The following is a 52,497-nucleotide window of genomic DNA, read 5'->3' as shown; positions in this document are numbered from 1 at the left end:
CGAGCTGCCCGACTTCACCTGGGAGCGCACCGACCGCGTCGACGCCCTTCGCAAGGCCGCCGGGCTGTAAGCCGCCCCGTGCCCTGCGAAGTCCGGCGCCCTTTTCCGGGGCGCCGGACTTCGGCGTTTCAGCGGCTGTGCCGGGGACAGCCGATGGCGGCGATGTCCTCGGCGAGGCCGGCGAGGGTGAGCTTCGGGTTCAGGGCGGCGACCAGCTCGTCCGTGAGGGGGGACCGATGAGCTCGCCTCGATGAGTAAGGGCTCGGGCGACGAGTACTCGATCCTCGACGGGTCGGAGTACCTCGTGGACCAGCGCGCGTCGAAGGCGTAGTGCCGGAAGTGGGGGTCCGGGCAGACGATCGCCTCCAGCATGGCGAGGGCACGGCAGTGGTCGCGGAGGGCGGGTGTCGCCGGCAGCAGCTTCGCGGTGTCCTGGACGGTCACGCGGTCATACCAGCGCATGCCGCTGCCAACCGGTGTTGTCAGTGGGCTCTGGTAGGAATGTGGCTGTGAGCAGCGAGAACGGGAAGCCGGAGGGTGGCGGCGGCCGGGGGGCCGAGCCGCCCGAGCAGCTCGCGCTCATACGGGAGACCGTGCGCAAGGCGAAGGTGCCCCGCGCCAAGCCACGGACGTGGCGGGGAGCCGCGCTGGCCAGGGAGCTGCCGGTCGCGCGGGTCGTGGTGAACAAGGGCGTTCTGCACCTGGACCAGTTCTTCGACTACGCGGTGCCCGAGGAGCTCGACGCCGCCGCGCAGCCGGGGGTGCGGGTGCGGGTGCGGTTCGGGGCCGGGGCGCATCAGGTGCGGGACGGGCGGCGCGAGGGCGGGCGCCTCATAGACGGGTTCCTGGTGGAGCGGCGGGCCGAGTCGGACTACGCGGGGCCACTGGCGGCGCTCGCGGACGTGGTGTCGCCGGAGCCGGTGCTCAGCGCCGAGCTGCTGGACCTGGCGCGGGCGGTGGCCGATCGGTACGCCGGGAGCCTTGCCGATGTGCTCCAGTTGGCCGTCCCGCCGCGGAACGTGAAGGCCGAGCGGAAGCCGTCGCCCGAGCCTCTGCCGCCGCCCGCCGCGCCGGAGCCCGGGACCTGGGAGCGGTACGCCCAGGGGCCTGCGTTCCTGGCGGCGCTCGCGGGCGGCCGGTCGCCGCGGGCCGTGTGGAACGCGCTGCCGGGGCCGTACTGGGCGGAGGAGCTGGCCAGGGCGGTGGGCGCCACGCTCGCGTCGGGGCGCGGCGCGCTCGTCGTGGTGCCCGACGGGCGGGCGGCCGGGCGGGTGGACGCGGCGCTGACCGCTGTGCTGGGGGAGGGGCGGCACGCCGTGCTGACCGCCGAGGCGGGGCCCGAGAAGCGGTACGCGCAGTGGCTCGCCGTGCGGCGCGGGGCCGTGCGCGCGGTCGTCGGGACGCGGGCGGCGATGTTCGCCCCGGTGCGGGACCTGGGCCTCGTCGCCATCTGGGACGACGGTGACTCCAGCCACAGCGAACAGCACGCGCCCCTGCCGCACGCGCGCGAGGTGCTGCTGCTGCGCGCCGCACACGACAAGTGCGGCTTCCTGCTGGGCGGTACGAGCTGCACGGTCGAGGCGGCCCAGCTCGTCGGGACCGGCTGGGCACGGCCGCTGGTGGCACCCCGGGAGCGGGTCAGGGCCGCCGCGCCGCTGGTACGGACCGTGGGGGACGGGGAACTGGCGCGGGACGAGGCGGCGCGGGCGGCCCGGCTGCCGTCGCTGGCCTGGCAGGCGGCACGGGAGGGCCTGAAGTCCGGGCCCGTGCTGGTCCAGGTGCCCCGGCGGGGGTACGTACCCCGGCTGGCGTGCGAGCGGTGCCGGACGCCCGCGCGGTGCCGGCACTGCGCGGGGCCGCTGGAGGCACCGGAGCAGCGGGAGTTGCGGTGCGGCTGGTGCGGTCGGGGCGCCCCGGACTGGCACTGCGCGGAGTGCGGGTCCGCCCGGCTGCGGGCCCAGGTCGTGGGCGCGCGGCGCACGGCGGAGGAGCTGGGGCGGGCGTTCCCGGCCGTGCCGGTACGGACGTCGGGGCGGGACCACGTGCTGGACACCGTGCCGGGGCGCCCCGCGCTGGTGGTCAGCACCCCGGGCGCCGAGCCGGTCGCCGAGGGCGGGTATGCGGCGGCGCTGCTGCTGGACGGCTGGGCGATGCTCGGGCGGGCCGACCTGCGGGCGGGCGAGGAGGCGCTGCGGCGCTGGATGGACGCGGCCTCGCTGGTGCGGGGCCAGGACGAGGGCGGCACCGTCGTCATCGTCGCCGAGCCGACCCTGCGGCCCGTGCAGGCGCTGGTGCGGTGGGACCCGGTCGGCCATGCCCAGCGCGAGCTGGCCGAGCGGGCGGAGCTGGGCTTCCCCCCGGTCTCCCGGATGGCGTCGGTGACGGGGCGGGCGGAGGCGGTCGCGGCGTTCCTGGCGGCCGCCGAGCTGCCGCCGGACGCCGAGGTACTCGGCCCGGTGCCGCTCCCGCCCTCGCCCCCGGGCGCCCCGCGCCGCCCCGGGGACGCCCCGCCGGGCGAGGTCTGGGAGCGGGCGCTGCTCCGGGTCCCGCCGGGGAGCGGGGCGGCGCTGGCGGCCGCGCTGAAGGCGGCACAGGCGGCACGGCTGGCGCGGGGAGGCACGGAGCCGGTACGGGTGCGGGTGGACCCGCCGGACATCGGGTGACGGTGCGGCGGGCTTGGGCGGGGTTCTTTCCCCCACCCCGCCCCGTCCCGAAACCGGGGGCTCCGCCCCCGGACCCCCGTGGTGGTCCTCGCGAGGGCTGACGCCCCCGCGCCCCCGGAACGCGGCAGCGTCGCGCCGCGTGCGGTGAAAAGGTCCCAGGGGCGCGGGCGGCTTCGCGCCGCGGGCGCCAGGGCGGGGCGGGTTCCGGTGCCGGTTCGCCGGGGCGGCCCGGAAGGCTGGTGCGGCAGTGGCTGGGGGCGGGCCGTGCTGGGCGCGGGTAGCTGCGCGCCGCGCGGGGCCGGGCGCCGGGGGCGGGGCCTTGCGCGGGGGGTGTCGCATGGGGCGGCCGCCCGGCTTCCCTGCGGCGAGGGGGCCGGGCGGCCGCGTGGGGGTCAGCCGTTGCGCGGGCCGGGGAAGGCGCTCGGGCGGACCTCGTCGCGGAGGGTCTGGGAGCCGGAGGTGGGCTGGGGCGGCATCGAGCGCGCGGCCGGGACCGAGGGCATCGTCCGCGTACCGCCGCCCGGCTCGACGGCGTGGTCCGGCTCCGCCGTGGCCGTCTGCTGGGCCGCCGCCCGCCGGGCGCCGTACCGGCGGTGGACGGCCTGCTTGGTGACCCCGAGGGCCGAGCCCACCGCGTCCCACGAGAAGCCCAGCGAGCGGTCGAAGTCCACCGCCGCGGTCACCAGGGTCTCGACGCTGTCCCGCAGCTCCTGGGCGAGCCGGACGGTGGGGGCCGGGGCCCTGCCGTAGACGACGAAGCCCGTGGACGGGCCGGATCGCCGCGGGCGGTACACATTGCCGAGCTGGGCGGTGAGCGTGCGCAGTGCGTCCACCTGCCGGCGGACCCGCTCGATGTCCCGCACCAGCAGGTGCAGGCTCGCCCGGGCTTGGGCGTCGTGGGTTGCGTGGTCGGCCATTTACAAGCCTCTCGAACCGGCGTTGAAAGGGGTGGGCCGCTCCGAGGCGGCGGCCCGTTTCGGTCAATCTGCCTTGACCAACGCGCCACCCGTGGTCGGGGTCACGCTGCGGGGGCGTATCCGCATATGCGTAGGGCGCGCAAGGCGACGTACGCCCCCGTCCCACCGGCCCCTAAACTGGTGCGTCGCCCGCCACCGCCACCGAACAGACAGGCAGTCAGCCACTGATGAAGCTCGTCTTCGCAGGCACCCCCGAGGTCGCCGTACCCGCCCTGGACGCCCTGATCGCCTCGGACCGGCACGAGGTGGCCGCTGTCGTCACCCGGCCCGACGCCCCCGCCGGGCGCGGCCGCCGGCTCGTCGCCAGCCCCGTCGCCCAGCGCGCCGAGGAGGCCGGGATCGAGGTGCTCAAGCCGGCGAAGCCCCGCGACGAGGACTTCCTGGCCCGGCTGCGCGAGATCGCGCCCGACTGCTGCCCCGTCGTCGCGTACGGCGCCCTGCTGCCGCGCGTGGCCCTCGACGTCCCCGCCCACGGCTGGGTGAACCTGCACTTCTCCCTGCTGCCCGCCTGGCGCGGCGCCGCGCCCGTGCAGCACGCGATCATGGCCGGGGACGAGGTGACCGGCGCGTCGACGTTCCAGATCGAGGAGGGCCTGGACTCCGGCCCGGTGTACGGCGTGATCACCGAGCAGGTGCGGTCCACCGACACCAGCGGCGACCTGCTCACCCGGCTCGCCTTCGCCGGCTCGGGCCTGCTCGCCGCGACGATGGACGGCATCGAGGACGGCACCCTCAAGGCCGTACCGCAGCCCACCGAAGGCGTCACCCTCGCCCCCAAGATCACCGTCGAGGACGCGCACATCGACTGGAAGGCCCCGGCGCTGCGCGTCGACCGTGTCGTACGCGGCTGCACGCCCGCCCCCGGCGCCTGGACCGTCTTCCGTGGCGAGCGGCTCAAGGTCATCCAGGCCGCCCTGGTGCCCGACCGCACCGACCTGGCGCCCGGCGAGCTGTCGGCGGCCAAGAACAACGTGTACGTCGGCACCGGCTCGCATGCGGTGGAGCTGCTGTGGGTCCAGCCGCAGGGCAAGAAGCCGATGCGCGGCGCCGACTGGGCGCGGGGCGTGCGGATCGCCCCCGGCGAGAAGGCCGGCGGGGCCGACGTAGGCTGAAAGGGTACGAGCCTCACCGAAAAGCGGAGCACCTTGTGAGCGAGCAGTCCCGTCGCCGTCCCCCCAAGCCGTACCGCCGCCCCAAGAAGGACCCGGTGCGGATCCTGGCGTTCGAGGCGCTGCGCGCCGTCGACGAGCGGGACGCGTACGCCAACCTCGTCCTGCCGCCGCTGCTGAAGAAGGCGCGGGAGAAGGAGGGGTTCGACAACCGGGACGCGGCGCTCGCCACCGAGCTGGTGTACGGCACGCTGCGCCGCCAGGGCACGTACGACGCGATCATCGCGGCGTGCATCGACCGGCCGCTGCGCGAGGTCGACCCGCCGGTGCTCGACGTGCTCGCGCTGGGCGCGCACCAGCTGCTCGGGACGCGGATCCCCACGCACGCGGCAGTCTCGGCCAGCGTGGAGCTGGCGAGGGTGGTGCTCGGCGACGGGCGGGCCAAGTTCGTCAACGCCGTACTCCGTAAGATCGCGCAGCAGGACCTCGACGCCTGGGTGCAGCAGGTGGCCCCGCCCTACGACGAGGACGCCGAGGACCACCTGGCCGTCGTGCACTCGCACCCGCGCTGGATCGTCTCCGCGCTGTGGGACGCGCTCGGCGGCGGCCGCGCCGGGATCGAGGACCTGCTGGAGGCCGACAACGAGCGGCCCGAGGTCACGCTGGTGGCCCGCCCCGGCCGGTCCACCACGGGCGAGCTGCTGGACGTGCTGGGCGACGAGGCCGGCCTGCCGGGCCGCTGGTCCCCGTACGCGGTACGCCTCGCCGAGGGCGGCGAGCCGGGCGCCATCGACGCCGTACGCGAGGGCAGGGCGGGCGTCCAGGACGAGGGCAGCCAGCTCGTCGCGATCGCCCTCGCCAACGCCCCGCTCGACGGCCCCGACGAGCGCTGGCTCGACGGCTGCGCGGGCCCCGGCGGCAAGGCGGCCCTCCTCGGCGCGCTGGCCGCCGAGCGCGGCGCCGCCCTGCTCGCCTCCGAGAAGCAGCCGCACCGCGCCCGGCTGGTCGACCGGGCGCTGGCCGGCAACCCGGGCCCGTACCAGGTCATCACCGCCGACGGCACCCGCCCGCCGTGGCGCCCCGGCTCCTTCGACCGCGCCCTCGTGGACGTCCCGTGCTCCGGCCTGGGCGCCCTGCGCCGCCGCCCCGAGGCCCGCTGGCGCCGCCGCCCGGAGGACCTGGAGAGCTTCGGCCCGCTCCAACGCGCCCTGCTCACCGAGGCGTTGAAGGCCGTCCGGGTGGGCGGGATCGTCGGGTACGCGACCTGCTCGCCGCACCTGGCGGAGACCCGGGTCGTCGTCGACGACGTGCTGAAGAGGACGGGCGGCGCGGAGCTGATCGACGCCAGGCCCCTGATGCCGGGCGTCCCCGCGATCGGCGACGGGCCCGACGTACAGCTGTGGCCGCATCTGCACGGCACGGACGCCATGTACCTGGCGCTGCTGCGACGCACGGAGTGAATTCGTCGGGATTGTGGCAAGTGTGCCGCGTCGGACGGGCCCGGGGGCGGGCATCGGGTAAAAGAAACCCCATGGGACATGGCAGGCTTGGCTCATGGCCCAGATCAACCCCAGCATTCTGTCCGCCGACTTCGCCCGGCTCGCCGAGGAGGCGAAGGCCGTCGACGGCGCCGACTGGCTCCATGTCGATGTCATGGACAACCACTTCGTGCCCAACCTCACCCTGGGTGTGCCCGTCGTGGAGTCGCTCGCGCGGGCGACGGACACCCCGCTGGACTGCCACCTGATGATCGAGGACCCCGACCGCTGGGCCCCGCAGTACGTGGAGGCGGGGGCCGGCTCGGTCACCTTCCACGTCGAGGCGGCCGCCGCCCCGGTCCGGCTTGCCCGCGAGATCCGGGCCAAGGGGGCGCGGGCCTCGATGGCGCTGAAGCCCGCCACCCCCATCGAGCCGTACGAGGACCTGCTCCCCGAGCTCGACATGCTGCTGATCATGACCGTGGAGCCGGGCTTCGGCGGCCAGGCCTTCCTGGACATCATGCTGCCGAAGATCCGCCGCACCCGGGAGCTGATCTCCAAGCACGGCCTCCAGCTGTGGCTCCAGGTCGACGGCGGTGTCTCGGCGTCCACGATCGAGCGGTGCGCGGAGGCCGGTGCCGACGTCTTCGTCGCCGGCTCCGCCGTGTACGGAGCGGAGGACCCGGCCGCCGCGGTACGGGCCCTGCGCGAACAGGCCACCGCGGCGACCGCCACGGCCGCGTGGGCGTGCGGCCACTGAGCCACGGGTGAACCACGGGCAGATGAACGCAGCCCAACAGGACCGATCAAGGACCGCCACATCTGCGAGGATGGCGATCCGAAGTGTGAACAGCAGTGAGGAGATCGCGGTGTCTGCTATGTCGGCGGGACGGCCAGCCCTGCGGATGGGACCCGCGGAGCTGGTGCAGGCGGCGGCCATGGCCCGTCGCTTCTACCTCGAGGGCAAGTCCAAGATCCAGATCGCGGAGGAGTTCGGCGTCAGCCGCTTCAAGGTCGCGCGGGTCCTGGAAACCGCTCTGGAGCGTGACCTCGTACGCATCGAGATCCGCGTACCCGCCGAGCTAGACGCCGAGCGCTCCGACGCGCTCCGCGCCCGGTACGGGCTGCGTCACGCCGTGGTCGTCGAGTCCCCGCCGGAGGGCGAGGACGCCTCGCCCGACCCCGAGAACCTGGGCGAGGTCGCGGCCGACCTGCTCGCCGAGCTCGTGGCCGAGGGCGACGTCCTGGGCCTGGCGTGGGGCCGCTCCACCATCCACATGGCGGCCGCCCTCGACCGGCTGCCGCCCTGCACGGTCGTCCAGCTCACGGGCGTGTACGACGCGGGCACGGCCGAGCGCGGCTCGGTGGAGGCGGTACGGCGTGCCGCCCAGGTCTCCGGCGGCGAGGCCCACCCGATCTACGCGCCGATGCTGCTGCCCGACCCGGCGACCGCGGCGGCGCTGCGCAACCAGACCGGGATCGCCCGCGCCTTCGAGTACTTCGACAAGGTGACGGTCGCGGCGGTGTCCATCGGCTCGTGGGAGCCGGGCATCTCCACCGTCCACGACATGCTCACGGACGAGGAGCGGGCGCACTACGCCTCGCTGGGCGTCGCGGCCGAGATGTCGGCCCACCTCTTCGACGCGAACGGGCGCCGGGTGGGGCGTGACCTCGGCGAGCGGTGCATCACGGTCGAGGCCGACCGGCTGCGGCGTATCCCCGAGGTCGTGGCCATCGCGGGCGGAGCGCGCAAGGCGGCGGCGATCGGTGCGGTGCTGCGGTCCGGGCTCGTCACGAGCCTGGTCACGGACACCACGGCGGCGGACTACCTCCTCACCGAGTTCACGCCCGGCCCCCGCCCGGCCCTGGACCGCACGGACCCGGACGAGTAACCGCCCCCTGGCCGGCCCGCCGCCGAAGCGAGAGCGCGGGTCGGCCCCCGGCCCAGCTCCGTGCGGACACGCCCGGCGCCCCTGGGCCTGGTGCCCGCCGGCCACGGGCATGCCGCCCCCGGCTCGGTGCCCGACCACGGGCCAGGGGCGGCCCGGCGCCTCTTGGCTCAGCGCCCTCGGCCGGGGGCCGGTGCCGTGGCGCACGGAGGCCGCCGCGCGGCTCTCAGCCCGCGGTCGGAGGAACCTACGAGTGATCCCTTCGGGGCCTGTGCGTTTCGCCTGGGGCGTACGTGTGTGCGGGCATGGGACAATGAAGTACGTGCGTTTTCCCCCCGGCTGAAATGCCCGGGGGCCAACTCCGAACGACTGGGATGTTCAGCACGTGCGTTTCCTCAATGACCTGAAGCCGCCGTACGACCTCACGTACGACGACGTATTCATGGTGCCTAGCCGCTCGGCCGTGGGCTCCCGCCAGGGCGTCGACCTGTCCTCCCCCGACGGCACCGGGACCACCATCCCGCTCGTCGTCGCGAACATGACCGCCATCGCGGGCCGCCGGATGGCCGAGACCGTCGCCCGGCGCGGTGGCCTCGTCGTCATCCCGCAGGACATCCCGATCGAGGTCGTCACCGACGTCATCACCTGGGTCAAGAGCCGTCACCACGTGCTCGACACCCCGATCGTGCTCGACCCCCACCAGACCGTCGCCGACGCGCTGTCGCTGCTGCCCAAGCGCGCGCACAACGCGGGCGTCGTCGTCGACGCCGACCAGCGGCCGATCGGTGTCGTCACCGACGCCGACCTGAACGGGGTGGACCGTTTCACGCAGCTGTCCGAGGTCATGTCCACGGACCTGCTGCTCCTCGACGCGGACATGGACCCGCGCGAGGCGTTCAACACCCTCGACCACCACAACCGCCGGTACGCGCCCGCCGTGGACCAGGACGGCCGCCTCGCCGGCATCCTGACCCGCAAGGGCGCCCTGCGCGCGACCCTCTACTCCCCGGCCGTCGACGCCAACGGCAAGCTGCGCATCGCCGCCGCCGTCGGCATCAACGGCGACGTGGCCGGCAAGGCCAAGCAGCTGCTGGACGCGGGCGTCGACACGCTCGTCATCGACACCGCGCACGGCCACCAGGAGTCGATGATCACCGCGATCAGGACCGTCCGGGGCCTGGACCCGCACGTGCCGATCGTCGCCGGCAACATCGTCGCCGCCGAGGGCGTACGCGACCTCGTCGAGGCCGGCGCGGACATCATCAAGGTCGGTGTGGGCCCCGGCGCCATGTGCACCACCCGCATGATGACCGGTGTGGGCCGCCCGCAGTTCTCCGCCGTCCTGGAGTGCGCCGCCGAGGCGAAGAAGTACGGCAAGCACGTCTGGGCCGACGGCGGTGTCCGTCACCCGCGCGACGTCGCCATGGCGCTCGCCGCCGGCGCGTCCAACGTGATGATCGGCTCGTGGTTCGCCGGTACGTACGAGTCCCCCGGCGACCTCCAGCAGGACGCCAACGGCCGGCTCTACAAGGAGTCGTTCGGCATGGCCTCCGCGCGTGCCGTCCGCAACCGTACGAGCGAGGAGTCCGCGTACGACCGGGCCCGCAAGGCGGTCTTCGAGGAGGGCATCTCGCACTCGCGGATGTTCCTCGACCCGGCCCGCCCGGGCGTCGAGGACCTGATCGACTCGATCATCGCGGGTGTCCGTTCGTCCTGCACGTACGCCGGTGCGGGCTCCCTGGAGGAGTTCGCCGAGAAGGCCATCGTCGGCATCCAGAGCGCCGCCGGTTACGCCGAGGGCAAGCCGCTGCACGCCAGCTGGAGCTGACGCCTCATCAGGCCAAGGCCGCCGAAGGGGCCGTTTTCCCGCCGCGAGCGGGAGGCGGCCCCTCCGCTTTTTTCAAGCCGGTCCCCATCCCCATGCGTGCTCCGGCACGAGACGGGTACACGCGCCCTTGCGAACGTACGGAGATTGAAAGGGAGGGTGCGGTGTCCATGGCGACCACGATCTCGACCGGTACCACCCCGCAGACGACGGCTGATCTGCCGGAGGTCCGGAACCCCGGCGAGGTGGCTCCGAAGGACGCGAAGGAGCTCTCGAAGCAGTTCTTCGACCGGCTGGCTGTGCTCGAGGAGGGGACTGCGGAATATCAGTACGTACGCAACACCCTCATCGAGCTCAACCTCTCCCTCGTCAAGTACGCGGCCACGCGCTTCCGCAACCGGTCCGACCAGATGGAGGACATCATCCAGGTCGGCACCATCGGCCTGATCAAGGCGATCGACCGGTTCGACCTGAGCCGCGAGGTCGAGTTCACGACCTTCGCGATGCCGTGTGTGATCGGCGAGATCAAGCGGTTCTTCCGCGACACGAGCTGGTCGGTGCACGTGCCCCGGCGGCTCCAGGAGCTGCGCATCGACATCGCCCGCGCGACCGACGAACTCTTCCAGCGCCTGGACCGCTCCCCGACCCCCGCCGAACTCGCCGAACACCTGGGCATGGAGGAGGACGAGATCGTCGAGGGGCTCGTCGCCGCGAACGGGTACACCGCCGGCTCCATCGACCTGCCGCTCGACGACAGCGGCGGCGACAGCTCATCCGAGACCCTCGTGGACCGGCTGGGGGAACCGGACCGCGAGCTGGAGATCGTCGAGAACGTCCAGGCGCTGAAGCCGCTCATCGAGGAGTTCGACGAGCGCGACCGGCGCATTCTGCAGATGCGGTACGTGGACGAGATGACCCAGTCCGAGATCGGTGCCGTACTGGGCGTGTCCCAGATGCACGTGTCCCGGCTGCTGTCACGGATCACCGCGCGCCTGAGGGAAGGCCTCCTGGCCGTGGAGTGAGCCCGCCGGCTGGAAGGGCCGGCGGACGGCTGCTCGAACCGACGCCCGGGGCACACCGCCCCGGGCGTCGCGCGGCCCCGGGGGCCGGACAACCACGGGGCATCGGCGGGTACGGGGCGGGGGCCGCTGGGGGCACCGGGCCGCTCCGGGCGGGGCAGCTGGGACGTCGGCAGCCCGGGTGTCCGGCCGTTTCGTGTGCGGGGCGGCTGAGGTGTCGGGCGGCTCCGGGCCGGGCCGCTTCCGGCGGACGGGCTCGGGCGCCGCGTCGCTTCGGGTCGGACCGCCTCCGGGCGTCGCGCCGCTTTCGGCCGGACAATTCGGGGCGTCCTCCGGAGGGCTTGCTGACAGGTGCGGCGGCCGGCGCCTCAAGGAGGCCGGCGGGCCACTCGGCTCGTAGACGCTCGCAGGCGGCCGGCCCGACGGCCGCGCGGCCCGGGGGCGTCTCAGGCTGCTTCCGGTGCGCGTGACCAGGACGCTCGTACCGTCTTGCCCGTCGGAATGCGGTGGACCTCCACCCGGCCCGCGAGGCTCAGGACCATGGGCCAGCCGAAGCCGCCGCCACCGCCCGTGAAGTCCGGGGTGCGCGCCTCGGGGAGGGCCGGGCTGGAGTCGTCCAGCTCCACCGTCAGCTCCTCGCGCTCGGCGCGCAGCCGCAGTCGCCACCAGCCGTCGGTGTGGCGCAGGGCGTTGGCCGTCAGCTCGGTGACGACCAGCTGTACGGCGTCCAGGTCCGCCCACGGGCAGTGCTCGGCCACGAAGCGGGCGGCCGTGTCACGGGCCGAGGCGCAGTCGGCGTACGGCGAAATCATGACAACCACGAGCGGCTCCTTCAGTCATCACCGCTCGCATACCCAGCCCTCGTGCATTAACCATCGATGTGGCGAGGATCAGCCGCGCACCCGGCGTACGGTCAGGGCCACGGTGTCGTCCGGGTGCAGGATGACCGTGTGCATGTCGTCCGCGATGGCCGCCGGGACCTCCTCTATCGGACGGTTCCGGTGCCGACGTGCCGCACGCGCCAGCCGCTGCTCGCCCTCGCGCGGGTCGCGGCGGCTCTCGGTCAGCCCGTCCGTGTAGAGCACCAGCAGGTCGCCGGGGCCGAGGCGGTCGCGCAGCAGCCGCTCGCTGCCGGGCAGCGGGAAGCCGATGCCCCGTCCGCGTACCTCCAGCAGGCGCGATTCGCCGTCCTCCCGTACGAGGAGGGCGGGCGGGTGGCTGCCGTTCGCCAGCACCAGCTCCCCGCTGTCCGGGTCGAGCCGGACGAGCTGCACGGTGGCCATCAGCTCATGGTCGAAGGTCGCCAGCACCTCGTCCGTCCGGGCGACGATCGACTCCAGGGGATGGCCCTCCAGGGCGAGGGTGCGTACGGCGTGGGTGACGTTGAGCGCGCTGCGCGTACTGGTCAGCCCGTGCCCCAGCGCGTCGACCACCGTGATGTGCACGGTGCCGTCCGGCAGGACGAACCAGTCGTACAGGTCTCCGCCCGTCGGGGCGTGCTTCTCCGCCGGCTCGTAGTGGACGGCCATCTCCAGGCCCGGGACCCGGACCGGCGGCGGGCGCAGGGCGTCCTCCAGCTGGCGCAGTATCCGGCCGTGCGCCTGGCGCAGCTGCTCGTCGCGCTCCTCCAGCTGTACGTACAGGGCCAGCACGCCGCTGTTCGTCTCGGCCAGCTCGTGCTTGAGCCGCTGGTGGTCCTCGGAGAGCGCGTCCATCCGGTCGACCGCCGCGCTCAGCTCCTCCTCCAGCAGCTCCACCAGGCCGGGCGGATTGTCCCCGCCCGCGTCGGTGGCGGGTGGGACGGGCGCGGGCACCCGCCACACGGCGGCCGTGCCGGGCAGCCGCTCCGCCGGCAGCGGGAGCCCTTCGAGGGACGGCCGGCGCGGCGCGTGCGGGAGGTGGAGCCGTACGGTCAGCCGGCCGTCCGCCCCGCCGGCCGGCTGCGGCGGCACCGTCTCCAGCAGAACCGGCCGGCCGGCGGTGAGTTCGGCGCCGGCCACCCGGGCCGCCGACAGCGCGAGCCGGTAGCGCAGTTCGACGGGCAGGCCCGCCCGGTGGGCCAGGCGGCGCAGGGCGCTGCGCAGTCCGGCGAGCGAGTGCAGGGTGGTGATCTGCGGTTTCATGGCTCTCTCCGCACCGGGCCGAGGGCGAGGACGGTCGCGTCGTCCCGGCTGCGCCGGTGTTCGTGGGCGAGGGCTCCGGCGAGCAGCGGCGCGGGCAGCCCGGTGAGGAACGGCGTCAGGGTGTGCGTCCAGCGCGCGTCGATGCCGTCGCTGTGCAGCAGGGCGGTCGCGCCCGGCTCGGCGGGTACGCGCTGCACACGCGGCTCGGGCATGTTCCAGCCGACGACCCCCGGCTGGCCGCCGAAGCGCTGCCGGACGCCGTCGTGCGCCAGCAGCAAGGTGCGCACATTGCCCACCGAGCACTGCTCGATGCCGTCGGCCGACAGCCGCAGCAGCCCGACCGCCGCGCCCCGGCTGCGGCGCAGCGCGCGGTGCATCGTGCGCACCAGCTGGGGCAGCGGCTGAGCGGGATCGCGGTGGAAGGCGCGCACGGCCAGCTCGGCCGCCTCGGACGCGGGCCCGCCGTGACCGAGCCCGTCCACGACGAGGGCGGTGCGTACGTCCCCGGTGACGGCGAGGCCCCAGGAGTCCCCGCAGGCGCTCTCCCCGTCGGCGGGGACGCGCACCGCGCCGACGCCCGGCGTCCCCTCAGCGGGGCCGTCGCCCGGTTCGCCCAGGCGGGCGGAGACGACGGTGCCCGCGCCCTCCTTCGTACGCACGGTGAACTCGTCCGCGATGCGGCGCACCGCGCCCAGTCCGGAGCCCAGCGTGCTGCTGGTGGTGTACCCGTCGGTGAGGCACCGCTCCAGGTCGGCCATGCCCGGGCCCCGGTCCACGGCGAGGATCTCCACGCCGGTGCGCAGCGGCAGCGGCTGGATGTACAGCGCGCCGTTCAGGGCGTACTTGGCGACGTTGCCGGCCAGCTCGCTGGCCAGCACGGCGGCCTGGTCGGGCAGGGCGCCGGTGAGCCCCTGGTCCAGCGCCGTCCGGCGGGCGGTGGAGGCCGCGAGCTGGACGGCGCTGTAGTGGTCGACCGGGATGTGGGCGGTGACGGACATCGGCGGTCCCATCAGCGGTCGTTCCAGCGCGTGACGACCACGGTGGTGCCCTGGCCGGGGGCGCTGTGGACCTGGAACTCGTGCATCAGCCGCCGGGCGCCGCCCAGGCCGTGGCCGAGCCCCGTGCCGGTGGTGTACCCGTCGGTGAGCGCCTGCTCCACGTCGGGGATGCCGGGGCCGTCGTCCCGGACGGTGAGCCGCAGCCCCTTGCGCCCGGACCGGGTCAGTATCCGGATCTCCAAGGCCCCGCCTCCGCCGTGGACGTAGGCGTTGCGGGCGAGTTCGCTGGCGGCGGTCACGATCCTGGTCTGGTCGACGAGCCCGAAGCCGGCCTCCACGGTGGCTGCCCGTACGGCGTGACGTACCGTCAGCAGGTCCTCCTCGGAGGCGACGGTGTAGCGGGAGCCGCCGCCGTGGCCGTCGGGGTGCCTTTCGGGGTCAAGGTACGCGTCGCCGGATGTGTTGCCGTATCGGTCGCCGGACGTGCCGGACCGGACGCCGGACCGGCCCGACGCGCTCGTCGTGGCCGACGCGCTCGTCGTGCTCGTCGTGCCGGAGGAGGTGGGCACGCCGTACGGGCCGCCGCCGGCCGCGGGGGAGCGCTGGGCGATGAGCTCGGAGCCCGGCGTCGCCAGCCGTTCACCGTGGAGCGTCACGTCGGACCTCCCCCGCGGGTTGGGGCATGCGGTGCCAGCCGAGCGCGGTCAGGCCCTGCTCCGCGTTGAGGGCGGTTTCCACGCCGGTCAGCTGCAGCCCCAGCTCGACCAGGGTGATGGCGACCGCCGGCCGCATCCCGGCCACGATCACCCGGGCTCCGAGGAGGCGCGCCATGGTGGTCAGCTCCATCAGCGTGCGCGCCACGAACGAATCGATGATCTCCAGCCGGGAGATGTCGATCAGGACGCCCCGGGCGCCGTCACCGGCGATCCGCTCGGTGAGCTCGTCGGTGAAGGCCACGGCCGACTGGTCGTCCAGCTCGTTGAGCAGCCCGGTGACCAGTACGTCGCCGAGCCGCAGGATGGGAACGCCGGTGGCGCGAGGGGCCGTCACGCGGTCACCGGCCGAGCGGTCACCGGCCGAGCAGTCACCGGCCGGGCGGCGCCGACGTCCTGGCCGACGGCGGGCTGGTCGGTCAGCTGGATGGCGGCGGCCAGGGCGTCCGCCAGTGTCGCACGGGTCAGGATGGTCGACAGGTCGATGCCCAGCTGTGCGATGGTCTGGGCGATGGGCGGCCGGATCCCGCTGATGACGCAGTCGGCGCCCATCAGCCGTACCGCGTTGACGGTGTGCATCAGATGCTGGGCGACCGCGGTGTCGACGGCCGGCACGCCGGTGATGTCGATGATGGCGACCTGTGCCTCGTTGTCCTGGATGGCCTGCAACAGGCTCTCCATGACCACCTGCGTACGCGCGGTGTCCAGTGTGCCGATCAGCGGTACGGCCAGGACGTGCCGCCACAACCGGACCACGGGCGTGGAGACTTCGAGCAGCTGACGGCTCTGCCGCTGGATGATCTCCTCGCGCCCCTCCACGTACGTCTCGAACGAGAGCACCCCGGCCGCGTCCAGCAGCCGGTTGACCAGGATGGCGGCGGAGAACAGCTCGGCCGAGTCGCGGGTGGTGTGCTGTACGGCGGACAGCAGCGCCTCCTTGAGCGACAGCACGGCCATCGACGTGGCGGTCGGCGAGGCGCCCGCCCGCGCGCGGCGCAGCGACAGCTCTATCACCGTCTGTCGCAGTTCGTTGCGGGAGGCCACCAGCCGTTCCACCGGCACGTCGCTGGCCAGGCCCGCGGCGAGGGCGGAGATCAGCAGGTCGGCTTCCTCGCGCACCTCGTGCTCACTCATGTCGGTACTGAGCACCGCCTGCTCCAGCTGGAGCCGGACCCACCGGTCGGCGATCTCCTCCTCGCGCTCCCGCAGGGCCTCGCAGAGGCGGTCCCGCACGCTCGATTCGCTGGTGTTCACAAGCACCTCTCGCAATCGGAAACGGGACGGGCGGGTTTCCGAGGCAAGGCGCCGGAAACATCGTCGAGTTGGCCACCCGGCCGGTTTCTCATGGTCAACGGCGGTTGGATCGTAGTGGCCGCACGGGACCGCGAAGAAACGTGACTCCACGGTATGCCGCCGTGCGGACGCCGAGGGCGGCGACCGGAGAGTGCCGGTCGCCGCCCTCCCCGTCCGCTTATGCCGAGGCCGACGCCGCCGCGACGGCCGCCGGTTCTCCGGCGGCCGCGATGGCGTGTCTGGCCACCCGCAGCGCGTCGCGTATGTCACGCGTCCCGGTGGACACGCAGAGGGTGTAGGCGGTGTCCTCCCGTTGACGCACGATCTTCGGGTCCACCGATTCCGCACCGTGCGCGGCCAGTTCCTCATACCTGGCCACGAGCTTGCGCAGCATCGACGGGTGCGCCATCAGCACGACAGAACCTCCTTCGGAACTCGGAACGATGTCACCGACCGAGGCGCCCCTACCCCGCCTTCGCCAGGACATTCCTCCCCGTCAAGTCGAAGGCGCCACCCGGGCGGTGAGCGACGACGCGTCGCGTACGGCTGCCACGACCGCCGCCACGACTGCCGCCGCGACCCGCGCGTGGCCCGCGTCGTCCGGATGCAGGCCGTCCGCGAGATGCCCCGGCCCGAGCAGGTCCCGGCCGGGCAGCAGCGACAGCCGCGCGTCACCGGCCGCGATCAGGTCCCGGGCGGCCTCCTCCATGGCCGTCCGCAGCTCGGCGAGCGTCGCGCCCACGTCGTTCGCCGTCGCCTCCGCCTCGGGGCGCAGCAGGGGAGACACCAGCAGCAGGGGCGTGTCCGGATGGCCCTGGCGTACGAGGGTGATGAAGGCCCGTGTCGTCTCGTACAGCAGTGGCGCGGTGTGGGGGACGCCGGACCAGCAGTTCGTGCCGAACGCGAGCGTGAGCAGGTCGGCGGGGAGGGCGGCCAGCTGCTGCGCGATGGCGAGCTCGCCCCGCGCCGAGCCCGCGTAGCCGAGGTTGACCGTGTCCACCCCGAGGGCCCGTCCCGCGACGGCCGGCCAGGAGTGGGCGGGGCGGGTGGACCACCAGCCCTCGGTGATCGAGTCGCCGTGCACCAGCCAGCGGGGCCGCGGGGGAGCGGGGAAGAGGGTGCCGCCGACGCCCCGCAGCCCCAGGATCACGGGAGCCTGGCTCTCCGGCGGATGCACGCTGAACGGCCCACCGAACCCCCCGCCCGCCGCGCCCGCGTGGCCGGTCCCCGCGTGGCCGCCGGTGACGGCACCGGTGCCTGTGTGTGTGCCCTTGGCCGTCCCCATGCCCGCGCCGGGGCCCGCCTCCGCGCCCGTCGGGCTCGGGGCACCGCTGGCGGGGGCGACGGCTGGGCCCGTGCCCATGCCCGGCCCCGCGCCCCCGGCCGCGCCCGCCGTGCCGCTGGCTGCGCCCGGGTCCGTCGCCGGGATCATGCCGGCGACGGCACGCGCCTCCGCACGCGCCCCCGCCCCCGCCCACCGGCGTGGCTGCGCACCCCTCCGCCCGCCTCCCGGCAGCGGGAGGGTGATGGTCGTCTCCTCGGCGGGTCGGGCGCACGCCTCGTGGAGGCAGCGGTCGCCCGCCCACAGCGCGAAGCAGTGCGCCAGCTCGCGCAGCGAGTCGGTCCCGTCCGGGACGGCGGCGCGGTAGCGGATCTGCACGGCGCGGGTGCCCGGTGACGCCGTGAACTCCAGCCGTACGCCGATCGGCAGCGCGGCCCGCTCGGCGGTGTCCCACGGCAGCCGGGCCAGGTCCACCGGGTCGGCGCGCACAGCGCGGCCGCGGTCGTCGAGCCAGGCCGTACCGCGCAGAAAAGGCACCGGGTCCTGCCAGGTCATACGGGTCTCCTCCGGTCGGTGAAATCCTGCTCGGGGCCCCCAATGTGTCGATTCGTGCGGCGGGGCGCAATGTTTCCCCGTCTGTGCCCCAAGCGCGCAATGATCATTCGCGGATGCGCAACAACCCTGCATTACGAGCGCGAAGCGCGACCTTTAGGCTCGTGCCCCGTACCAGGAGTGGCGGTGACCGCCTGCTCGGCGGTTCACCTTCCCCCGTGGGCTGTCCCCGACGCCCACGAGCCGCCGCAGGTCGCCCTCCGTCCGACCCGCAGCGATGAAGGAGCCCCCGCAGTGCTGGACCAAGGCACAGCCCCTCCCGCCACCGAACCGTCCGCGCCCAAGGCGTCCGGGCTCTCCGCTCTTACCCGGCGCAAGCCGGTAGATGTGCTGGTCGCAGAGGGTGGGCAGGGTGAGGGCGGTTCGCTCCGCCGCTCGCTCTCCATGTGGCAGCTGACCATGATCAGCATCGGCGCCACGCTCGGCACCGGCATTTTCGTCGTCCTCGGCGAAGCCGTCCCGCTGGCCGGCCCGGCCGTCACGCTCGCCTTCGTCTTCGCAGGCCTCACGGCGCTCTTCTCGGCCCTCTCCTACGCCGAGCTGGCCGGCACCATCCCCGTCGCCGGCTCCTCGTACTCGTACGCGTACGCAACGATGGGCGAACTCGTCGCCTGGGTGTGCGGCTGGTGCCTGCTCCTGGAGTACGGCGTGTCCGTCGCCGCCGTGGCGGTCGGCTGGGGCGACTACCTCAACGAGCTCCTCGACGGCACCATCGGTGTGACCCTCCCCGAGGCGCTCAGCGCGCCCCCCGGCGACGGCGGCATATTCAACCTGCCCGCCCTGATCGTCGTCGTGCTGGCGATGCTCTTCCTGCTCGGCGGAGCCAAGGAGTCGGCCCGCGCCAACACGATCATGGTGGGCGTCAAGATCGCCGCGCTCGTCCTGTTCTGCGCCGTCGGCTTCCTGGGCTTCAAGTCCGGCAACTACTCGGACTTCATGCCGCTCGGCGTCGGCAGCATCGGCGCCGCGGGCGCCATCCTCTTCTTCTCGTACATCGGCTTCGACGCCGCCTCCACCGCGGGCGAGGAAGCCAAGAATCCCAAGAAGGACCTGCCGCGGGCGATCATGCTCTCGCTGGTCATCGTCACCGCGCTGTACGTGCTGGTCGCGGCCGTCGCCGTGGGCGCCTGGGACTGGAAGAAGTTCGAGGGCTCGGAGGCGTCGCTCGCCGCGATCATGAACGATGTCACCGGCCAGAGCTTCTGGGGCACCCTCCTCGCCGCCGGCGCGGTCATCTCCATCGCCAGCGTCGTCCTCACCGTGCTCTACGGCCAGACCCGCATCCTCTTCGCGATGTCCCGCGACGGCCTGGTCCCCAAGGTGTTCCGCAAGGTGAACCCCAAGACGGGCACGCCGCGCGCCAACACCGTGATCGTGTCGCTGTTCTGCGGTGTCCTCGCCGCGGCCGTCCCGCTCGGCGAGCTGGTCAACGCCACCAGCATCGGCACGCTCTTCGCCTTCGCCCTGGTCAACATCGCGGTCGTCGTGCTGCGGTTCACCAAGCCGGACATGGAGCGCAGCTTCAAGGTGCCGTTCGGCCCGGTGTTCGCGGTGCTGGGCTTCCTCTGCTGCGGCTACAGCATGTACAAGCTCGACACCATCACCTGGGTGGTCTTCGGAATCTGGATGGCCGTGGGTCTCGTGGTCTACTTCGTGTACGGCATGCGCCGCTCCCGACTGGCCACAGCAGAGAAGTGACCCACCTGTAGTGCGACTGAACGATCTCGACGAACGCATCGTCCACGCCCTCGCCGAGGACGCCCGCCGTTCCTACGCCGACATCGGCTCGCTCGTCGGTCTGTCCGCGCCCGCCGTCAAGCGGCGCGTGGACCGGCTGCGGGCCGAGGGCGCCATCACCGGGTTCACCGTCCGCGTGGACCCGGCGGCGCTCGGCTGGGAGACCGAGGGCTTCATCGAGATCTACGCACGCGGCAACACATCGCCGGAGACCATCCAGCGTGGCCTCGAGCGGTACCCGGAGGTCGCGTCCGCATCCACCGTCACCGGTGACGCGGACGCGATCGTCCAGGTCTTCGCCTCCGACATGCGCCACTTCGAGCGCGTGCTGGAGCGGATCGCGGGCGAGCCGTTCGTGGAGCGCACCAAGTCGGTGCTGGTGCTCTCGCCGCTGCTGCGGCGCTTCTCGTCCGGCTCGCCGGCCTAGCTAGGGGGTGTCCGGCGGCCGAAGCCGCATGACGCCGCTCACTGATCCAGCCTGATCCGCCGGACACCCCCTGGCCGGCCCGTCGGGTACTCCGGCTGCCACGGCAGGACCCGGAAGTCGCCGGTGCCGCTCCTGATCTTCTCGAAGAGGCGCCGCGAGGTGGTCCGGCCCGGCTGTAGCCCAGCCGGTCGTTGCCCGCCCTGGTCGTCGTTGCCCGCCCTGGTCATGGACCGAGATGCCTCCCCCCGCTTCCCCTTGAACGAGGTGTCGGTGTCGGTGACGACGCCGGTCACGACCGCCGGCGCCCGGCCCGCCCCCGGAGGCGGCGGCGGAGCCCGCCGCCCCGGCGGTGAACAGCAGGGCCGTGCACAGAATGGCGATCTTCGTACGACGGTCATGGCGCGAGCCCTTTCGGCAGGTGACCGGAGTGATCGGACGCCCACCACTGTTCCGCCCGGCCCCCTCCCGCCGCATCGCACCGGGGGCGCGTCCACCCTCCGCCGGGCGGCGGGGAGGCCCGTACGACTCCGGCCGCAGGGCCGCGCAACGAATCGCCGCCCAGGCGGCTCTTCGCGCAACGGATCACTCGTCGGTCCGCAACGGTCACGCCTTGTCCCGGAAGAAGGCCGGACCGTACCGTTTTGAACGTCTTCTCGACGCCTTCCCCGCCCCGTCACGCACCCCGACAGAGGTCTGCCGATGCCGCCGCTGCGCACCGCCCTGCTCCAGAGCTCCGGACAGCCCGGTGACGTCGCCGCCAACCTCAAGGTCCTCGACGAGGCCGCCGCCCGCGCCGCCGCCACCGGCGCCGGCCTGCTGATCGCCCCCGAGATGTTCCTGACCGGGTACGCGATCGGGGACGACGTCGCCCGGCTCGCCGAGCCCGCGGACGGTGACTGCGCCGACGCCGTCGCCGACATCGCCGCACGCCACGGCCTCGGCATCGCGTACGGCTACCCGGAGCGCGACGGTGAAACCGTCTACAACGCGGCCCAGCTCATTGGCCCCGACGGCGCCCGGCTCGCCAACTACCGCAAGACCCACCTCTACGGCGGTTTCGAGACCGACTCGTTCACGCCCGGCGACCAGCCGGTCGTCCAGGCGGAGCTCGGCGGGCTGCGCGTGGGCCTGATGATCTGCTACGACGTGGAGTTCCCCGAGAACGTCCGGGCGCACGCCCTGGCCGGCACCCAGCTCCTGCTGGTGCCCACCGCGCTGATGCACCCCGCCGAGGTCGTCGCCGAGTCCGTCGTACCGGTGCGCGCCTTCGAGAACCAGATCTACGTCGCCTACGCCAACCGCACCGGGCTGGAGGGCGACTTCGAGTTCGTCGGCCTGTCCGCCCTGGCCGGCCCCGACGGCACCGCCCGCGCCCGCGCCGGACGCGGCGAGGAACTGGTCGTCGGCGACGCCGACCCGGAGCTGCTGACCGCCTCGCGCGAGGCGAACCCGTACCTGCGTGACCGCCGCCCCGGCCTCTACACCTCCCTGACCTGAGCCTCCCCTCACCAGTTTTCCCGCAAGGAGTCCGTACCCCATGACGTCCACGGTGCCCACCGCCGTCCAGCACACCGACGCGCAGCCGCCGATCACCATGTTCGGTCCGGACTTCCCGTACGCCTATGACGACTACCTGGCCCACCCGGCCGGGCTCGGCCAGATACCCGCGACCGAGCACGGCACCGAGGTCGCCGTCATCGGTGGCGGGCTGTCGGGCATCGTCGCCGCGTACGAGCTGATGAAGATGGGCCTCAAGCCCGTCGTGTACGAGGCCGACCAGATCGGCGGCCGGCTGCGCACCGTCGGCTTCGAGGGCACGGGCACGGAGGGCCTGACCGCCGAGATGGGCGCCATGCGCTTCCCGCCCTCCTCGACCGCGCTCCAGCACTACATCGACCTCGTGGGCCTGGAGACCCGGCCGTTCCCGAACCCGCTGGCCGAGGCCACCCCGTCGACCGTCGTCGACCTGAAGGGCGAGTCGCACTACGCGGAGACGATCGACGACCTGCCGCAGGTCTACCGCGACGTCGCCAAGGCGTGGAACGAGTGCCTGGAGGAGGGCGCGGACTTCTCCGACATGAACCGCGCCATGCGCGAGCGTGACGTCCCGCGCATCCGCGAGATCTGGGCCAAGCTCGTCGAGAAGCTCGACAACCAGACCTTCTACGGCTTCCTGTGCGAGTCCGAGGCGTTCAAGTCCTTCCGGCACCGCGAGATCTTCGGCCAGGTCGGCTTCGGCACCGGCGGCTGGGACACCGACTTCCCCAACTCCATCCTGGAGATCCTCCGCGTCGTCTACACCGAGGCCGACGACCACCACCGCGGCATCGTCGGCGGCTCGCAGCAGCTGCCGCTTCGCCTGTGGGAGCGGGAGCCGGAGAAGATCGTCCACTGGCCGCTCGGTACGTCGCTGAAGTCGCTGCACGAGGGCGGCGAGCCCAAGCCCGCCGTGACCCGCCTGCACCGGACCGCCGGCAACCGCATCACCGTCACCGACGCGAACGGCGACATCCGTACGTACCAGGCGGCGATCTTCACCGCCCAGTCGTGGATGCTGCTGTCCAAGATCGCGTGTGACGACTCGCTGTTCCCCATCGACCACTGGACGGCGATGGAGCGCACCCACTACATGGAGTCGTCCAAGCTGTTCGTCCCGGTCGACCGGCCCTTCTGGCTGGACAAGGACGAGGAGACCGGCCGTGACGTCATGTCGATGACGCTCACCGACCGGATGACCCGCGGCACGTACCTGCTGGACGACGGCCCGGACAAGCCGGCCGTCATCTGCCTGTCGTACACGTGGTGCGACGACAGCCTGAAGTGGCTGCCGCTGTCGGCGAACGAGCGTATGGAGGTCATGCTCAAGTCGCTCGGCGAGATCTACCCGAAGGTCGACATCCGCAAGCACATCATCGGCAACCCGGTCACCGTGTCCTGGGAGAACGAGCCCTACTTCATGGGCGCGTTCAAGGCCAACCTGCCGGGCCACTACCGCTACCAGCGGCGCCTGTTCACCCACTTCATGCAGGACCGGCTGCCCGAGGACAAGCGGGGCATCTTCCTCGCGGGCGACGACATCTCCTGGACGGCGGGCTGGGCCGAGGGCGCCGTACAGACCGCGCTGAACGCGGTGTGGGGCGTCATGCACCACTTCGGCGGCGGGACGGACGCGACGAACCCCGGCCCGGGTGACGTCTACGACGAGATCGCCCCGGTGGAACTCCCGGAGGACTGACCCGCCAGCGGGGTGAGCAGCATCCGGCCCACCAGGCCCACGGAGCGGTCGAGGCGTTCGGTGAACTCCTCGGCCAGCTCCGGGAGCCGGTTCCCCAGCCGGTGCAGCTGCCACAGTGAGCGGGCCGCGAGCCACGCCCCGTCCCGGGCCCGCTCCAGGCTCCAGCAGCCCAGCAGATGCGTCAGGGGGTCGGCGATCTCCAGCAGGTCCGGCCCCGGCATCAGCTCCTCGCGGATGCGCTCCTCCAGCAGCGTGAGGATGTCGCCCACCCGGTCGAACTCCCCCTCCAGGTCGGCCGGTTCGCAGCCGAGCGTACGACAGGTGTCCACCACCGCCAGCGCCAGGTCGTGCCCGACGTGCGCGTTGATACCGGCCAGGGCGAACTGCAGCGGCCGTACGCCGGGATGGCGCCGGTACTGGAACAGCGGCCGCCAGCACGCCGGTGGGCGCCCGCCCGCGGCGACCGCGTCGACCGCCGCGAGGTAGCGCTCCGCGAACCGGACGTCCAGCGTGGCGGCCGCCCGCCGGTCGGCGAACTCGCCCGCGTCGATGCGCCGGTCGATCTCCTCCGTGACGGTGAGGTAGACCCGGTTGAAGACCGCCACCCCGTCCGTCGCCGGCCACAGCGACCGGAACGCGCGCATCCGCGCCACGACCGGGTCGACCGTCCACGGGGCCGACGGGAACTGCTCGATCTGCGCCATGGGGGCAGCGTTCCAGTAGGTAGGCTCTCGCTGGCGTCATCGCGCCGGGCTTCCCCGAAACGGGGGAACGATCCGCCCGGGCGAGCGCCCTGTACGCCTGTGACTTGGCGACCGGCTGAGCACCTTCGTAGGAACTCGTGCCCGCGTCCAGCGGCGGCTCCTGGCGCTTGAGGTGGGCCGGGGTGAAGGCGCGCAGCACGTGGTAGCCGGTGATCACGACGATCGTGCCGAGCGCGACGCCGCCCAGCTCGAAGTTGTCGGTGATCTTCAGGCTCACGCCGCCGACGCCGATGATGATGCCCGTGGCGGCCGGGACGAGGTTGAGGGGGTCGCAGATCGACCCAGCCCAGCACACCGCCGGGAATCGCGGCGACGACCGCGCCGAACTTCGGGCACAGGCCGAAGAGCAGCGCGAAACCGGCGGCGGCCCAGTAGGCGGCCGTGGAGTCGCCGCGGGTGGCCGCCATGACGCCGATGTTCTCGGCGTACGTGGTGTTCGGCGGGCCGCCCACGGCGGTGGACAGGATCGACGCGGCGCCGTCGGCGGCGATGGCGGTGCGCAGCTTGTCGGTCGAGCGGGTCGCCGGTCATCTCACCGACGGCCTTCACATGCCCGGGGTTCTCGGCGACCAGCGCGATGACGACCGGCAGGGCGACGAGGATGGCCGACCACTCGAACGCCGGGGCGTGGAAGGACGGCAGCCCGATCCAGTCGGCCTTGGCCACGCCGGACAGGTCCGGGCGCCACTGGGCGACGGCCTCGGCGCCGCCGAGCGGGGAGTGGATCTTGCCGAAGGCCAGGTCGAACAGCCATGAGACGGCGTACCCGAAGATCAGCCCCGGGCAGATCGCCACACGTGACCAGAAGCCGCGCAGGCAGACGACGGCGAGGCCGGTGAACAGCATCACCAGCAGCGCCGACCACTGGTCCTGCGGCCAGTACGTCGACGCCGTCACCGGTGCCAGGTTGAACCCGATCAGCATCACGACGGCGCCCGTCACGATCGGCGGCATCGCCGCGTGGATGGTCCGCGCGCCGAACCGCCGTACCGCCAGCCCCGCCAGGAACAGCACGGCACCGGCCACCAGGACCGCCCCGTTGACGGTGGCGCTGTCCCCGCCGGGCGCCCGGATGGAGACTGGCTGCTGCACGACGGCGGCCCCCGTTACCGGGCCCGCCATGCGGCGACGGTCGTCGCCCTGCGGTCCTTGTCCGGCCGGGGCAAGAAGAACGGCACCATCTTCAACGCGAGACCGAGGCGGAGCGGTCGTCTCAGGTGCGGGCGGTGCGGCGGTCGGGGGTCAGGAGGTAGGCGATCGCCATGTTGCCGAGTTCGCTCGCGTACCGGTCACGGGCGGCCTGGCCGGTGGCGGGGTCGGGGCGTACGGAGTTGTGGAAGCAGGCTCCCAGGATGGCGCGGGCCGCGGTATCCAGCGCCGCGTCCGGGTCGGAGCGCCGGATCTGGTCGGTGTACGGGGCTGCTGCTTCGAGCAGGAGGCGGTGGATCTCGGTGATGGTGCGCGCCCCCCGGTCCAGCGCCCCCGTGCTCCGCGCGCGCAGCAGCTCGGGGAAGAGATTGCGGCTGTCAGCGAAGGACTGCAGCAGGGCGTGTGCGTAGGCGTCCAGTACGCCCGGGAGTGACGGCTCGGCCGTGCGCAACTGCTCGGCCACATACTGCTCGCGCCGCTCAAGCATGCGCTCGGTCAGAGCGGTGATCAGCTGGTCCTTGTCCTCGAAGCGGCGATAGATCGTGCCGACCGAGACGCCGGCGCGTTCGGCGACGCCGGTCATCGTCATCTCCTCCAGGCCGGACGAAGAGGCGATCTCCTCCGCCGCCTGCAACACACGAGCCAGCGTCGCGGCGCTGCGTGCCTGCCGGGGTTCTCGGTAGCGCGCTGGTCGGTCTGGCTCGGCAGTCATGTCACGCATGGTAGCCGTCGGCCTTCTCAGGTCCTTTTGACAAGGGGTGCGCTCCTCTGGGTACTCTCGCAGATGTGAATGCAAATTCGCATTTACATCTATGGGAGGTTCGACCATGACCCGTAACCAGGCATCGCCGGCCGTGAGCGTGTCGCTCCTGTCGGGGCCCACCGGCACCGGGGGCATCGACGACTTCGAGCTGTTCCACGCCCGCAGCGCTCTGGACCGCTTCCGCAGGCGACTGGGACGCCAGGGCCTGCTCGACCTCCTGGCCGCGGACATCGAGGAAGGCAACGCCTTCCTGCGCGAGAGCGCGCTGGCCTCCGACGGCGGCTTCGAGGGCGGCACGACGGTGCTCGTGACGCAGGGTCTGACCGCGGGCGAGTTCCTGGCGTGGATGGAAGAAGCCTTCGCGGGCGATGAGCGCGTACTTCTCGCGGCACACCCCGAGCACTACGTGATGGCCCCCGGGGCCGATGGTTTCCACGTGGTGGAGAACATCGGCCCCCACGTCTGCTCCTTCTCCATGGGCGGCTGGGGAACGGACGCCATGGCCTGGGCCAAGGATGCGGACGCGCGCCTGCCGGAAGCGGACTTTCCACACAAGATGTCCTCGAACCTCTTCCTGGCCGACGGCACTGTCATCGGACGGGCGCTGACCCAGTTCGGTGACACCGCCGACGGCTTCACCGCACACCTGACGGTCTACGTGCCCACCGCGTGTGCGCATGACGTGCTGGAGCACCACCTGCGGCACTTCGCGGTCGAGTTCAGGAACTGGATCGTCGCCGCCGCGGCCGCCCGCGCCTGACGCACGACCGCTGGGAAACCTGTCCGCAACCATGAAGAGATATGAGGAAAATCCCGATGAGCGATGACCTGAAGGTATTCGTGCCGTCTCACCCGCTGGAGCCGGGAGACCGGTACGGAATCCTGAGCGGATTCGAGCCGGGAACCCGGACGCTGGAGGCGGGTTTTCAGATCGCACCGCCGTTCAAGCCGCTTCCCGTCGATGTCGTCCTGGAGAAGGACGTTGCGGTCACTATGCGTGACGGCGTCACGATCCATGTCGACGTCTTCCGTCCCGTCGGCACGGAGAAGGTGCCCGTCATCGTGGCCTGGAGCCCGTACGGCAAGGGGCAGGGGACCTCTGCCAGCGTGATGGGCATCTTCGGCATGGTGGGACTGGACAACGGGATCGTCTCGGGCCTGGAGAAGTTCGAGGGCCCGGACCCGGCGTACTGGTGCGCGCATGGCTACGCGATCTGCAACCCCGACATCCGCGGCGTTGCCCACTCCGAAGGCGACAGCGTCGTGTGGGACCGCCAGGAGGGCCGGGACTGCTACGACCTGATCGAGTGGCTGGGCGTCCAGGACTGGTGCACCGGCAAGGTCGCGATGAGCGGAACCTCGTATCTGGCGGTCTCGCAGTGGTTCACCGCAGCCGAGCAGCCTCCCCACCTGGCGGCGATCAATCCGTGGGAGGGCGTGAGCGATGTCTACCGCGATCTGGTGATGCGCGGCGGCATGCCCGACACCGGCTTCGCACGCCAGCTCCAGGACCACAGCTACTGGGGAAACAGCCGCAAGGAAGACCTCCTGACGGAGGCTGAGCGCTACCCGTTGATGAACGACCTGTGGGAAGACAAGATCCCGCGGTTCGAGAAGATCACCGTGCCCGCGTACGTCGTCGCCAGCTACTCCAACACCCTGCACACCGCGGGCACCTTCCGCGCCTGGCGCCGGATGGCATCCGAGAACAAGTGGCTGCGCATCCACAACAGCCAGGAATGGCCCGACTACTACGACGAGGCCAACCGGGAGGATCTGCGCCGGTTCTTCGACCACTTCCTCAAGGGCGAGGACAACGGATGGGAGCAGACGCCACGGGTGCGCTACTCGCTCCTCGACCTCGAAGGTGGCGACCGGGTGAACATCCCGGCGGACCAGTTCCCGCCCGCAGACGTGACGGCGACCAGGTACTACCTCGACGCCCGCTCACGGACCTTGGGCACAGAGGTGCCCACGGCCGAGGCGACGGCGACCTATACGGTCGGGACCAATCCGGACCTGGTGTCGTTCGTGACACGCTTCGATCAGGAGACCGTGCTGGTCGGATACCCGAAAGCACACCTGTGGGTCGAGGCGGAGGGGGCCGACGACATGGACCTGTTCCTCCTCGTCCAGAAGCTCGACGCGTACGGCACACCGCTGCAGCAGTTCACCGTGCCCAACCACAGCGCGAGGGTCCATGACATCACCGAACGCGGCGCCTCCATCCTGCGGTACAAGGGCTCCGACGGACGGCTTCGCGTCTCGATGCGCCATGTGGACGAGACGCTGTCCACCGACGACGTCCCTGCCCACAGCTTTGACCGTATCGAGAAGCTCTCACCGGGCGAAGTCGTCGACGTCGAGATCGATCTTCTTCCGGTCGGGCTCACGTTCTACCCAGGCGAACAACTTCGCCTCGTCATCAGCGCGCGAAGCATTCTGGGAACGATGATGCCCGGTAACCGCGAATACGTCTCCCAGAACCGGGGAACGCACGTCATGCACACGGGAGGGGACCGCGCGTCGTACCTGCAGCTCCCCATCCAGTCCGCGTGCCTTCCGGCCGGCTCGCCCCACTGACATCGACCTCATCCTCACCGGCGTCACGGCCAGTCCGTCGGGTGTCAGCCGCGTGTGGGCCGAGCCCGCACCGGCACGTGGTTCGCCTGTCTCAGTCCTCGCGGCCATCGTCGTCCTCGCCCGCGCGCGTCCGGGTCGCGCAGCGGGCGCAGACCGCCGTCGGCGGGGACGCCGGCGGTGAGGCTGAAGCGGCCGAGCAGGTTCAGGTTGTCGTGCTTGAGCGGGGAGAGCCGGGCGATGTCCTCGTCATGGATTTCGTGGCCCTCGGCCTGGAGCTGGGTGACGGCGGCGTCGATGTACCGGGTCGTCCAGAGCGCGATGGCGTTGAGGACCAGCCCGAGTGCGCCGAGCTGGTCCTCCATCCCGTCGCGATAGGCCTGGTGGATGGGTGCCGCGCTTGCCGTGGCAGACGTCCCGGGCCGGTTTGTGGCGGGGCTCCACGCGCCGGTGCGCCGGGCGCGGGGCTCAGCGCGGGCTCTTCTGCGCGGCCTCCGCGCCCGCTGCCGTGCGCGTCGTCCGGTCGCCGGTGCGCAGGACGCCCGCGCCCAGTACCAGGCCGAAGGCCAACAGGGTGACCAGTCCGAAGGAGACGGTGAGGGACGTCACGTCGGCCACCCCGCCGATCGCCGACGGTGCGATGAGGCCCGAGGTGTACGTGATGGTGGCGACGCCCGCGATCGCCTGGCTCGGGTTCGGGCCGCTGCGCCCGGCCGCCGCGAAGGCCAGCGGTACGACGACGGCCACGCCCAGCCCGAGCAGCCCGAAGCCCGCCATCGCGGCCGCCGGGTGCGGCGCGACGACCACCAGGGCGCCGCCCGCCGTCGCCGCGACGCCCCCGACCCGTACCGTACGTACCGCGCCGAACCGGTCCACGACCTTGTCGCCCACCAGCCGCGCCACCGCCATCGTCAGGGCGAACGCGGTGGTCGAGGCGGCCGCGAGGCCCGGCGACGTACCGAGCTGGTCGCGCAGGTACACCGCCGACCAGTCCAGGCTCGCGCCCTCCGCGAACACCCCGCAGAACCCGATCGCCCCGATCACCAGCGCCGACCTGGGCGGCAGCGCGAACCGGGGCGGAGGTTCCTCGTCCGGAGCGCTGCGCAGGTCCAGTACGCCCTGGCAGGCGAGCGCGCCCACGACGGTGAGCACGAGCGCCGCGACCACGTGGTGCAGCCGGGCGTCGCTGCCCAGGTGCGCGGCGAGCGTGCCGGAGGCCGAGCCGATCAGGGCGCCGGCGCTCCACATGCCGTGCAGGCTCGACATGATCGACTTGTCGAGCCGGTTCTCGACCTCGACGCCCAGCGCGTTCATGGCCACGTCGGACATCCCGGCGGTGGCCCCGTACACGAAGAGCGCGCCGCACAGCGTGTAGACGTTGGGCGCGAGCGCCGGCAGGACCAGCGACAGCGTCCACAGCCCGAGCAGCCCGCGCAGCGCGCCGCGGGCGCCGAAACGGTGGCTGATCGCGCCCGCCAGCGGCATCGCCGCCGACGCGCCCAGGGCGGGGAAGGCGAGCGCGAGGCCCAACTGGCCCGCACTGACGCCGGCATGGTCCTGGATCCACGGGATGCGGGTGGCGAAGCTGCCGGTCACGGCGCCGTGCACACAGAACACGGCGGCCACGGCGAACCGGGCCCGCCTCAGCCGCTCCTTGCCGAACACCACGTCGTGCGACGTCACGGGCCCTCCTGGTCTCGTCGTTCCGGCGATCCGTAAATTATCAGGAACCCTGCCTGATAGTAAGCTGATGTGACGAGTTCTGAGAGGATCACGGCATGCCCGCATCGCCCAGCACCGCACGGGCCATCAACGACCGCCTCGCGCTGCGACTCCTCCAGGAGCAGGGCCCGTTGACGGCCGGTCAGCTCAAGAACCTCACCGGTCTCTCCCGGCCCACCGTCGCCGACCTGGTCGAACGGCTCCAGGGCTCCGGACTCATCCAGGTGGTCGGGGAGGCGGGCGCCGAACGGCGTGGTCCCAATGCGCGGCTGTACGGGATCGTCGCCGACCGGGCGCACCTCGGCGCCCTCGACGTCCGCACCACCAGCGTCTCCGTCGTCGTCACCGACCTGCTCGGCGCCACGCTCGCCGAGGCGTCCCTGCCCATGGAGCGCCTCAGCGACGGGCCGGCCGTGGAGCGCGCGGTGGCGCTGCTGGAGCGGACGTGGGCCGAGGCCGGCGTACGGAGGCTGCACACGGTCGGCATCGGGGCGCCCGGCCTGATCGATCCCGCCACGGGCGAACTGCGCGACTCGACGGGCCTGCCCGCCTGGCACCGGCGGCTCGTCACCGTTCTCCAGGAACGGCTGCCCGCCACCGTCCTCGTCGAGAACGAGACCAACCTCGCGGCCGTGGCGGAACAGCGCGAGGGAGCGGCGCGCGACCGCGACACGTTCGTGTTGCTGTGGCTCGGCCACGGCGTCGGCGCGGCCGTCGTCCTGGACGGCAGGCTGCGGCGCGGCGCGTCGGGCGGCGCCGGCGAGATCGGGTTCCTGCCGGTGCCGGGGACGGGCGGCCTGCCGTCGGCCACCGGCTGCGACGGCGGGTTCCACGCCCTGGCCGGGTCGGCGGCGATCCGCTCACTGGCGGCGGGGTACGGCATCGAGGCCGCCGACCGGGGCGAGGAGCCGGCCGGCGCGGTGGCGGTGCGGACGGCGGCGGCCACCGGGGCGGAGGATTTCCTGGACGCCCTCGCCGACCGCCTCGCCCTCGGGGCGGCCGCCGTCAGCGCCGTACTCGACCCTGGGTGCGTCGTCCTGGGCGGCGAAGTCGGCCACGCGGGCGGCCCCGGGCTGGCGGCCCGCGTCGAGACCCGGCTGGCCGGACTGTCCCCGCTGCGCACGGAGGTACGGGCGAGCTCGCTGGGCGGCGCGGCGGTGCTGCGCGGGGCGCTGCTGACGGCCCGCGACACGGCCCAGGACGCGCTGTTCGCCCCGACCGGCCCTACGCCCCGCTGAAGCGCCGCTCCAGGAACTCCTCGAACGTGCCCTTGCCCACCGCGCGCTCCGGCGTCAGATGCCCGCCCGCCCGCATGCCCCGGTACGCCTTGCCCGCCAGTGGCACGCCCACCACCGGGCGCCGGCGGCCCGACGCCCGCAGGTAGGCGCGGGCCAGCTCCGGGAACGTCCGCACCTCGGGGCCGCCCATGTCCGCGACCCGGCCGGCAGGCGCGCCCACCGCCAGCTCGGCGAGGCGGGCGGCGACCTCCGTGACCTCGACGGGCTGATCGCTCACGCCCGCCGGGACCAGCATCACCGGCAGCTTGGCCACCGCCTCCAGCAGCGTCAGCACCAGGTCGTGGAACTGCGTCGTCCGCAGCACCGTCCAGCCGAGTCCCGACTCCTCGACCAGCCGCTCCACGGCCAGCTTCGACCGGTAGTAGCCCAGCGGCACCCGGTCCACCCCCACGATGGAGATGTAGACCAGATGTGCGGCTCCGGCCCGCCGCGCCGCGTCGATCAGGTTCCGCGCCGCCCGCTCGTCGCCACCGCGCGGCGAGGACGCGCAGTGCACGACGGTGTCCACGCCCGCGAGGGCCGTATCGAGCCCCGTACCGCCCTCGCGCAGATCGACGGCGTACGGCTCCGCGTGTCGGCTCAGCACCCGGACCTCGTGCCCGTCCGCCCGCAGCAGCGCGACGACATGCCTGCCGAGCGTGCCGGTCCCACCGGTCACCAGAATCGTGGTCATCCTCAGCTCCTCATGACGTAGTCATGTGCAAGGAACCGGCGAGCTACCCGGAATGTGACAGCTGCCGCGCCGCGAACGCGAGCTTGTGCGGATTGGCCACCGCCCGTACGTGCGAGACGGCCCCGTCCCGGATCTCGAACGAGGCGAGGGAGACCAGCGAGGAACCGTCCCACGCGGCCAGCGCCGGCGCGCCGTTGGCCTCCACGACCGTGAGGCGCAGCGAGGCCGCGAAGCCCTGGAACGCCCCCGCCAGGAACCGCAGCACCTTCTCCCGCCCCAGAATCGGCCTCCGGGCAGCCGTCACCACACCACCACCGTCGGACGACCACGCCACATCCGCCGCCAGCAGCTTCTCCAGTCCGGCCAGGTCGCCCTCCCGGGCGGCGGCGATGAAGGACTCGACCAGCACCCGATGCTGTTCGGGCCCGGCCGCGAAACGGTTCTCCGGTGCGGCGATCCGCCCCACCGCCCGCCGGTACAGCTGCCGGCAGTTGGCCTCGGTCAGCTCCAGCAGCCCGGCGATCTCACGATGGCTGTACGCGAACGCCTCGCGCAGCACGTACACCGCCCGCTCCGTCGGCGTCAGCCGCTCCAGCAGCACCAGCAGCGCCGTCGAGACGGCGTCGCGCTGCTCGGCCGACTCGAGCGGACCGAGCGCCCCGTCCGCCGTGACCACCGGTTCCGGCAGCCACGGGCCGGGGTATGCCTCGCGGGTGGCACGGGCGGAGGTGAGCCGGTTGAGGCACAGGTTGGTGACGACCTTGGCGAGCCAGGCCGCCGGGTGCCCGATCGCCGCCCGGTCCGCGCCGCTCCAGCGAACGTACGCGTCCTGCACGGTGTCCTCGGCCTCCTCGGCGGAGCCGAGCATCCGGTAGGCGAGCCCGAACATGCGGCGGCGGTGGCTCTCGAACTCATCGGCTTCATCGGCCTCATCGGCAAGCGCGGTCGTCACGCGCACAGCCTGGCACAACGCACCGAGAGGCCCGGCGGCGGCAAGGGCCGTTTGTCCACCGCCGGGCTCCGTCCCGTCACAAGGTCAGCAGGCGCCGAGGTCCTGCCAGACACCCCACTCGCCGGTGGTGCCGGGCTCCTCGCCCTTGGTCCACCACTTCGCCTTCCAGGTACGGGACGCATGGGACACCGTGGAGCCGCCGCCGTACTCGGCAGACGCCCTCCATGCGGGCGCGGTGCACGCCCCGGGTGTCGGAGTGGGCGTGGGCGTCGGCGTCGGGTTCGTCGGGTCGGGCGTCGGTGACGGGCCCGTACCCGTCCCCGGCTCGACCACCGTCGTCCCCCGCGCCAGGTCACCGGCGAGCGCGTACGTCGTACCGCCGATGTTCACCGTCCAGTTCCACGGGGTGGACACCGGCAGGTAGTAGTTGAAGGACAGCTCCACCGACGCACCGGGCCCCAGACTCTGCCAGGCCGGCAGCTTCAGCGAGACGCGGTGGAAGTCGCCCTTGAGGCCGCCCACATTGCTTCCGGTGTGGTCGCTGCTCATCACCTTCGTACCGAAGCCGGACTGGTCCGAGGCGTTGCCCGGGGCCGCCGTCGCGTAGTCGAACCGGAACTCCGTGCCGCCCGGGAGCGTCGTCCTCGTATTGTTGGTGATCTTCAGCTTCGGGGTGATCGGGTAGTTGGAGTCTCCGAGCTTGAACTCGCCGAACTCCACGCCGATGTTCACCGCCTTGGTGGGCAGCGCCTTGTTCGAGACCTTCGCGCCGTACGGCGTGGCCGCCTTGAACGCGTCGTACATCAGCGAGGTGAGGGTGGAGCCGGGCTCGTACTGGCCCTTGGCCGCGTTCCAGCCGTAGTCACCGGCCAGTTCCCACACCATCGTGCCGCCGATGCCCCTGTCGACCACGTAGTCGGCCTTGCGGGCCACCGACTGCTCGTCCTCCGTCGACAGGAAGACCTTCTTCTCCGCGTTCCACAGCCAGGGCGCGACCAGCGTGGAGTCGTACCTGCGGGCGTACGTGCCGGTCAGCCTGGTCCCGGCGGCGAAGCCGTACTTCGTCAGGTAGTCGCCGGCGACGCCCTTCTCCAGGTTCTTGGCGTGCCACATGGGGTTGGAGCCGGCCGGGGACTCCTTGCCGTTGTCGTCCTTGTCGTGCCACAGGTTGTCGATGCCGACCGCGCCGTCACCGCACTTGGTCAGGCCGGAGCCGGCCGGGCAGGTGGTCGCGGCCGCCTTGCCCCACAGGCCGTCCGTGCCGCCCTGCACGTTCTTGTGGCCGCGCGTGTAGTAGGGCAGGCCGATGTTGATCCGGCCGGCCGGCATGGAGCCGCGGAAGTAGTGGTACGCCCAGTCGGTGTTGAGGTAGCCGATGCCGCCGTACTGCTGGCTGCCGTAGACGTTCGCCGCCGCCAGCTCCGCGTCCTTGCCGTCGTCGAAGAGCGAGGCGTTCGGGCCGACGTACTCGTTCCAGGCGCCGTGCAGGTCGTAGGACATGATGTTGACGTAGTCCAGGTACTTCTGGACCTGGAAGGTCTCCATCCCGCGCAGCAGATAGCCGGAGGAGGGCGCCGCGACGGTGAGCATGTAGTGCTTGCCGTCGGCCGCGCCCGCCCTGTCCAGCTTTTCACGCAGGGTCTTCATCAGGGCCGCGTACCCCTTGACGAGCCCCGCGCGGCGGGCGTTGGAGACCGGGTAGTCGAGCGGGTTGCCCGCGTCCTTCATCGAGGTCGGGTACTCGTAGTCGATGTCGACGCCGTTGAAGCCGTACTTCTTGATGAAGGCGACCGCCGAGTCGGCGAAGGTGCTGATCCCCGCCTGGTTGACCGAGCCGTCGGCGTTGGTGGCCATTGAGTAGAAGCCGCCGGAATCGACCCGCTTGCCGCTGTCGTCGAAGTACCCACCGGTCTCCGCCCAGCCGCCCACCGAGATCAGCGTCTTGACGTCCGGGTGCTGCTTCTTGAACTTGTTCAGCAGATTGAAATGCCCCTTGTACGTGTACGAGGGGTCCATCTCGGCGCCCGAGACGCCAGGCCAGGTCATCCCGGTGGCGGCGTTGGCCGTGCCGTCCGTGCCGACCGAGAGCCTGTTGGCGGAGTCGATGTGCCCGAAGGCGTAGTTGATGTGGGTGACCTTGTCCCACGGAATGTTCGAGGCGAGGTAGGCGGGCGTCCCGTCCTTGCCGGTGCGCCAGCCGGTGAAGTAGCCGATGACGCGGCGCTGGTGGTCCGCGCCCATCTTCTCGCGGCCCTCGGTGTCGTAGACCGAGCAGTACGGGACGTCGACACCGGGCGTCGTGTGCAGACCGTCGGGGCGACAGGTCTGGTGGTCGGCGGCGGCGTGCGAGACGCCACCGGAGAGCGAGCCGAGCAGCAGCCCGGCGACGGCGGCGCCGGACGCGAGCAGGGTGGCTCGTCTGTGCGTGGGGGACAGCACGGTCGGTTCCTCCTGGGGAGGCTGAGGGGCACACAACTGGCAAGGGGAGGGGTCGTGTTGGCCACTGGTGTGCGCACACCCTCGGGCCGACTCCGTGGAGGTGACGCAGACATTAAAAGGACTAGACCAAGTGGTCAATAGGTCTGGACCAGTAGGTCCGGACCGGGCGAAGTCTCCGGCCGGCGTGTGAGGCAGGACACATTCTTCGCCCGCATGGGTGACGATCCGGCGTGGCACACTGGCCCTGTATCAGCAGCAGCGCACTCCGGGGTCGGTGTAATTCCGAACCGGCGGTTACAGTCCGCGACCCGGCCGCATCCAGTGGCCGGTTGACCAGGTGAAATTCCTGGACCGACGGTGAAAGTCCGGATGGGAGGCAGTGCGCGGCGGGTGACCCCTCCACGGGGCGACCGGCCGTATGTCCGCTGGTCGCCGACGTCCGGCGACCGGTGCCGTCGGCCTCGCGTCCCCCTGTGCGGTGGTGTCGTTCCCGCTCTCTGTCGTCATCGACAGGCCCCGGAGTCCGCGCCCGAAGAGGCAGGAGGACCCGGTGGCCACCGCAGCGGACACCCCCGGCACGGCAGCCGCGGCCGACGTCGCCGCCATGCGCCGCGCCGTCGCGCTCGCCGCCCGCGGACTCGGCTCCACCAGCCCCAACCCGGTCGTCGGCTGCGTCGTCCTCGACGCCTCCGGACACGAGGTCGGCGCCGGCTGGCACGAGCGCGCCGGCGGCCCGCACGCCGAGGTCCACGCCCTGCGCCAGGCCGGCGTCCTCGCCCGCGGCGGCACCGCCTACGTCACCCTCGAACCCTGCAACCACACCGGCCGCACCGGCCCCTGCGCCCAGGCCCTCATCGAGGCCGGGATCGCCCGGGTCGTGTACGCGGTCGGCGACCCGAACCCGCAGGCCACCGGCGGCGCCGACACCCTGCGCGCGGCCGGAGTCGAGGTCGTCGCCGGGCTCCTGGAGGACGAGGCCGAGGCCGGCAACGCCGCCTGGCTCACCTCCGTACGCCTCGGCCGCCCCTACGTCCTGTGGAAGTACGCCGCCACCCTCGACGGCCGCGTCGCCGCCCAGGACGGCACCAGCCGCTGGATCAGCTCCCCCGAGTCCCGCGCCGACGTCCACCGGCTGCGCGCCGAGGCCGACGCCGTGATCGTCGGCTCCGGCACCGCCCGTACGGACGACCCGCACCTCGCCGTACGCGGCATCGAAGGCGCCGTCCAGCCGCTGCGCGTCGTCGTCGACACCGAGGCCACCGCCGTCCGGCCCGGCGCCCGCGTCCTGGACGACGCCGCGCCGACCCTGATCGCGGTCGCGGAGGACGCCGAGACCACCATGACGGATGTCGTACGCCTGCCGAGGGCGGACCGGGGCCTGTCCGTACCGGCCCTGCTGGCCGCCCTGCACGAGCGCGGCGTCCGCTCCGTACTCCTCGAAGGAGGCCCGGCCCTCGCCGGGTCCTTCGTCGCCGCCGGAGCCGTCGACAAGATCGTCGGCTACCTGGCACCGGTGCTCCTCGGCGCGGGCCCCGCCGCCCTCGCCGACACCGGGATCACCACCCTCACCGAAGCGCTGCGGCTCGACGTCACCGAGACCGTACGCATCGGCCCCGATCTTCGTATCACTGCCACCGTCGCATCGAAGGAGCGCTGAGCGTGTTCACCGGAATCGTCGAAGAGCTGGGCGAGGTCACCGCCGTCGAGAACCTCGGCGACTCCTCCCGCTTCCGCCTGCGCGGCCCCCTCGTCACCGAAGGCGCCAAGCACGGCGACTCGATCGCCGTCAACGGCGTGTGCCTCACGGTCGTGGAGACCGCCGACGGCGAGTTCACCGCCGACGTGATGGCCGAGACGCTGAACCGCTCCAGCCTCGGCGCGCTCACCACCGGCTCCCGGGTCAACCTGGAGCGGCCCATGGCGGTCGGCGACCGGCTCGGCGGCCACATCGTCCAGGGCCACGTCGACGGCACCGGCACCATCCTGGCGCGCACGCCCTCCGAGAACTGGGAGATCGTCACGATCTCCCTCCCCGCCTCCCTGCGCCGGTACGTCGTCGAGAAAGGCTCCATCACGGTGGACGGCGTCAGCCTCACCGTCGTCGACGCCGGCCCCGACTACTTCACCATCAGCCTCATCCCGACCACCCTCGCCCTGACCACGCTCGGCACCAAGGAGCCCGGCGACCCGGTCAACCTCGAGGTCGACGTCATCGCCAAGTACGTCGAGCGCCTGCTCGGCGACCGGACCGGGGAGACGGCCAAGTGAACTGGCTCAACTCCGAGGCCTTCACCGCGTTCGGCCAGCACATCATCTGGTCCGACATGATCGGCAACACGATCGGCCTGATCGCCCTCGCCCTCGGCTGGCGCCGCTCCGTCCTCACCTGGCCCGCCCAGTTCGCCGCCGGCCTCATCCTCTTCGCCGCCTTCGCCGGCCACCTCACCGGCAGCGCCGGCAAGCAGGTCGTGGTCATGGCGGTCGCCGCCTGGGGCTGGTGGCAGTGGACCCGCGGCCGCCAGAAGGCCGACGACGGCTCGATCGCCGTGCGCTTCGCCACCTGGCGCGAGCGCGGCATCATGGCGGGCGGCGCCGTCCTCGGCACCCTCGCCGTCGGCGGCCTGTTCACCGCCTACCCGGCGCTGTCCTGGGACCCGTGGCCCGACGCGTACATCTTCGTCGGCACGCTGGTCGCCATGTACGCCCAGGCCCGCGGCATGGTCGAGTTCTGGTTCGCCTGGCTGCTCGTCGACCTCGTCGGCGTACCCCTCAACTTCGCCAACGGCTACGCCTTCTCCGGCTTCGTCTACGTCATCTACGGTGCGCTCGTCCTGTGGGGCCTGCGCGACTGGTGGCTGCGCTCCCGCGCGAGCGAGTCCGCCCTGGAAGGAGCACCCGCATGACCGCCCGCCCGTCTCCCGCCACCGCCCCCAACGAGCCTCCCCCGCGGCCTACGGCCTGGGGGGACCCCCATCGCGGCACCTCTCCGATTCCCATCTGGGACGCCATGGACCTCGCCCTCGACCCCGTCGAGCAGGCCATCCGCGACATCGCCGCCGGCCGCCCCGTCGTGGTCGTCGACGACGAGGACCGCGAGAACGAGGGCGACCTCGTCATCGCCGCCGAGAAGGCCACCCCCGAGATCGTCGCCTTCATGATGAGCGAGTGCCGCGGCCTGATCTGCGCCCCCATGGAGGGCGACGAACTGGACCGCCTCCAGCTCCCGCAGATGGTCGGCGACAACACCGAGTCCATGAAGACGGCCTTCACCGTCTCCGTCGACGCCGCCCCCGTCCACGGCGTCACCACCGGCATCTCCGCCGCCGACCGCGCCACCACCCTCCAGCTCCTCGCGAGCGGCGACGCCGAGCCCACCGACTTCGTCCGCCCCGGCCACGTCTTCCCGCTGCGCGCCCAGCCCGGCGGCGTCCTCGTCCGCAACGGCCACACCGAGGCCGCCGTCGACCTGGCCCGGCTCGCCGGGCTCCGCCCGGCCGGCGCGATCGTCGAGATCGCCGGCGAGGACGGCGTCATGCTGCGGCTGCCCGAGCTCGTCCCCTTCGCCCGCAAGCACGGCCTGACGATCATTTCGATCGAGGACCTCATCGCCTACCGGCGCAGCAGCGAGCCGACCGTCCGCCGCGAGGCCGAGGTGCGGCTGCCGACCGCGCACGGCGAGTACACCGCGTACGGTTACCGCTCCACCGTCGACGGCGTCGAGCACATCGCGCTCGTCCACGGCGACATCGGCGAGGGCGAGGACGTCCTCGTCCGCGTCCACTCCGAGTGCCTGACCGGCGACATCTTCCACTCGCTGCGCTGCGACTGCGGCCCCCAGCTCCAGGCCTCCATGGAACGCATCACCGAGGCCGGCCGCGGCGTCGTCGTCTACCTGCGCGGCCACGAGGGACGCGGCATCGGCCTGCTGTCCAAGCTGCGCGCGTACGAACTCCAGGAGCGAGGCCACGACACACTCGACGCCAACCTGGAGCTCGGCCTGCCCGCCGACGCCCGCGACTACGCCGCCGGTGCCCAGATGCTCGCCGACCTCGGCGTACGCAGCCTGAGGCTGATGACGAACAACCCCGACAAGGTCGCCGCCCTGGTCCGGTACGGACTCGACGTGACCGGCCGCGAGCCCATGCCCGTCCAGGCGGGCGAGCACAACCTCCGCTACCTGCGCACCAAGCGCGACCGGATGGGCCACGACCTTCCCTGGCTCGACGCCGCCGCCGGCGCGTCGCCCTGCAACAACCAGTAAGTCCGAGCAAGCAAGAGCACCGAGGAGAGTACGCACGTGAGCGGCAAGGGCGCACCCGAACTGAGCGTGAAGAACTGCGGCGACCTCCGGGTCGCCGTGATCGCGGCGCAGTGGCACGAGAAGATCATGGACGGTCTCGTCAACGGCGCCCTGCGCGCCCTGCACGAGCTCGGCATCGACGAGCCGACCCTGCTCCGGGTCCCCGGCAGCTTCGAGCTCCCGGTCGTCGCCAAGGTCCTCGCCGGCCGCGGCTACGACGCGATCGTCGCGCTCGGCGTCGTCGTCCGGGGCGGCACCCCCCACTTCGAGTACGTGTGCCAGGGCGTCACCCAGGGCCTCGTCCAGGTCTCCGTCGACACCGGCGTCCCCGTCGGCTTCGGCGTACTGACCTGCGACACCGAGGAGCAGGCCCTGGACCGGGCCGGCCTGGAGGGCTCGAACGAGGACAAGGGCCACGAGGCGGTCACCGCCGCCGTCGCCACCGCCACCACACTGCGCACGGTCAGCGAACCCTGGCGCTGAGTGCGCACGGCGTACCCCGTACTCTTAGGACCATCATGGCGAACAAAACCTTCGAAGAGCTCTTCGCCGAGCTGGAGCTCAAGGCCAAGACCGGCGACCCCGCCACCTCCCGCACCGCCGAGCTGGTGGACAAGGGCGTCCATGCCATCGGCAAGAAGGTCGTCGAGGAGGCCGCCGAGGTCTGGATGGCCGCCGAGTACGAGGGCAAGGAAGCCGCCGCCGAGGAGATCTCGCAGCTGCTGTACCACGTCCAGGTGATGATGGTCGCCCGCGGGATCTCGCTCGACGACGTCTACGCCCACCTCTGAGCCCACCCCTTTCATCCAGAACCTCCTTTTCACAGTTAGGAAGCCCACCCCATGCTGCGCATCGCCGTCCCCAACAAGGGTTCACTGTCCGGACCTGCGTCGGCGATGCTCCATGAGGCCGGCTACCAGCAGCGCAAGGAGTCCAAAGAGCTGGTGATGGTCGACCCGGAGAACGAGGTCGAGTTCTTCTACCTCCGCCCCCGCGACATCGCCATCTACGTCAGCTCCGGCAAGCTCGACATCGGCATCACCGGCCGCGACCTGCTGCTGGACTCCGGCGCCAACGCCGAGGAGATCCTCCAGCTCGGCTTCGCCCGCTCCACCTTCCGGTACGCCACCAAGCCCGGCACCGCGAGCGGCCCCGTCGACTTCGGCGGCATGACGATCGCCACCTCCTACGAGGGCATCGTCGCCAAGCACCTCGCCGACCAGGGCATCGACGCCTCCGTCGTCCACCTCGACGGCGCCGTCGAGACCGCCATCGAGCTCGGCGTCGCCCAGATCATCGCCGACGTCGTGGAGACCGGCACCTCGCTGCGCAACGCGGGCCTGGAGGTCATCGGCGAGCCGATCCTCAAGTCCGAGGCCGTCGTCATCCGCCGCACCGGCGCGCCCGCCGACGACCCGAAGGTGCAGCAGTTCCTGCGCCGCCTCCAGGGCGTCCTGGTGGCCCGCTCGTACGTGATGATGGACTACGACTGCCGCGCCGAGCACCTGGAGCAGGCCGTCGCCCTCACTCCCGGCCTGGAGTCCCCGACGGTCTCGCCGCTCCACAACGAGGGCTGGGTCGCCGTCCGCGCCATGGTCCCCGCCAGGGAGGCACAGCGGATCATGGACGACCTGTACGCCCTGGGCGCACGCGCCATCCTGACGACCGAGATCCACGCCTGCCGCCTCTAGGACCCGGCCCCAGGCACGCCTCCCAGGGGCGGTTCCCCAAGCCGCCCCCTGGGCCCGGCTCCGAAGCCCGCACCAGAACCCGAACCAGAACCAGAACCGGAATCGGTACCGACAGATGTCCGACCCCCACGTCCCCGCCCTTCCGGTCACCTTCCGGCCGACCCGGACCCGGGCCGTCCTGCTGACCGTGGGCACGGTGATGTTCGTGACCATCACGGCCGTCGCCCTGATGCTGGAGAAGCTCGGCGCGGGGGAGCGTGCGAGCTTCGTCTTCACCGCGGCGCTCTTCTTCGGCGTCCTGGCGCTCCTCAGCCGCCCCAAGGTCGTCGCCGACGACGACGGCGTCACCGTCGTCAACCTCACCCGAACGCGTCGCCTGGCGTGGGCCGAGATCCTCCAGGTGAACCTGCGCGAGGGCGACCCCTGGGTCTTCCTCGACCTCAGCGACGGCACCAGCATGCCCGCGCTGGGGATCCAGCCCGGCATCGGCAAGCAGCAGGCCATCCGTGACGCACGGGCGCTGCGCGCGCTCGCGGAGGCCCGCGGCACCGGCACCGACGCCGCCTGAGCGGGCGGTCCCACGACCGGGCATGTCGCCCGTATGGGCGCCGACCCTCTGCCCCACCAGGGGCAGGCGTGATTACTCTTATGGCGGTGGCGCCGAGCGCGCCACCGCCTCGCGCATACGGCAGCACACGCACCACCAGGCCGGCGAGGCACCTGCGACCCGAGGAGTGATTCCCTCCAGCAATGGACGGATCGTCCGGTAGTACCTGCGCCGCCCCCTCCGAGGAGGCGGCGGCATGACCACCCCCTCCTGCTGCTCGCCGCGGCATTCCTCCTGATCCTCGCCAACGGCTTCTTCGTGGCGGCCGAGTTCGGGCTCGTCACCGTGGAGCGGGCGGACGCCGAACGCGCCGCCGCCGAGGGCGACCGGCGGGCCCGTACGGTCGTCAAGGCCCTGCGGGAGCTGTCGTTCCAGCTGTCCGGCACCCAGCTGGGCATCACCATCACCTCACTCGTCGTCGGCATGCTCGCCGAGCCCGCGCTCGCGCAGCTCCTCGACGGGCCCCTCACCGCGACCGGACTGCCCGAAGGGGCCGTCTCCGGCGTCGCGGTGGCCATCGGCATGCTGGGCGCGTCCGCCGTCCAGATGGTGATCGGCGAGCTGGTCCCCAAGAACTGGGCCGTCTCCCGGCCCTTGCAGGTCGCGCGGTTCGTCGCCGGCCCGCAGCACCTGTTCTCGTCCGCCTTCCGGCCGGTCATCACCCTGCTCAACGCGGCCGCCAACCATCTCGTGCGGCTGCTGGGCGTCGAGCCCACCGAGGAGCTCGCCTCCGCCCGTACGCCCGGCGAGCTGGTCTCGCTCGCCCGGCACTCGGCGCGGGCCGGCGCCCTCGAACAGGACACGGCCGACCTCTTCGTACGGACGCTGTCGCTGGGCGGGCTCACCGCGCAGCACGTGATGACCCCGCGCGTGAAGGTCAACGCGCTGCGGACCGACGCCACCGCGGCCGACGTCGTCAATCTGACCCGGGCCACCGGCCTTTCCCGCTTCCCGGTCTACCGGGAGCGCATCGACGAGATCGTCGGCATGGTCCACCTGAAGGACGCGCTCGCCGTGCCCACGCACGAGCGGCTGCGTACGCCGGTGGGCCGGGTCGCCGTCCCGCCGCTGCTCGTCCCCGAGACGCTGCCCGCCCAGGCACTCCTGGAGCGGCTGCGCAGCGAGCAGCCGATCGCCGTCGTCGTCGACGAGTACGGCGGCACGGCCGGCGTCGTCACCCTGGAGGACATCGTCGAGGAGCTCGTGGGCGAGGTCCGCGACGAGCACGACGCCGAGGGCGACGACCTGCCCGAGCTGGCCGCCGTCGGCGCCGAGGACGGCCACCCCGCGTGGGAGGCCGACGGCAGCTGCCGCGTCCACACCCTGAAGCGGATAGGCCTCGACGTCCCCGACGGGCCGTACGAGACCGTCGCCGGGCTCGTCGCCGATCTGCTCGGCCGCATCCCGGCCCCCGGCGACCGTGCCGAACTGCCCGGCTGGCGCCTCTCCGTACGCCAGGTGGACCGGTACCGCGCCGAGCGCGTCCGCCTCGTCCGTACGGCCGACGCCGTGCTGGAGGCCGCCCGGTGAGCGTCCTCCAACTGCTCTTCGCGGGGCTGCTGGTGCTCGCGAACGGCTTCTTCGTGGGCGCCGAGTTCGCCCTCGTCTCCGTACGCCGCAGCCAGATCGAACCGCTCGGCCCCGGCTCCAAGCGGGCCCGCCAGGTCCTGTACGGCCTGGAGAACCTGCCGCAGATGATGGCTGCCGCGCAGTTCGGCATCACCGTGTGCTCCCTCACCCTCGGCGCGGTCGCCGAACCGACCGTGGCGCACCTGCTGGAGCCCGTCTTCCACGCCGTGCACCTGCCCGAGGGCCTGATCCATCCGCTGGGCTATGTCATCGCGCTGGCCGTGGTGGTCTTCCTGCACCTGGTCATCGGCGAGATGCTGCCGAAGAACCTCGCCATGGCGGCGCCGGAGAAGACCGCGCTGTGGCTCAGCCCCGGGCTCGTCGGCTTCGCCCGGCTGTGCCGCCCCGTGACGGCGGCGCTCGGCGCCTGCTCCCGGCTGGTGCTGAAGGCCTTCCGGGTCGAGCCGAAGGACGAGGTGGAGGCGGTGTTCACCAGCGCCCAGCTCGGCCGGCTCGTCGAGGACGCCGGCCAGGCCGGGCTGCTCGACCCGGCCGAGCAGGAACGGCTGGAGGACGCCCTGGGACTGGGCAGCCGCCCCGTCTCCGACGTCCTCATCCCCCGTACGTCCCTGGTGACGGTCACCCCGTCGGTCACCCCGGCCGAGGTCGAGGATCTCACCGTCCGCACCGGGTACTCCCGGTTCCCGGTGTGCGCGGAGGGCGGGGGCGGCGTCTTCATGGGCTTCGTGCACGTCAAGGACGTGCTGGAGCTGGAGGACGCCGACCGGGCCGTACCGCAGCACGTGTGGCGCCCGATGGCCACGCTGCGGGCCGAGCTGCCGCTCGACGACGCCCTCACCGTGATGCGCCGCGCGGCCACGCACCTGGCCCAGGTCGCCGACGCGTCGGGGCGGGTCCTGGGCCTGGTCGCGCTGGAGGACGTCCTGGAAATGCTGGTCGGCGAGGTCCGCGACCCCGCCCACCGCTCGTCCACGCCCCTGGTCCCCGCGGTCACCCCGCCCCCGCCCCCGGCACCGCTCACCGCCCCGCCCCCGGCCGCGGCCGCGGACCCGGCCACCGCTGCAGCCCCGGTCGGCACCCGTGACCCGGCTGCCACCCGTGACCCGGCCGCCGACCCGGGCCCGGCCCAGGGCGTCCTCACCGCCTGACCGGCGGCGCGGCTCCTGCCCGGGCGCCGTGCCGATCCGGCCGGGCGCCGCGCCGATCGGGCCGGGCCGCCCGGTCATCACCGGCCGGCCCGGCGCCGACGCGACCGGCGCGCGCCGTGTGGCGCTCGCCGCGCGGCCGTGCCGCACCCGCGTCGTACCGCGCCTGCGTCGTACCGCACCCGCGTCGTACCGCGCCGGCGTCGTGCCGCGCTCGCGTCGGTTTGCCGGTCGGCCGGGGCCAGTGCAGCCGGGGGCACGCCGTGCCGCGCGGTGCCCGTGCCGGGGCACGCACGTGAAGTGCCGTGCCCCCGTCGGGCGTCGGGTCACGCGGGCTGCACCCCGGTGGTGTTCCTCCGCGCGGTCAGTAGCCCGTCGGGCCGGGGGAGCCGGGCGTGCCCGGGGGGTCCTGGGGGTTGCGGGGGGTGGGGCCGCGGCCCGAGAGGACCTCGCCGTACGCCTGCATCAGGTCCGGCAGACGCAGCGTGGCGAGGTCCTCGCGGGTGGGCGTCATGGTGTAGCCGGACAGCCGCAGGTCGCGGTACGCGCACGACTTCTCGTACAGCGTGCGCAGGAACCGGCCGTTGCCCAGCTCGTCGATCCAGCCCTGGTCCACCACGTGGCCGCTGATGGAGCGCAGCTCCTCCAGGGCCTCCTCGTCCCACACGTCGTCGTTCGCCGCAGCCAGCACCTCGCCGATTGCGGTCAGTTCGAGCGGCCGGTACGAGGGGAAGTCGACCCGCGTGGTGAAGCGGGACGACAGGCCCGGATTGGCGGCCAGCAGCCGGTCCATGCCCTCGGGGTAGCCGGCGAGGATGACCACCAGGTGGTCGCGGTTGTCCTCGGCGCGCTTGAGCAGCACCTGAAGCGCCTCGTCGCCGTACGCGTCACCCTTGCTGTATCCGGAGTTGGACAGGGAGTACGCCTCGTCGACGAACAGCACCCCGCCCAGCGCCGAGTCGATCAGCTCGTTGGCCTTCACGGCGGTCTGGCCGAGGAACTCCCCGACCAGGTCGGACCGCTGGGCCTCCACGAGATGGTCGCCACCGAGCAGCCCGAGGGCGTAGAAGACCCGGCCGAGGATCCTGGCGACCGTCGTCTTCCCGGTGCCGGAGGGGCCGGAGAAGACAAAGTGACGTTTCGGCGGCTGCACCGGAAGGCCCTGCCCGGCGCGCAACCGCGCCATCTCCAGCTGTGCCGAGAGCGCCTTGACCTGCCGCTTCACCGGTTCCAGGCCCACCATGCGCTCCAGCTCGGCGAGCGCCTCGGCCAGCAGCGCCGGGTCGGTGGGACCGGCGGGGAACGCCGCGGGGCGCGACCGGCCGGGCCCGGGCGCCTTCTCCCGTACGCCATGGGGGACGACAGGCGAGGGCTGAGCCGGCGGCTGCGGCTCGCCGCCCAGGCGGAGCCCGTCGCCGGGCGGGGTTTCCGGGAGGTCGGGGAGGTCCACGGTGTCCTGACCGACGCCGGCCAGCGTCACGGAGGCCGAGGCCAGGTCCGCCGCCGGATCGTCGGAGCCGTCGAAACCGTCGTACTCGGCGATCGCCGCGAGTCGCGCGGCGGTGTCCATGAAGGCCGGGTCGATCCGGTGCACGGCCCGGTACAGGGGGAGCGCGGCGGCGCTGCGGCCGGTGCCCTCACGCGCGCGGGCCAGCCAGTAGCGCAGCTCCTTGCGCTGCGGCTGCTCGCTGCGGCAGCGCATCAGGGCGGCGGACAGCAGCGGCTCGGCCTGCCCGTACATCTCCAGCCGTACCCGTGCCATGCCCCCGAACAGCCCGGCCTCGATGCCGAGCAGCGGATCGTTCACGAGCGGTTCGGTGTGGCGGACGAGCTGGTCCCAGTCCTTGACCAGGTAGGCCCGGCAGGCGTGCAGGAAGCGGACCTGCGGGTCGGTGTCGACGGGCGGCAGTCCGGCCAGCGCCCGGTCCAGTTCCGGTACGTGGCGGCCGTCGAGCCAGTGCGAGGCGTGCGCGAGCAGCAGGTCGCGCGGGCTCTCCAGCACGGGCTGGACCCACCAGCCGAGCCAGTACCAGGAGTTCAGCGTGCGGCGGTAGCGGGCGCGCTGCTCGCCGAAGCGGTCCCGGTTGCGGTACATCCGCAGCAGCGCGGTCGTCGTGTCGACGCGCAGCGCGTGCAGCCCGAGCCAGCCGTCGGCCATTCCGGGATCGATCCGCACCGCCGCCCGGAACTCCTCCTCCGCCTGCGGATACGCGCCCATGGTGTAGGCGTCCACGCCGCGCAGCCAGGCGAGGTCGGCCGGGGCGTGCGTGCCCTGCGTGCCGATGTCCATCGGGTCCCCCACAAACCGTGCCCCGTACCTGTCCGCCGGGCGGCCGCCCGCCGGAAGCGTTCCCAATCGCCCTCTCGTGAACGGGATTTGACCGCACCGAGAGGCATCGTACCTGCACGGGGAGTGTGCGCTTAAGGGTGCCGCGAGGGGCCGCGAGCATTCCGCGAGTGTTCCGGGGATGGTGACCGACGGTGAGCGTTCGGTGCTCGAGCGGCGCTGGGGGAGGCGCGTGAGGGCAGAACGAAGCCCCCGATCACGGGGGAACAACCGGGGGCTTCGCGTATGCGGCGGCTCCGGAAAGCCGCACATTGAGAACGTAAGACCTGTACGCCCCGTCGGTCAAGCGAAGTTGGGGCACTCTGAAGGCTGATTTCCGACTGCTCAGTACGGGGGCTGGGACGGGGGCAGAAGTCGGTCACGCTCCGTGATGATCTGGTTCGCGCCTGCTGTCGCAGCAGGGCCCGGGAGCCACTCGTATCCCGAGGGGCACTCCCGTACCAGCACGTCGGCGAAGGGCCGGGAAGGGTCCGCCGCGAAATGGCGAGTCTCCGCCGCCGTCCATCCGTCCCAGAACGCGTACTGCGCAGGTCCGTCCCGGTGACGCCCCCGTCCCCAGGACTCCTCGGCGCCCCGCTCCATCCACAGCAGCCGGGCCAGATACGGCCGCATCGCACGGCGGCCGGCGCCCACGCCCTCGATGAGGACGACCGGGGCCGGGGGGAGCGGCCGGGGCGGGTCGAAGCGGCGGAGATTCCAGTCGTACGGGTGAACGTGCGCGACCTGGCCACGGCTCAGCGGTCCGAGTACGTCCGCCCGGAGCCGGTCCGTCCAGGAGAACAGCTCGTCGTGCGTGGCGATGTCATCGAGGTGGAGCACCGGGGCGCCGCCGAGCGCCCTCGCGAGCCGGCCCGCGAAGGTGGACTTGCCCGAACCGGCGTGGCCGTCGACCGCGACCAGCCGGACGGGGCCGCACGAGGGTGGCAGCGCGCGCAGCGCGGCGGCGTGGCGGTCGAGGTCGTCCATGCCGACCACCCTACAAAGCCACAGGTGGAGACCAATATTGGTGGGGCGACGCGACGCCGGGTTGCTGGCCGGGGCCCGCCCGGACCGGGATAGTGGGCGCACCTGTCGTGCCCTTGTCGCCCCGTCCGTACACCCGTCTGGGGGTCACACCGCCATGACCGACTCCACGCCGCCGCTCACCCCCTCATCCGCGCCGCAGTCCGCGCCGTCGCCCGCGCTGCCGTCCACGCTGCCGTTCACGCCTCGCCGGACCGTGCTCGCGGCCGTGCTCGGCGTCGCGGGGAGCGCGGTGGCGCCCTCCGCCACGGCCGCCGCCGCGCCGGGGACCGCTCCGCCGACGACAGCCGCCACCTCCGCGACCTCCGCGACCGCCACCGCCGGCCCGGAGCAGCGGGCGCGCGGCCTCGTCGACAACCGCTTCTGGACCTCGTACACCGACTGGCGCTCCGGCACCTGCGCCGGCACCCGCGCCGTCTCCGGCCACCGCCCCGCGCTGACGATCGACGCCCCCGCCGGGCGTACCGACTACACCGATCCGCACACCGGCACGAAGGCCACCTGGGAGTACGCGACCTGGACCTCGCCCGAGCACGTCTCCACCGTCCCGGCGACCGAGGTCATCGCCTCCTGGAACGCCGACACCCCGGCCGGCACCTGGATCGCGGTCGAGCTGAAGGGCCGTTACGCGGACGGCGCCGAGACGCCCTGGTACGTGATGGGCCGCTGGGCGGCCGGCGACGGCGACATCCGGCGCACCTCGGTCGATGGCCAGAAGGACGGCCGGAGCACCGTCTGGACCGACACCTTCGCGATCGACGACACCGCGAGCGGGCTGCGCCTGGTCTCGTACCGGCTGCGGCTCACCCTCCACCGCAGGCCCGGCACCCGGCTCACGCCGGCCGTGTGGCGGGTGGGCGCGATGGCATCGGACATTCCGGACCGCTTCACGGTGCCCGCCTCCGAGCCCGGCCTCGCCCGCGAGCTGATCGTCCCGCGCTACTCGCAGAACACGCACATCGGGCAGTACCCGGAGTACGACAACGGCGGCGAGGCCTGGTGCAGCCCCACCTCCTCCCAGATGATCATCGAGTACTGGGGCCGCAAGCCGACCGCCGAGGACCTGGCCTGGGTGAACCCGGCCTTCGCCGACCCCCAGGTCTGCCACGCCGCCCGCTTCACCTTCGACTACCAGTACGACGGCTGCGGGAACTGGCCCTTCAACGCCGCCTACGCCGCCACGTACGACGACCTGAGCGCGGTCGTGACCCGGCTGCGGTCCATGACCGAGCTGGAGACCCTGGTCCGGGCCGGAATCCCGGCCATCACGTCGCAGTCCTTCCGGGCGGAGGAGCTGACGGGTGCGGGCTACGGCACGGCCGGGCATCTGATGACCGTGATCGGGTTCACGGCCGACGGCGATGTGATCGCCAACGACCCGGCGTCCCCGAGCAACGAGGCCGTACGCCGGGTCTACCGGCGCCGCGAGTGGGAGAACATCTGGCTGCGGACCAAGCGCTACAACGCCTCCGGCAAAGTGGTCTCCGGCACAGGCGGTGTCTGCTACCTGTACTGGCCCGCCCACCCCACGACCGCGCAGCGCACGGCTCTGGCGGCCGTCGGCATCCACTGAGCGCCCCGGTGAGTGGCTGGCGGGCGTGATGAACGTCTCTACCCCGGGAGCCGTCCGTGCTGGCACTGTGGTCTGGTCACCGGGGGGACGTCCGTCGACCAGACCGCAGAGCGAGAAGCCATGACCACGAACGCCGCCGCTGCCGCCGCCCCCCGTGTCCGTACCGGAGGGCCGAAGGACGACGGCCCCCAGCTGCTGGAACACGTCCTGGGCTGGGTGCTCGTCGTCGTCTTCGCGATGCTCGTCACGCAGGTCGGCCTGCTGTGACGCGTCCCTCGGCTGTGTCGGCTACCTGATCGCCTTGATCAGCTCCCCGTTCGCGGTGTCGCCGCTGAGCTCCCAGAAGAAGGTCCCGCCGAGGCCCTGCCGCTTCTTGTAGGCCATCTTCCCGGCGATGGTGGCGGGGGTGTCATAGCTCCACCACTCCGTGCCGCAGTGGGCGTACGCGGTCCCGCCGACCCTCCCGCCGACCGTCCCGTCGGCCGGGCACCTGGTCTTGAGCACCTTGTAGTCCTCGATGCCCGGCTCGTACGTCCCCGGGGCGGGCCCGGTCGCGGTGCCGCCGGGCGTCTTCTGGGTGACGCCGGTCCAGCCGCGCCCGTAGAACCCGATGCCGAGCAGCAGCTTGTGCGACGGGATGCCGAGGCCCTTGAGCTTCAGGATCGTCGCGTCCGTGTGGTGGCTCTGCTGCGGGATGCCGGGGTATCCGGTGAGCGGCGAGTGCGGCGCGGTGGGGCCCTGGGCGGCCCAGGCGCCGAAGAAGTCGTACGTCATCGGGTTGTACCAGTCGACGTACCGGGCCGCCCCGGCGTAGTCGGTGGCGTCGATCTTGCCGCCCGGGGTGGCGTCCGCGGTGATGGCGGCGGTGACCAGGTTGCGGCCGCCGAACTTGGCGCGGACCGCGGACATCAGCGTGGTGAAGGCGTCCCGGCCGCTGTTGTCGCAGGTCAGGCCGCAGGCGTTGGGGTACTCCCAGTCGATGTCGATGCCGTCGAACACATCGGCCCACCGCGGGTCCTCGACCAGCTCGTAACAGGAGTCGGCGAAGGCGGCCGGGTTCCTCGCGGCCTCGGCGAAGCCGCCGGACCAGCTCCAGCCGCCGAACGACCACAGCACCTTGATGTGCGGGTTGAGCTTCTTCAGCTTGCGCAGCTGGTTGAAGTTGCCGCGCAGCGGCTGGTCGGGGGCGTCGGCCCGGCCGTCCACGGACTGGTCGGCGGTGTAGGCCTTCTCGTAGTCGGCGAACGCGTCACCGATCGCGCACGCGCCACCGGTGACGTTGCCGAAGGCGTAGTTGATGTGCGTCAGCCTGGCGGCCGAGCCGGAGGTACGGATGTTCTTGACGTGGTAATCGCGGCCATAGACACCCCAGTTGGTGAAGTATCCGACGACCTTGGGGGCCGCGTGTGTGTGGGCGGCCGGGGCTGCTTCCGGGACTGCGGTGGCGGTGGTGCCGGCGGTGGCGAGCAGGCCGGCCCCGAGGACGGCGCCGCACAGGGCGGCGATCACCGTCCGGAAGCGGCTGCGGCGGGGGACGTGTCCGGGCATGCGTGTCTCCTCGCGGGGGAGGGGAGAGCGGGTGGACGGCCGTGCGGGTGCGGCTGCCGCGACGCGTGGCATGAACGCGGCATGGCGTTGATCCCGCACCGTAGAAGGACTAGACCACTGCGGTCAATGGTGCGTACCAAGGCCGTAAGTGGCTCATGGGTGAAGGACCGACCACTGGCACCCCGTGACGGGAGCCCCCCGATCGGGCATACTCAACCCGCCACAGCCGCTGGTCAGCCGGTTCCGTGATCCGGGAAGGCAGCATCGGCGAAGCAGTGAGACCCGGCGGCGCCGCCCACCCATTCGCGCGCGCCCGCCGCAGCGCCCGACAGGGAGGAGAGCGCCCCCATGCCCGACCGCGCCCCGCAGCCGGTGGAACGTCAGCTGCCCACCGAGGAATCCAGGGATCTGATCGCCCTGGTGCGTGACATCGTCCAGCGGGAGATCGCTCCGCGCGCGGCGGAGGAGGAGGACGCCGGCCGCTTCCCGCGCGAGGTCTTCTCCCTGCTCTCCGAATCCGGCCTGCTCGGCCTGCCGTACGACTCCGGTTTCGGCGGCGGCGACCAGCCGTACGAGGTCTACCTCCAGGTGATCGAAGAGCTCGCCGCCTGCCGCCTCACCGTGGGCCTCGGCACCAGTGTCCACTCGCTGGCCTGCCATGCCCTGGCCGGGTACGGCACCAAGGAGCAGCGGGCCGAGCACCTGCCGGCCATGCTGAGCGGCGGCCTCCTCGGCGCGTACTGCCTCTCCGAGCCCTCCTCCGGCTCCGACGCCGCCTCCCTGCACACCAAGGCGGTCCGCGACGGCGACGACTGGGTCATCACCGGTACGAAGGCGTGGATCACCCACGGCGGGGTCGCCGACTTCTACACGGTCCTGGCCCGGACGGGCGGCGAGGGCGCCCGGGGCATCACCGCCTTCCTGGTGCCGGGTGACGCCGAGGGGCTCTCGGC

44 protein-coding genes, 3 pseudogenes and 1 riboswitch (1 of these 48 cut by a window edge) are annotated in these 52,497 nt (G+C 72.5%); of the genes and pseudogenes, 27 read left to right on the top strand and 20 right to left on the bottom strand.

Features of this window, described 5'->3' with window-relative positions:
- The first annotated feature begins 509 nt into the window (after positions 1–509).
- Complete coding sequence (locus BKD26_RS33240) at positions 510–2,663, top strand: primosomal protein N' (RefSeq protein ID WP_084905967.1); 2,154 nt, start codon at positions 510–512, stop codon at positions 2,661–2,663.
- Positions 2,664–3,055: 392 nt separating this feature from the next.
- On the opposite strand, the gene BKD26_RS33235 is transcribed toward BKD26_RS33240, so the two are convergent.
- The gene (locus BKD26_RS33235; protein ID WP_084905965.1) at positions 3,056–3,580 is read right to left on the bottom strand and encodes a hypothetical protein; all 525 of its coding nucleotides are present in this window, start codon (positions 3,578–3,580) and stop codon (positions 3,056–3,058) included.
- 227 nt (positions 3,581–3,807) lie between these two features.
- Here BKD26_RS33235 and fmt point away from each other — a divergent pair, with 227 nt between their 5' ends.
- From fmt to BKD26_RS33205, 6 genes are all read left to right on the top strand, one after another.
- Positions 3,808–4,752, top strand: a complete 945-nt coding sequence (gene fmt, locus BKD26_RS33230; protein WP_084905963.1) for a methionyl-tRNA formyltransferase — start codon at positions 3,808–3,810, stop codon at positions 4,750–4,752.
- A 35-nt stretch (positions 4,753–4,787) separates the two neighbouring features.
- Positions 4,788–6,209 (top strand): transcription antitermination factor NusB, encoded by a 1,422-nt coding sequence (locus tag BKD26_RS33225; protein WP_084905961.1) that lies wholly within the window; start codon positions 4,788–4,790, stop codon positions 6,207–6,209.
- Between the two features lie 94 nt (positions 6,210–6,303).
- Positions 6,304–6,987 carry a ribulose-phosphate 3-epimerase gene (gene rpe, locus BKD26_RS33220; protein ID WP_073758027.1) on the top strand — a complete coding sequence of 228 codons (684 nt, stop codon included), beginning with the start codon at positions 6,304–6,306 and terminating at the stop codon, positions 6,985–6,987.
- Between the two features lie 85 nt (positions 6,988–7,072).
- The gene (locus tag BKD26_RS33215; protein ID WP_179166797.1) at positions 7,073–8,119 is read left to right on the top strand and encodes a sugar-binding domain-containing protein; all 1,047 of its coding nucleotides are present in this window, start codon (positions 7,073–7,075) and stop codon (positions 8,117–8,119) included.
- Between the two features lie 382 nt (positions 8,120–8,501).
- A complete protein-coding gene (locus BKD26_RS33210) occupies positions 8,502–9,944 on the top strand; it encodes a GuaB1 family IMP dehydrogenase-related protein (protein ID WP_084905957.1) in 1,443 nt (480 codons plus the stop codon).
- 167 nt (positions 9,945–10,111) lie between these two features.
- Complete coding sequence (locus BKD26_RS33205) at positions 10,112–10,963, top strand: RNA polymerase sigma factor SigF (RefSeq protein ID WP_107418081.1); 852 nt, start codon at positions 10,112–10,114, stop codon at positions 10,961–10,963.
- A 443-nt stretch (positions 10,964–11,406) separates the two neighbouring features.
- On the opposite strand, the gene BKD26_RS33195 is transcribed toward BKD26_RS33205, so the two are convergent.
- The 8 genes and pseudogenes from BKD26_RS33195 to BKD26_RS33160 form a co-directional block, all read right to left on the bottom strand.
- The gene (locus BKD26_RS33195; RefSeq protein WP_084905951.1) at positions 11,407–11,772 is read right to left on the bottom strand and encodes an ATP-binding protein; all 366 of its coding nucleotides are present in this window, start codon (positions 11,770–11,772) and stop codon (positions 11,407–11,409) included.
- A gap of 78 nt (positions 11,773–11,850) precedes the next feature.
- Positions 11,851–13,083, bottom strand: coding sequence for a PP2C family protein-serine/threonine phosphatase (locus BKD26_RS33190; RefSeq protein WP_084905950.1), 1,233 nt, complete (start codon positions 13,081–13,083; stop codon positions 11,851–11,853).
- Positions 13,080–14,081: a SpoIIE family protein phosphatase gene (locus BKD26_RS33185; protein ID WP_241518969.1), complete on the bottom strand. Its 1,002-nt coding sequence runs from the start codon at positions 14,079–14,081 to the stop codon at positions 13,080–13,082. The genes BKD26_RS33190 and BKD26_RS33185 overlap by 4 nt, the downstream gene beginning before the upstream one ends.
- 11 nt (positions 14,082–14,092) lie before the next feature.
- Positions 14,093–14,473 (bottom strand): annotated as a pseudogene (locus BKD26_RS33180) (ATP-binding protein); the annotation flags it as partial.
- A gap of 247 nt (positions 14,474–14,720) precedes the next feature.
- Positions 14,721–15,131, bottom strand: a complete 411-nt coding sequence (locus BKD26_RS33175) for an STAS domain-containing protein (protein WP_084905946.1) — start codon at positions 15,129–15,131, stop codon at positions 14,721–14,723.
- Positions 15,128–16,048 carry an STAS domain-containing protein gene (locus BKD26_RS33170; RefSeq protein WP_084905943.1) on the bottom strand — a complete coding sequence of 307 codons (921 nt, stop codon included), beginning with the start codon at positions 16,046–16,048 and terminating at the stop codon, positions 15,128–15,130. Before BKD26_RS33170 ends, BKD26_RS33175 begins: the two co-directional genes overlap by 4 nt.
- A 217-nt stretch (positions 16,049–16,265) precedes the next feature.
- Positions 16,266–16,496, bottom strand: coding sequence for a DUF5133 domain-containing protein (locus BKD26_RS33165; RefSeq protein WP_241518970.1), 231 nt, complete (start codon positions 16,494–16,496; stop codon positions 16,266–16,268).
- Between the two features lie 87 nt (positions 16,497–16,583).
- Positions 16,584–17,924: a GDSL-type esterase/lipase family protein gene (locus BKD26_RS33160; protein WP_241518968.1), complete on the bottom strand. Its 1,341-nt coding sequence runs from the start codon at positions 17,922–17,924 to the stop codon at positions 16,584–16,586.
- 291 nt (positions 17,925–18,215) lie between these two features.
- On the opposite strand from BKD26_RS33160, the gene BKD26_RS33150 reads away from it, so the two are divergent.
- The 4 genes from BKD26_RS33150 (at position 18,216) to BKD26_RS33130 (ending at position 23,380) form a co-directional block, all read left to right on the top strand.
- Positions 18,216–19,679 (top strand): amino acid permease, encoded by a 1,464-nt coding sequence (locus BKD26_RS33150; RefSeq protein ID WP_084905937.1) that lies wholly within the window; start codon positions 18,216–18,218, stop codon positions 19,677–19,679.
- A 10-nt stretch (positions 19,680–19,689) separates the two neighbouring features.
- A complete protein-coding gene (locus BKD26_RS33145; protein WP_073758005.1) occupies positions 19,690–20,145 on the top strand; it encodes an Lrp/AsnC family transcriptional regulator in 456 nt (151 codons plus the stop codon).
- Between the two features lie 699 nt (positions 20,146–20,844).
- On the top strand, positions 20,845–21,642 hold the full coding sequence (locus tag BKD26_RS33135) for a carbon-nitrogen hydrolase family protein (RefSeq protein WP_084905933.1): 798 nt from the start codon (positions 20,845–20,847) through the stop codon (positions 21,640–21,642).
- Between the two features lie 40 nt (positions 21,643–21,682).
- Entirely contained in the window at positions 21,683–23,380 is a 1,698-nt protein-coding gene (locus tag BKD26_RS33130) for an NAD(P)/FAD-dependent oxidoreductase (RefSeq protein WP_084905931.1), read from the top strand.
- Here BKD26_RS33130 and BKD26_RS33125 read toward each other — a convergent pair.
- From BKD26_RS33125 to BKD26_RS33115, 3 genes and pseudogenes are all read right to left on the bottom strand, one after another.
- On the bottom strand, positions 23,341–24,084 hold the full coding sequence (locus BKD26_RS33125; RefSeq protein ID WP_084905930.1) for a DUF5995 family protein: 744 nt from the start codon (positions 24,082–24,084) through the stop codon (positions 23,341–23,343). The two genes, BKD26_RS33130 and BKD26_RS33125, sit on opposite strands and share 40 nt — an antisense overlap.
- A gap of 124 nt (positions 24,085–24,208) precedes the next feature.
- Positions 24,209–25,221 (bottom strand): annotated as a pseudogene (locus tag BKD26_RS33120) (solute carrier family 23 protein); the annotation flags it as partial.
- A 136-nt stretch (positions 25,222–25,357) separates the two neighbouring features.
- Positions 25,358–26,005, bottom strand: a complete 648-nt coding sequence (locus BKD26_RS33115) for a TetR/AcrR family transcriptional regulator (protein ID WP_241518967.1) — start codon at positions 26,003–26,005, stop codon at positions 25,358–25,360.
- Between the two features lie 115 nt (positions 26,006–26,120).
- Between BKD26_RS33115 and BKD26_RS33110 the strand changes: the two genes are divergently transcribed.
- Both BKD26_RS33110 and BKD26_RS33105 read left to right on the top strand, forming a co-directional pair.
- Positions 26,121–26,816, top strand: a complete 696-nt coding sequence (locus tag BKD26_RS33110; RefSeq protein WP_084905925.1) for a hypothetical protein — start codon at positions 26,121–26,123, stop codon at positions 26,814–26,816.
- Between the two features lie 56 nt (positions 26,817–26,872).
- A complete protein-coding gene (locus BKD26_RS33105) occupies positions 26,873–28,639 on the top strand; it encodes a CocE/NonD family hydrolase (RefSeq protein ID WP_084905922.1) in 1,767 nt (588 codons plus the stop codon).
- Positions 28,640–28,683: 44 nt separating this feature from the next.
- Here the strand turns inward: BKD26_RS33105 and BKD26_RS33100 are convergent.
- Positions 28,684–29,089 (bottom strand): annotated as a pseudogene (locus BKD26_RS33100) (Tn3 family transposase); the annotation flags it as partial.
- A 15-nt stretch (positions 29,090–29,104) separates the two neighbouring features.
- The gene (locus tag BKD26_RS33095; protein WP_241518966.1) at positions 29,105–30,319 is read right to left on the bottom strand and encodes an MFS transporter; all 1,215 of its coding nucleotides are present in this window, start codon (positions 30,317–30,319) and stop codon (positions 29,105–29,107) included.
- A 95-nt stretch (positions 30,320–30,414) separates the two neighbouring features.
- Here BKD26_RS33095 and BKD26_RS33090 point away from each other — a divergent pair, with 95 nt between their 5' ends.
- Positions 30,415–31,596: an ROK family transcriptional regulator gene (locus BKD26_RS33090; protein ID WP_084905920.1), complete on the top strand. Its 1,182-nt coding sequence runs from the start codon at positions 30,415–30,417 to the stop codon at positions 31,594–31,596.
- Here the strand turns inward: BKD26_RS33090 and BKD26_RS33085 are convergent.
- The 3 genes from BKD26_RS33085 to BKD26_RS33075 form a co-directional block, all read right to left on the bottom strand.
- Complete coding sequence (locus BKD26_RS33085; protein WP_084905917.1) at positions 31,583–32,329, bottom strand: NAD(P)H-binding protein; 747 nt, start codon at positions 32,327–32,329, stop codon at positions 31,583–31,585. The two genes, BKD26_RS33090 and BKD26_RS33085, sit on opposite strands and share 14 nt — an antisense overlap.
- Positions 32,330–32,372: 43 nt before the next feature.
- On the bottom strand, positions 32,373–33,281 hold the full coding sequence (locus tag BKD26_RS33080; RefSeq protein ID WP_277622432.1) for an RNA polymerase sigma-70 factor: 909 nt from the start codon (positions 33,279–33,281) through the stop codon (positions 32,373–32,375).
- 84 nt (positions 33,282–33,365) lie between these two features.
- The gene (locus tag BKD26_RS33075) at positions 33,366–35,720 is read right to left on the bottom strand and encodes a chitinase C-terminal domain-containing protein (RefSeq protein WP_084905915.1); all 2,355 of its coding nucleotides are present in this window, start codon (positions 35,718–35,720) and stop codon (positions 33,366–33,368) included.
- A 256-nt stretch (positions 35,721–35,976) separates the two neighbouring features.
- A riboswitch (FMN riboswitch) is annotated at positions 35,977–36,107 on the top strand.
- Between the two features lie 217 nt (positions 36,108–36,324).
- Between BKD26_RS33075 and ribD the strand changes: the two genes are divergently transcribed.
- The 10 genes from ribD (at position 36,325) to BKD26_RS33025 (ending at position 45,056) form a co-directional block, all read left to right on the top strand.
- The gene (gene ribD / locus BKD26_RS33070) at positions 36,325–37,377 is read left to right on the top strand and encodes a bifunctional diaminohydroxyphosphoribosylaminopyrimidine deaminase/5-amino-6-(5-phosphoribosylamino)uracil reductase RibD (protein WP_084905981.1); all 1,053 of its coding nucleotides are present in this window, start codon (positions 36,325–36,327) and stop codon (positions 37,375–37,377) included.
- Between the two features lie 2 nt (positions 37,378–37,379).
- Positions 37,380–37,988, top strand: coding sequence for a riboflavin synthase (locus tag BKD26_RS33065; RefSeq protein ID WP_084905913.1), 609 nt, complete (start codon positions 37,380–37,382; stop codon positions 37,986–37,988).
- On the top strand, positions 37,985–38,623 hold the full coding sequence (locus BKD26_RS33060) for a nicotinamide mononucleotide transporter family protein (RefSeq protein ID WP_084905911.1): 639 nt from the start codon (positions 37,985–37,987) through the stop codon (positions 38,621–38,623). Before BKD26_RS33065 ends, BKD26_RS33060 begins: the two co-directional genes overlap by 4 nt.
- Positions 38,624–38,727: 104 nt before the next feature.
- Positions 38,728–39,981: a bifunctional 3,4-dihydroxy-2-butanone-4-phosphate synthase/GTP cyclohydrolase II gene (locus BKD26_RS33055; RefSeq protein WP_084905908.1), complete on the top strand. Its 1,254-nt coding sequence runs from the start codon at positions 38,728–38,730 to the stop codon at positions 39,979–39,981.
- A 36-nt stretch (positions 39,982–40,017) separates the two neighbouring features.
- Entirely contained in the window at positions 40,018–40,503 is a 486-nt protein-coding gene (ribH, locus tag BKD26_RS33050; protein ID WP_084905906.1) for a 6,7-dimethyl-8-ribityllumazine synthase, read from the top strand.
- A gap of 35 nt (positions 40,504–40,538) precedes the next feature.
- Entirely contained in the window at positions 40,539–40,811 is a 273-nt protein-coding gene (locus BKD26_RS33045) for a phosphoribosyl-ATP diphosphatase (protein ID WP_031078175.1), read from the top strand.
- A gap of 51 nt (positions 40,812–40,862) precedes the next feature.
- A complete protein-coding gene (hisG, locus tag BKD26_RS33040; RefSeq protein ID WP_084905903.1) occupies positions 40,863–41,711 on the top strand; it encodes an ATP phosphoribosyltransferase in 849 nt (282 codons plus the stop codon).
- 115 nt (positions 41,712–41,826) lie between these two features.
- Entirely contained in the window at positions 41,827–42,279 is a 453-nt protein-coding gene (locus BKD26_RS33035; protein WP_084905901.1) for a PH domain-containing protein, read from the top strand.
- A 249-nt stretch (positions 42,280–42,528) separates the two neighbouring features.
- Positions 42,529–43,848, top strand: a complete 1,320-nt coding sequence (locus tag BKD26_RS33030) for a hemolysin family protein (RefSeq protein WP_084905898.1) — start codon at positions 42,529–42,531, stop codon at positions 43,846–43,848.
- The gene (locus tag BKD26_RS33025; RefSeq protein WP_084905895.1) at positions 43,845–45,056 is read left to right on the top strand and encodes a hemolysin family protein; all 1,212 of its coding nucleotides are present in this window, start codon (positions 43,845–43,847) and stop codon (positions 45,054–45,056) included. Before BKD26_RS33030 ends, BKD26_RS33025 begins: the two co-directional genes overlap by 4 nt.
- 361 nt (positions 45,057–45,417) lie before the next feature.
- On the opposite strand, the gene BKD26_RS33020 is transcribed toward BKD26_RS33025, so the two are convergent.
- Both BKD26_RS33020 and BKD26_RS33015 read right to left on the bottom strand, forming a co-directional pair.
- Entirely contained in the window at positions 45,418–47,343 is a 1,926-nt protein-coding gene (locus BKD26_RS33020) for an AAA family ATPase (RefSeq protein WP_084905892.1), read from the bottom strand.
- A 381-nt stretch (positions 47,344–47,724) separates the two neighbouring features.
- Positions 47,725–48,366, bottom strand: a complete 642-nt coding sequence (locus tag BKD26_RS33015) for a hypothetical protein (RefSeq protein ID WP_084905889.1) — start codon at positions 48,364–48,366, stop codon at positions 47,725–47,727.
- Positions 48,367–48,520: 154 nt separating this feature from the next.
- Here BKD26_RS33015 and BKD26_RS33010 point away from each other — a divergent pair, with 154 nt between their 5' ends.
- Positions 48,521–49,996 carry a peptidase C39 family protein gene (locus BKD26_RS33010; RefSeq protein WP_084905886.1) on the top strand — a complete coding sequence of 492 codons (1,476 nt, stop codon included), beginning with the start codon at positions 48,521–48,523 and terminating at the stop codon, positions 49,994–49,996.
- A gap of 120 nt (positions 49,997–50,116) precedes the next feature.
- Complete coding sequence (locus tag BKD26_RS39500; RefSeq protein ID WP_107418080.1) at positions 50,117–50,263, top strand: SCO1431 family membrane protein; 147 nt, start codon at positions 50,117–50,119, stop codon at positions 50,261–50,263.
- Positions 50,264–50,284: 21 nt separating this feature from the next.
- Here BKD26_RS39500 and BKD26_RS33005 read toward each other — a convergent pair whose 3' ends face one another.
- A complete protein-coding gene (locus BKD26_RS33005; protein ID WP_084905884.1) occupies positions 50,285–51,544 on the bottom strand; it encodes a glycoside hydrolase family 18 protein in 1,260 nt (419 codons plus the stop codon).
- 348 nt (positions 51,545–51,892) lie between these two features.
- On the opposite strand from BKD26_RS33005, the gene BKD26_RS33000 reads away from it, so the two are divergent.
- Positions 51,893–52,497, top strand: partial view of an acyl-CoA dehydrogenase family protein gene (locus BKD26_RS33000; RefSeq protein ID WP_084905882.1) — the 5' portion only. The gene runs 568 nt beyond the window's last position; only the first 605 of its 1,173 coding nucleotides appear in the window; its start codon is at positions 51,893–51,895; its stop codon lies beyond the right edge, outside the window.

This window comes from Streptomyces sp. CB03238 (assembly GCF_002099185.1).
Classification (GTDB): Bacteria; Actinomycetota; Actinomycetes; order Streptomycetales; family Streptomycetaceae; genus Streptomyces.
Note: the sequence above shows the minus strand (reverse complement) of the source record. Positions and strands in the feature narration are given on the sequence as shown.

Coding starts and splice junctions, on each gene's coding strand:
- BKD26_RS33045 (WP_031078175.1), top strand. CDS start 40,539: ATGGCGAACAAAACCTTCGAAGAGCTCTTCGCCGAGCTGGAGCTCAAG.
- BKD26_RS33020 (WP_084905892.1), bottom strand. CDS start 47,343: ATGGACATCGGCACGCAGGGCACGCACGCCCCGGCCGACCTCGCCTGG.
- hisG (WP_084905903.1), top strand. CDS start 40,863: ATGCTGCGCATCGCCGTCCCCAACAAGGGTTCACTGTCCGGACCTGCG.
- BKD26_RS33110 (WP_084905925.1), top strand. CDS start 26,121: ATGACCCGTAACCAGGCATCGCCGGCCGTGAGCGTGTCGCTCCTGTCG.
- BKD26_RS33015 (WP_084905889.1), bottom strand. CDS start 48,366: ATGGACGACCTCGACCGCCACGCCGCCGCGCTGCGCGCGCTGCCACCC.
- rpe (WP_073758027.1), top strand. CDS start 6,304: ATGGCCCAGATCAACCCCAGCATTCTGTCCGCCGACTTCGCCCGGCTC.
- BKD26_RS33010 (WP_084905886.1), top strand. CDS start 48,521: ATGACCGACTCCACGCCGCCGCTCACCCCCTCATCCGCGCCGCAGTCC.
- BKD26_RS33115 (WP_241518967.1), bottom strand. CDS start 26,005: ATGACTGCCGAGCCAGACCGACCAGCGCGCTACCGAGAACCCCGGCAG.
- BKD26_RS33235 (WP_084905965.1), bottom strand. CDS start 3,580: ATGGCCGACCACGCAACCCACGACGCCCAAGCCCGGGCGAGCCTGCAC.
- fmt (WP_084905963.1), top strand. CDS start 3,808: ATGAAGCTCGTCTTCGCAGGCACCCCCGAGGTCGCCGTACCCGCCCTG.
- BKD26_RS33105 (WP_084905922.1), top strand. CDS start 26,873: ATGAGCGATGACCTGAAGGTATTCGTGCCGTCTCACCCGCTGGAGCCG.
- BKD26_RS33195 (WP_084905951.1), bottom strand. CDS start 11,772: ATGATTTCGCCGTACGCCGACTGCGCCTCGGCCCGTGACACGGCCGCC.
- BKD26_RS33085 (WP_084905917.1), bottom strand. CDS start 32,329: ATGACCACGATTCTGGTGACCGGTGGGACCGGCACGCTCGGCAGGCAT.
- BKD26_RS33035 (WP_084905901.1), top strand. CDS start 41,827: ATGTCCGACCCCCACGTCCCCGCCCTTCCGGTCACCTTCCGGCCGACC.
- BKD26_RS33090 (WP_084905920.1), top strand. CDS start 30,415: ATGCCCGCATCGCCCAGCACCGCACGGGCCATCAACGACCGCCTCGCG.
- BKD26_RS33160 (WP_241518968.1), bottom strand. CDS start 17,924: ATGACCTGGCAGGACCCGGTGCCTTTTCTGCGCGGTACGGCCTGGCTC.
- BKD26_RS33135 (WP_084905933.1), top strand. CDS start 20,845: ATGCCGCCGCTGCGCACCGCCCTGCTCCAGAGCTCCGGACAGCCCGGT.
- BKD26_RS33205 (WP_107418081.1), top strand. CDS start 10,112: ATGGCGACCACGATCTCGACCGGTACCACCCCGCAGACGACGGCTGAT.
- BKD26_RS33055 (WP_084905908.1), top strand. CDS start 38,728: ATGGACCTCGCCCTCGACCCCGTCGAGCAGGCCATCCGCGACATCGCC.
- BKD26_RS33125 (WP_084905930.1), bottom strand. CDS start 24,084: ATGGCGCAGATCGAGCAGTTCCCGTCGGCCCCGTGGACGGTCGACCCG.
- BKD26_RS33005 (WP_084905884.1), bottom strand. CDS start 51,544: ATGCCCGGACACGTCCCCCGCCGCAGCCGCTTCCGGACGGTGATCGCC.
- BKD26_RS33165 (WP_241518970.1), bottom strand. CDS start 16,496: ATGGCGCACCCGTCGATGCTGCGCAAGCTCGTGGCCAGGTATGAGGAA.
- BKD26_RS39500 (WP_107418080.1), top strand. CDS start 50,117: ATGACCACGAACGCCGCCGCTGCCGCCGCCCCCCGTGTCCGTACCGGA.
- BKD26_RS33190 (WP_084905950.1), bottom strand. CDS start 13,083: ATGAAACCGCAGATCACCACCCTGCACTCGCTCGCCGGACTGCGCAGC.
- ribD (WP_084905981.1), top strand. CDS start 36,325: ATGCGCCGCGCCGTCGCGCTCGCCGCCCGCGGACTCGGCTCCACCAGC.
- BKD26_RS33185 (WP_241518969.1), bottom strand. CDS start 14,081: ATGTCCGTCACCGCCCACATCCCGGTCGACCACTACAGCGCCGTCCAG.
- BKD26_RS33130 (WP_084905931.1), top strand. CDS start 21,683: ATGACGTCCACGGTGCCCACCGCCGTCCAGCACACCGACGCGCAGCCG.